The sequence below is a fragment of the Gilliamella sp. B3817 genome (assembly GCF_026536705.1).
GTDB lineage: Bacteria > Pseudomonadota > Gammaproteobacteria > Enterobacterales > Orbaceae > Gilliamella > Gilliamella apicola_I.
In genome coordinates this window covers 57672-114775 of the sequence record NZ_JAFNNV010000006.1, presented here as the reverse complement: position 1 = coordinate 114775, position 57104 = coordinate 57672, and the positions used below count along the sequence as shown (strand labels likewise).

At 36.4% G+C, this 57104-nt stretch carries 52 protein-coding genes (1 of these 52 only partly in view); 19 read left to right on the top strand and 33 right to left on the bottom strand.

Annotation, left to right across the window (positions count from 1 at the left end):
* Positions 1–226: 226 nt before the first annotated feature.
* The gene (gene murI, locus J3U36_RS08590) at positions 227–1042 is read right to left on the bottom strand and encodes a glutamate racemase (RefSeq protein ID WP_267380152.1); all 816 of its coding nucleotides are present in this window, start codon (positions 1040–1042) and stop codon (positions 227–229) included.
* Between the two features lie 213 nt (positions 1043–1255).
* Between murI and metK the strand changes: the two genes are divergently transcribed.
* The 3 genes from metK (at position 1256) to J3U36_RS08575 (ending at position 4010) form a co-directional block, all read left to right on the top strand.
* Positions 1256–2407 carry a methionine adenosyltransferase gene (metK, locus tag J3U36_RS08585; RefSeq protein ID WP_267352161.1) on the top strand — a complete coding sequence of 384 codons (1152 nt, stop codon included), beginning with the start codon at positions 1256–1258 and terminating at the stop codon, positions 2405–2407.
* Positions 2391–2894, top strand: a complete 504-nt coding sequence (locus J3U36_RS08580; RefSeq protein WP_267380153.1) for a SprT family zinc-dependent metalloprotease — start codon at positions 2391–2393, stop codon at positions 2892–2894. Before metK ends, J3U36_RS08580 begins: the two co-directional genes overlap by 17 nt.
* Positions 2895–3167: 273 nt before the next feature.
* Positions 3168–4010 carry a 23S rRNA (adenine(2030)-N(6))-methyltransferase RlmJ gene (locus J3U36_RS08575; RefSeq protein ID WP_267380154.1) on the top strand — a complete coding sequence of 281 codons (843 nt, stop codon included), beginning with the start codon at positions 3168–3170 and terminating at the stop codon, positions 4008–4010.
* Between the two features lie 68 nt (positions 4011–4078).
* Here J3U36_RS08575 and J3U36_RS08570 read toward each other — a convergent pair whose 3' ends face one another.
* From J3U36_RS08570 to pgk, 22 genes are all read right to left on the bottom strand, one after another.
* Positions 4079–4447, bottom strand: a complete 369-nt coding sequence (locus J3U36_RS08570; RefSeq protein ID WP_065559732.1) for a diacylglycerol kinase — start codon at positions 4445–4447, stop codon at positions 4079–4081.
* A 21-nt stretch (positions 4448–4468) separates the two neighbouring features.
* On the bottom strand, positions 4469–5428 hold the full coding sequence (gene accA / locus J3U36_RS08565) for an acetyl-CoA carboxylase carboxyl transferase subunit alpha (protein ID WP_267352158.1): 960 nt from the start codon (positions 5426–5428) through the stop codon (positions 4469–4471).
* Positions 5429–5670: 242 nt separating this feature from the next.
* Complete coding sequence (gene dnaE / locus J3U36_RS08560; protein WP_267360807.1) at positions 5671–9147, bottom strand: DNA polymerase III subunit alpha; 3477 nt, start codon at positions 9145–9147, stop codon at positions 5671–5673.
* 165 nt (positions 9148–9312) lie between these two features.
* Positions 9313–10557: a beta-ketoacyl-ACP synthase II gene (gene fabF, locus J3U36_RS08555; RefSeq protein ID WP_065559735.1), complete on the bottom strand. Its 1245-nt coding sequence runs from the start codon at positions 10555–10557 to the stop codon at positions 9313–9315.
* A 160-nt stretch (positions 10558–10717) separates the two neighbouring features.
* Entirely contained in the window at positions 10718–10951 is a 234-nt protein-coding gene (gene acpP / locus J3U36_RS08550; RefSeq protein ID WP_065559736.1) for an acyl carrier protein, read from the bottom strand.
* A 150-nt stretch (positions 10952–11101) separates the two neighbouring features.
* Positions 11102–11836 carry a 3-oxoacyl-ACP reductase FabG gene (gene fabG / locus J3U36_RS08545; RefSeq protein ID WP_267380155.1) on the bottom strand — a complete coding sequence of 245 codons (735 nt, stop codon included), beginning with the start codon at positions 11834–11836 and terminating at the stop codon, positions 11102–11104.
* Positions 11837–11855: 19 nt separating this feature from the next.
* A complete protein-coding gene (fabD, locus tag J3U36_RS08540; RefSeq protein WP_267380156.1) occupies positions 11856–12791 on the bottom strand; it encodes an ACP S-malonyltransferase in 936 nt (311 codons plus the stop codon).
* Between the two features lie 35 nt (positions 12792–12826).
* Positions 12827–13780: a beta-ketoacyl-ACP synthase III gene (locus J3U36_RS08535; RefSeq protein WP_267380157.1), complete on the bottom strand. Its 954-nt coding sequence runs from the start codon at positions 13778–13780 to the stop codon at positions 12827–12829.
* A gap of 4 nt (positions 13781–13784) precedes the next feature.
* Complete coding sequence (gene plsX, locus J3U36_RS08530; protein WP_267380158.1) at positions 13785–14831, bottom strand: phosphate acyltransferase PlsX; 1047 nt, start codon at positions 14829–14831, stop codon at positions 13785–13787.
* 33 nt (positions 14832–14864) lie between these two features.
* Positions 14865–15032, bottom strand: coding sequence for a 50S ribosomal protein L32 (rpmF, locus tag J3U36_RS08525; protein ID WP_025316508.1), 168 nt, complete (start codon positions 15030–15032; stop codon positions 14865–14867).
* 4 nt (positions 15033–15036) lie between these two features.
* Positions 15037–15546 (bottom strand): 23S rRNA accumulation protein YceD, encoded by a 510-nt coding sequence (yceD, locus tag J3U36_RS08520; RefSeq protein WP_267352151.1) that lies wholly within the window; start codon positions 15544–15546, stop codon positions 15037–15039.
* Positions 15547–15802: 256 nt separating this feature from the next.
* Positions 15803–16720, bottom strand: coding sequence for a TPM domain-containing protein (locus J3U36_RS08515; RefSeq protein WP_220215978.1), 918 nt, complete (start codon positions 16718–16720; stop codon positions 15803–15805).
* Between the two features lie 8 nt (positions 16721–16728).
* Complete coding sequence (locus J3U36_RS08510; protein WP_267352149.1) at positions 16729–17325, bottom strand: LemA family protein; 597 nt, start codon at positions 17323–17325, stop codon at positions 16729–16731.
* Positions 17326–17773: 448 nt separating this feature from the next.
* A complete protein-coding gene (locus J3U36_RS08505) occupies positions 17774–18088 on the bottom strand; it encodes an antibiotic biosynthesis monooxygenase family protein (protein ID WP_065559744.1) in 315 nt (104 codons plus the stop codon).
* Between the two features lie 79 nt (positions 18089–18167).
* Entirely contained in the window at positions 18168–22385 is a 4218-nt protein-coding gene (gene rpoC / locus J3U36_RS08500; RefSeq protein WP_065559745.1) for a DNA-directed RNA polymerase subunit beta', read from the bottom strand.
* Between the two features lie 91 nt (positions 22386–22476).
* Complete coding sequence (gene rpoB, locus J3U36_RS08495; RefSeq protein ID WP_267380160.1) at positions 22477–26505, bottom strand: DNA-directed RNA polymerase subunit beta; 4029 nt, start codon at positions 26503–26505, stop codon at positions 22477–22479.
* A gap of 245 nt (positions 26506–26750) precedes the next feature.
* Positions 26751–27119 (bottom strand): 50S ribosomal protein L7/L12, encoded by a 369-nt coding sequence (gene rplL / locus J3U36_RS08490; protein WP_065559747.1) that lies wholly within the window; start codon positions 27117–27119, stop codon positions 26751–26753.
* A 58-nt stretch (positions 27120–27177) separates the two neighbouring features.
* The gene (rplJ, locus tag J3U36_RS08485) at positions 27178–27675 is read right to left on the bottom strand and encodes a 50S ribosomal protein L10 (protein ID WP_025316516.1); all 498 of its coding nucleotides are present in this window, start codon (positions 27673–27675) and stop codon (positions 27178–27180) included.
* Positions 27676–27909: 234 nt separating this feature from the next.
* The gene (rplA, locus tag J3U36_RS08480; protein WP_065559748.1) at positions 27910–28611 is read right to left on the bottom strand and encodes a 50S ribosomal protein L1; all 702 of its coding nucleotides are present in this window, start codon (positions 28609–28611) and stop codon (positions 27910–27912) included.
* Positions 28612–28614: 3 nt separating this feature from the next.
* Positions 28615–29043: a 50S ribosomal protein L11 gene (rplK, locus tag J3U36_RS08475; RefSeq protein WP_065559749.1), complete on the bottom strand. Its 429-nt coding sequence runs from the start codon at positions 29041–29043 to the stop codon at positions 28615–28617.
* Positions 29044–29218: 175 nt separating this feature from the next.
* Positions 29219–30298, bottom strand: coding sequence for a class II fructose-bisphosphate aldolase (fbaA, locus tag J3U36_RS08470; protein WP_065559750.1), 1080 nt, complete (start codon positions 30296–30298; stop codon positions 29219–29221).
* Between the two features lie 74 nt (positions 30299–30372).
* Complete coding sequence (gene pgk / locus J3U36_RS08465) at positions 30373–31536, bottom strand: phosphoglycerate kinase (RefSeq protein WP_065559751.1); 1164 nt, start codon at positions 31534–31536, stop codon at positions 30373–30375.
* A gap of 229 nt (positions 31537–31765) precedes the next feature.
* Between pgk and rpsT the strand changes: the two genes are divergently transcribed.
* The 4 genes from rpsT (at position 31766) to dtd (ending at position 34023) form a co-directional block, all read left to right on the top strand.
* A complete protein-coding gene (gene rpsT / locus J3U36_RS08460; protein WP_025316521.1) occupies positions 31766–32029 on the top strand; it encodes a 30S ribosomal protein S20 in 264 nt (87 codons plus the stop codon).
* Positions 32030–32148: 119 nt separating this feature from the next.
* Complete coding sequence (locus tag J3U36_RS08455; protein WP_267381745.1) at positions 32149–32730, top strand: SPOR domain-containing protein; 582 nt, start codon at positions 32149–32151, stop codon at positions 32728–32730.
* An 8-nt stretch (positions 32731–32738) separates the two neighbouring features.
* Positions 32739–33581 (top strand): virulence factor BrkB family protein, encoded by an 843-nt coding sequence (locus J3U36_RS08450; protein ID WP_267352147.1) that lies wholly within the window; start codon positions 32739–32741, stop codon positions 33579–33581.
* A gap of 7 nt (positions 33582–33588) precedes the next feature.
* On the top strand, positions 33589–34023 hold the full coding sequence (gene dtd, locus J3U36_RS08445) for a D-aminoacyl-tRNA deacylase (protein WP_267360798.1): 435 nt from the start codon (positions 33589–33591) through the stop codon (positions 34021–34023).
* Positions 34024–34112: 89 nt separating this feature from the next.
* Here dtd and J3U36_RS08440 read toward each other — a convergent pair whose 3' ends face one another.
* Entirely contained in the window at positions 34113–35492 is a 1380-nt protein-coding gene (locus J3U36_RS08440; protein ID WP_267380166.1) for a histidine-type phosphatase, read from the bottom strand.
* 269 nt (positions 35493–35761) lie between these two features.
* Between J3U36_RS08440 and dauA the strand changes: the two genes are divergently transcribed.
* Both dauA and J3U36_RS08430 read left to right on the top strand, forming a co-directional pair.
* Positions 35762–37435 (top strand): C4-dicarboxylic acid transporter DauA, encoded by a 1674-nt coding sequence (gene dauA / locus J3U36_RS08435; protein WP_267380167.1) that lies wholly within the window; start codon positions 35762–35764, stop codon positions 37433–37435.
* Positions 37436–37622: 187 nt separating this feature from the next.
* Positions 37623–38171, top strand: a complete 549-nt coding sequence (locus tag J3U36_RS08430; protein ID WP_220215987.1) for an HdeD family acid-resistance protein — start codon at positions 37623–37625, stop codon at positions 38169–38171.
* Positions 38172–38279: 108 nt separating this feature from the next.
* On the opposite strand, the gene rsgA is transcribed toward J3U36_RS08430, so the two are convergent.
* Positions 38280–39308: a small ribosomal subunit biogenesis GTPase RsgA gene (rsgA, locus tag J3U36_RS08425; RefSeq protein ID WP_267380169.1), complete on the bottom strand. Its 1029-nt coding sequence runs from the start codon at positions 39306–39308 to the stop codon at positions 38280–38282.
* Between the two features lie 79 nt (positions 39309–39387).
* On the opposite strand from rsgA, the gene orn reads away from it, so the two are divergent.
* The 5 genes from orn to J3U36_RS08400 all read left to right on the top strand — a co-directional run bounded on the left by orn (position 39388) and on the right by J3U36_RS08400 (position 45347).
* Positions 39388–39951: an oligoribonuclease gene (orn, locus tag J3U36_RS08420; protein ID WP_267380171.1), complete on the top strand. Its 564-nt coding sequence runs from the start codon at positions 39388–39390 to the stop codon at positions 39949–39951.
* A 5-nt stretch (positions 39952–39956) separates the two neighbouring features.
* A complete protein-coding gene (gene waaA / locus J3U36_RS08415) occupies positions 39957–41228 on the top strand; it encodes a lipid IV(A) 3-deoxy-D-manno-octulosonic acid transferase (protein WP_267380173.1) in 1272 nt (423 codons plus the stop codon).
* A gap of 9 nt (positions 41229–41237) precedes the next feature.
* On the top strand, positions 41238–42203 hold the full coding sequence (gene hemH, locus J3U36_RS08410) for a ferrochelatase (protein ID WP_267380175.1): 966 nt from the start codon (positions 41238–41240) through the stop codon (positions 42201–42203).
* A gap of 207 nt (positions 42204–42410) precedes the next feature.
* Entirely contained in the window at positions 42411–43742 is a 1332-nt protein-coding gene (locus tag J3U36_RS08405; RefSeq protein ID WP_267380177.1) for a CoA-disulfide reductase, read from the top strand.
* 183 nt (positions 43743–43925) lie between these two features.
* Positions 43926–45347 carry a cation:dicarboxylate symporter family transporter gene (locus tag J3U36_RS08400; RefSeq protein WP_267380179.1) on the top strand — a complete coding sequence of 474 codons (1422 nt, stop codon included), beginning with the start codon at positions 43926–43928 and terminating at the stop codon, positions 45345–45347.
* 79 nt (positions 45348–45426) lie between these two features.
* On the opposite strand, the gene galU is transcribed toward J3U36_RS08400, so the two are convergent.
* The 4 genes from galU to J3U36_RS08380 all read right to left on the bottom strand — a co-directional run bounded on the left by galU (position 45427) and on the right by J3U36_RS08380 (position 49227).
* Complete coding sequence (gene galU / locus J3U36_RS08395; RefSeq protein WP_267352139.1) at positions 45427–46341, bottom strand: UTP--glucose-1-phosphate uridylyltransferase GalU; 915 nt, start codon at positions 46339–46341, stop codon at positions 45427–45429.
* Positions 46342–47098: 757 nt separating this feature from the next.
* Complete coding sequence (locus J3U36_RS08390; protein WP_081299206.1) at positions 47099–47248, bottom strand: entericidin A/B family lipoprotein; 150 nt, start codon at positions 47246–47248, stop codon at positions 47099–47101.
* Between the two features lie 29 nt (positions 47249–47277).
* The gene (locus tag J3U36_RS08385) at positions 47278–48471 is read right to left on the bottom strand and encodes an aromatic amino acid transaminase (RefSeq protein ID WP_267380181.1); all 1194 of its coding nucleotides are present in this window, start codon (positions 48469–48471) and stop codon (positions 47278–47280) included.
* Between the two features lie 372 nt (positions 48472–48843).
* Complete coding sequence (locus tag J3U36_RS08380; RefSeq protein WP_267380183.1) at positions 48844–49227, bottom strand: RidA family protein; 384 nt, start codon at positions 49225–49227, stop codon at positions 48844–48846.
* 184 nt (positions 49228–49411) lie between these two features.
* Here J3U36_RS08380 and ffh point away from each other — a divergent pair, with 184 nt between their 5' ends.
* A complete protein-coding gene (gene ffh, locus J3U36_RS08375) occupies positions 49412–50779 on the top strand; it encodes a signal recognition particle protein (RefSeq protein ID WP_267352135.1) in 1368 nt (455 codons plus the stop codon).
* Between the two features lie 99 nt (positions 50780–50878).
* Here ffh and J3U36_RS08370 read toward each other — a convergent pair whose 3' ends face one another.
* The gene (locus tag J3U36_RS08370) at positions 50879–51745 is read right to left on the bottom strand and encodes an EamA family transporter (RefSeq protein WP_267380185.1); all 867 of its coding nucleotides are present in this window, start codon (positions 51743–51745) and stop codon (positions 50879–50881) included.
* A 168-nt stretch (positions 51746–51913) separates the two neighbouring features.
* The gene (ispB, locus tag J3U36_RS08365) at positions 51914–52900 is read right to left on the bottom strand and encodes an octaprenyl diphosphate synthase (RefSeq protein WP_267352134.1); all 987 of its coding nucleotides are present in this window, start codon (positions 52898–52900) and stop codon (positions 51914–51916) included.
* A gap of 154 nt (positions 52901–53054) precedes the next feature.
* On the opposite strand from ispB, the gene J3U36_RS08360 reads away from it, so the two are divergent.
* Positions 53055–53894, top strand: a complete 840-nt coding sequence (locus J3U36_RS08360; RefSeq protein WP_267352132.1) for a TonB family protein — start codon at positions 53055–53057, stop codon at positions 53892–53894.
* 102 nt (positions 53895–53996) lie between these two features.
* Here the strand turns inward: J3U36_RS08360 and pepP are convergent, their stop codons facing one another.
* Positions 53997–55310, bottom strand: coding sequence for a Xaa-Pro aminopeptidase (gene pepP, locus J3U36_RS08355; protein WP_267380188.1), 1314 nt, complete (start codon positions 55308–55310; stop codon positions 53997–53999).
* A 29-nt stretch (positions 55311–55339) separates the two neighbouring features.
* On the bottom strand, positions 55340–55882 hold the full coding sequence (locus tag J3U36_RS08350; RefSeq protein WP_267352129.1) for a UPF0149 family protein: 543 nt from the start codon (positions 55880–55882) through the stop codon (positions 55340–55342).
* Positions 55883–56005: 123 nt separating this feature from the next.
* Here J3U36_RS08350 and J3U36_RS08345 point away from each other — a divergent pair, with 123 nt between their 5' ends.
* The 3 genes from J3U36_RS08345 to ptsI all read left to right on the top strand — a co-directional run.
* Positions 56006–56350, top strand: coding sequence for a hypothetical protein (locus J3U36_RS08345; RefSeq protein WP_267352127.1), 345 nt, complete (start codon positions 56006–56008; stop codon positions 56348–56350).
* Between the two features lie 142 nt (positions 56351–56492).
* A complete protein-coding gene (gene ptsH, locus J3U36_RS08340) occupies positions 56493–56750 on the top strand; it encodes a phosphocarrier protein Hpr (RefSeq protein WP_065559773.1) in 258 nt (85 codons plus the stop codon).
* Positions 56751–56804: 54 nt separating this feature from the next.
* On the top strand, positions 56805–57104 hold the 5' portion of the coding sequence (gene ptsI, locus J3U36_RS08335; protein ID WP_065559774.1) for a phosphoenolpyruvate-protein phosphotransferase PtsI. 1428 nt of this gene lie beyond the right edge of the window; only the first 300 of its 1728 coding nucleotides appear in the window; it begins with the start codon at positions 56805–56807; the stop codon falls past the right edge of the window.

Sequence of the window (57104 nt, the reverse complement as noted above, 5' to 3'; positions counted from 1 at the left end):
CAGTATTTTTTGCTTTCGCTTTTACTGTCTCAAGGGCTGCGTATACTACGCTACACCTTTTTATTCGTCAAGATCTTTTTTCAAATTTTTTGATCCTGCTCACTAACCTCTTGTTCCGCCTGCTTTCGCTGACGTCGTGTCAGTGGATGCGCATTATAGGCACTTCATTTTTTTTTACAAGCAAAAAAAGCAGATCTTTGCTCCGTTCGAGTAAGGTTTAAACACGCTAAATATTAATGTATTGATATTTATTAAGTTTATATTTAGTTAATTTGTCAGTTAATTTTTCAACATATTGGTTATAGTTGGTACTCATTACAATATTTTCCTTAGCACTCTTGTTTTCTGCATTTAAATCAAATTGTTCGTTAAGTAAATTATAGACACGAGTAGCAATAGCATTTCCTGAATCAATAAATGTCGCATTAGGAAAAATTATTTGTAACTCTTCTTTGATAAATGGATAGTGAGTACAACCTAATACAATAGTATCTGGTATAACAGGTTCAGAAAGCCACGGCGCAAGTAAAGTTTGTAATTGATTTATATCGACAGTAACACCTTGCAATTTATTTTCTGCAATAAATGCAAGCTCAGATAAGCCAAGTAGTTTAACTGTACAGTCCTTTGCAAATTCTTGAATGAGATTTGTTGTATAAGCGCGTTCAATGGTTGCCTTTGTTGCCAGCAGTCCGATACATTTGTTTTGGGTAATTTGGCAAGCTGGTTTAATAGCGGGAACAACACCTACAATAGGAAAAGAAAATTTGGATCTTAAACTCGGTAAACAGATAGTACTTGCTGTATTACATGCAATAACAGCTATGTCAATTAAATAATGTTTCGAAATATGTCCAATAATTGACGTGACCCTATCAATAAGAAATTCGGATGACTTATCGCCGTAAGGAAACATTTCATTATCAAATGCATAAATGTAATGTAGATTAGGCATCTTCTTGTAAATGGCGTCATATACCGATAATCCACCAATACCGGAATCAAATACTAGCACTGTAGGAGTTGTATTTTTTATTTTCATATTTCTGTAGATGTTTAGCTAATTGATAGGTAAAAACGCAAACTATCGTAAATTGATTAAAAATTAATGCAAGTTATTTTATTACCTGTCATTGAAGAAAATGACACTATTAGAAAAATTTTTTAACTAGACGTCTAGATGGTAAAACTGCTAAAATGAGCGCTATTTTGAATTTATATGTTATTCGTACGAATAAATTTAAGAAGGTATTGAATGTCAGAATTTCTATTCACTTCTGAATCAGTTTCAGAAGGTCATCCAGATAAAATTGCCGATCAAATCTCAGATGCGGTACTTGATGCTATTTTAAAGCAAGATCCTAAAGCTCGTGTTGCATGTGAAACCTATGTAAAAACAGGTATGGCACTTGTTGGTGGCGAGATTACAACCTCAGCATGGGTAGATATAGAAGAGTTAACCCGAAAAACAATTAGTGATATTGGATATACCAGTTCAGAAATGGGATTTGATGCTAATTCTTGTGCTGTTTTAAATGCAATTGGAAAACAATCACCCGATATTAACCAAGGTGTAGATCGTGAAGATCCTTTACAGCAAGGAGCAGGTGATCAGGGGATAATGTTTGGCTACGCAACCAATGAAATGCCAAACTTTATGCCAGCAGCAATCAGTTATGCTCATGAGCTTATGCATCGCCAAGCTGAAGTTAGAAAGAAAGGAATACTTCCATGGTTAAGACCTGATGCCAAAAGCCAAGTAACATTAATTTATGAAAATGGCATAATTAAAGGTGTTGATACGATTGTTTTATCCACTCAACATGCAGAAGATATTGAACAAAATGCATTACATGAAGCGGTAATGGAGGAGATCATCAAACCAACCTTACCAGCTGAGTGGTTAACTTCCCGAACTAAATATTTCATCAATCCAACTGGGCGTTTTGTTATTGGCGGACCTATGGGGGATTGTGGGTTAACCGGACGTAAAATAATTGTGGATACTTATGGTGGAGCAGCTCGTCATGGTGGTGGGGCTTTTTCTGGTAAAGATCCATCAAAAGTTGACCGTTCGGCTGCTTATGCTGCTCGTTATGTTGCAAAAAATATTGTTGCTGCTGGATTAGCTGATAGATGTGAATTACAACTATCTTATGCAATTGGTATTGCTAATCCGACTTCAATTTATGTTAATACATTTGGCACGGAAAAAATTGCGCATGATAAAATTGTTGCATTAATTAAGGAATTTTTTGATTTAAGACCTTATGGACTGATTAAAATGCTAAATTTAATTCAACCAATTTATCAAAAAACAGCAAGTTATGGTCACTTTGGACGAGATATTTTTCCTTGGGAACAAACAGATAAAGCGGCTCAATTACGAGATGCAGCAGGACTTTAAACGTATCCCCATAAATTTGCACAACCAAGTTATAGCTTGCCTAAGAAAATACTTAGCGCAAGCTAATCAATTGCTAAATATGCAATTTACCGAACCTAAAATAATTTATAAACCTAAAGGAAGTGTGGCAGGAAGTGCTTTTCTAATGCGTTGGGAAATCCAATTGAATTCAACAATGCTTGCCGACAATGGACAAGTATTTATTGAAGAAGTTGTGCCCCATGAGTTAGCGCACCTAATTGTTTTTAAAAAATTTGGCAACGTAAAGCCTCATGGCAAAGAATGGCAATATGTTATGTCAAATATCCTAGGTAAAATGCCTAAAACAACTCATAATTTCGATGTTAAACGAGACTTTTTTTTATACTATTGTGAGTATCAGGAGCATCAATTAACAAAGATTAGACACAATAAAGTTCAGCACAATAATATAAATTATTTATGTCGCAAATGTGGTACACAACTTAAACAAAAAATGTTGTCCTAAATGTGAGATGACGAGCACACGTTACCTATAATCTCTTGCCATATACACTTTAAGGCTACAAAGTTGAAAAAATCCCTTTCTGACTTATAATACTCATTCTCCTTATATTTAGGTTACACCGATATCGCAAAATATAGTTTATATGGCTATCAATTTCTGATGATAACATCAGTATTCAACTTTAATTGAAAATTAATGAAAATGACTTGCCTACTTTATTAAGCTTTATCTATTTCACATGCAAAATAATAAACAAATGAGGCTAAATTTTTAATGTTAAGTTATCGTCATAGCTACCATGCAGGTAATCATGCAGATGTTTTAAAACATATTGTATTAACACTATGTATTGAATCGTTAAAGGAAAAAGAAAAACCTTTTTTATATCTGGATACTCACAGTGGTGCGGGGCGATATTTATTAAAAAGTGAACATGCTGAGAAAACGGGAGAATATTTATCTGGGATTAATTTATTATGGCAACAACCGGATCTTCCAAAACAACTTGATACTTATCTATCAATTCTTCAGCGCTACAATCCATTTGATACTTTAAAGTATTATCCTGGTTCACCGCTCATTGCTAAACAGCTACTTCGGGAACAAGATAAACTTAATCTTACCGAATTACATCCAACCGACTATCCTTTTTTAAGGCAGGAATTTAATAAGGATAAACGCGCAAGAGTATTACGTGAAGATGGCTTTGCACAATTAAAATCAAAATTACCTCCCGAATCACGCCGAGGACTGATATTAATTGATCCTTCATATGAGATCAAAGATGATTATCAAAAAATTCCAACGGCGATAAATGAAGCGTATAAACGTTTTGCGACTGGTGTTTATCTTATCTGGTATCCTGTCGTATCACGAACACAGACCCAAAGGATGATTGATGGAATTGTAAATTTAGGAATTAAGCGAATTTCACAGTTTGAGCTTGCTCTAAAACCTGACAATAATCAGAAAGGAATGACAGCATCCGGTATGATTGTAATTAATCCGCCTTGGAAGCTACATGAGCAAATGCAATCGATCATGCCATGGTTAAAAGAGAAGCTGGATACAGAAAAAACAGGCAACTTCACCATTAAAGAGCTAGTATCGGAATAAAAAAGAATGAAATGCGAGTATTTCACTCGCACTATTATCATTCAAATTGTCAATGAGTTAGAAAGAATTTAGGGAAAAAAGTGGCAGGAAAATAAGTAAATCCATAAAATTACCGTTAATAATAACGATAAAAACACGGCTGCAGATCCATAATCCTTAGCACGACCCGATAACTCGTGTCTTTCACTACCGATTCTATCTACCACACATTCAATGGCACTGTTGATAAGCTCAACAATCATCACAACACCAATAGAACCTAATAATAAAATACGTTCATATATCGTGAAATCAATTAGCATGACCACAATATAAGCCACAATCAACAACAATAATTCTTGACGAAATGCGGTTTCATATTTGATCGCTGATTTAAACCCTTTAAAAGAGTACTTTGTTGCATTAATTATACGTTTTAAACCCGTCTTTTTTTCCATAATAATAGTATTCCAATAAGGCTATCTTGCATAACCATAGTTCATAAGGCGTTGAAATCTTCTTTCAAGCAGTACGGATAAATCCATTTCTTCAAGTTCATTAAGATCATTAATTAACTGTTTTTTCAAAGAATCGGATACCGCAAAATAATCACGATGAGCACCACCTAGTGGTTCAGGAATTATTGAATCAATTAGATCTAATTTAAGTAATTTATCAGCTGTCATATTCATTGCTTCAGCAGCAACAGGAGCTTTATCAGCACTTTTCCACAAAATAGATGCACACCCTTCAGGAGAAATAACCGAATAAGTACTGTACTGCAACATGTTCACTTTATCAGCAACACCAATCGCGAGTGCTCCACCAGAACCGCCTTCACCAATAACAGTACAAATAGTTGGAACGTTAAGACGAGACATTTCGCGTAAATTTCTAGCTATTGCTTCAGCTTGTCCTCGCTCTTCGGCACCAATACCAGGATATGCTCCCGGCGTATCAATAAAAGTAATAATAGGTAATTTAAAACGTTCAGCTAATTGCATTAAACGTAATGCTTTTCGATAACCTTCAGGTGCAGGCATACCAAAGTTACGATATATTTTCTGTTTTGTTTCACGACCTTTTTGATGACCAATTACCATAACTGGTCGATCATCAATACGAGCAATACCACCGACGATTGCTTTATCATCAGCATAAGCACGATCACCTGCTAACTCATCAAAATCAGTAAAAATTTCTTTGATATAATCTAGTGTATAGGGTCTATTTGGATGTCTGGCTAATTGTGCGATTTCCCATGGAGATAAATTTGCAAATATTTTTTTTGTTAACTCTCGACTTTTTTTATTTAGTTGTTTAATCTCTTTGTCTAAATTGATATCTAATTCAACTTGTTGTGAATCAATATTCTTTAAGGAATTAATTTTTGCTTCTAATTCCGCTATCGGCTTTTCAAATTCCAAAAAATTGTTCATAACGCTTATGATTGCCTCTTAATTTATTTTGTATTTGTAATAAATACATTATTTAATATAGTATAAAGACTAATTCTTAAAATAAAATTAAGTCAATTTTACTATGTAATACTAATTAAAGTCATCTACATTTATCATGTTATCGACTGGGATATAAAAAAGAACAACTTATTTTTATCCTTAAATGTAGATTTGCTATATTCCTATATTTTACTTAATAGGAATAATTTTATACTAATTTACTAAAATTCAAATTCAATACGATCATTACCTAGCAAGGTTTTAAGCTCTACAATCAAAGCATCCTCAGGAATAACTCGCCAAGTTGTACCGAATTGTATTCTAACGATCGAGTCATCCCTATGATAGTAAAGATTTACAGGTACACTACCATGTCGATAGGGTTCAAATAGTTGTTGTAGACGCTGCAACATTGCTCTATCAGCTTCACTGTCAGTTAATGTCACCGCCAAACCTTTAACATACTTCGCTCGGGCATCCTTCAAGTCGACCATATCACGTACCGTCATTTTGAATCCACCATTAAAATCATCATGACTGACTTGACCGGTGACTATCAAAATTTTATCTTTAACCAATAAATGCTCAAATTTTTCCAGTGCATCAGTAAAAAGCATACCGTCAATACGACCTGAGCGATCATCCAACGTAAATAAACCGATTTTGTTTCCTTTTTTAGTAATGCGAACTCTAGCATCAACAACAATACCAGCAAAAGTGGCCATTTTTCCCCAACCCGTTGGAGAAGCTTCACTTATCCGTAAACCTCCAGCATAACGATTTAACTCCTTCAGGTATTGTGTAACCGGATGCCCCGTTAAATAAAGCCCTAAAGTATCACGTTCACCATCAAGCAAAACTTGTTCTGGCAGTTCTGGAACAGCTGCATAAGCATGTTCAACTTGTTCTGGTTCTTCAGCTAATACACCAAACATATCTTCTTGACCAATATCTTGTGCTTTAGCATATTGATCCGCCGCTTGCATAGCGTCGTTAATACTATTTAAAATCGCTGCTCGATGTGGACCTAATTTATCAAAAGCGCCAGCCATGGTGAGTTTTTCTAAAACACGACGGTTAATTTTTTTCATATCTGTTCGTGCACATAATTCAAAAATATTTTTGAAATATCCACCACTATTGCGCGCTTCAACTATCGCCTCAATCGGACCTTCGCCCACACCTTTTATTGCACCAATACCGTAAACAATTTCACCTTTTTCATTCACATGAAAATGATACAACCCACTGTTAATATCCGGTGGATTAATTTTGAGTCCCATACGTAGGCATTCATCGACCAGACCAACGATTTTATCGGTATTGTCCATATCAGCCGTCATAACTGCAGCCATAAACTCTGCAGGATAGTGTGTTTTTAGCCAGAGAGTTTGATAAGAAACAAGTGCATAAGCAGCCGAATGCGATTTGTTAAAACCATAACCTGCGAATTTTTCAACTAAATCAAAAATCCGCATAGCCAGTTCTCCATCTACGCCCTGCTTTTCAGCGCCTTCTTTAAATACAGAACGTTGCTTAGCCATTTCTTCTGGCTTTTTCTTACCCATAGCTCGACGTAATAAATCCGCACCACCTAAGGTATAACCAGATAACGTTTGTGCTATTTGCATGACCTGTTCTTGATAGAGAATAATGCCATAAGTTGGTTCTAATATAGGCTTCAAGGATTCGTGCTGATGATTAATATCGGGATAAGACACCTCTTCACGACCATGTTTACGATCGATAAAATTATCCACCATTCCTGATTGTAGAGGCCCTGGTCGGAATAATGCGACTAATGCAATCATATCTTCAAAGCAGTCGGGCTTTAAACGTCTTATGAGATCTTTCATACCACGCGATTCAAGCTGGAAAACAGCAGTCGTTTCTGCATTTAACAGTAAATCAAACGATTTCTGATCATCAAGCGGAATGCGTGTAATATCAACCGCTTCCAGACCTTCTCTTGCCTGACGCTCATTAATCATTTTGATTGCCCAATCAATAATGGTTAACGTACGTAATCCTAAAAAGTCGAATTTGACCAGTCCTGCATATTCAACATCATTTTTATCAAATTGTGTAACGGGATGATGACCTTCAGAATCACAATAGATAGGCGAAAAATCTGTAATTTTAGTTGGTGAAATCACGACCCCACCGGCGTGTTTACCGGCGTTTCGAGTCACCCCTTCTAATTGTCTGGCAATATCAATTAATGATTTTACATCTTCATTATTGTCATAAATTTCTTGCAATTGAGGCTCGAGTTCAAACGCTTTTGCAAGGGTCATTCCGGGGTCAAGAGGTATGAGCTTTGCGATACGATCAACAAATCCATAAGGGTGTCCCAGCACTCGTCCCACATCGCGTATAACGGCTTTAGCAGCCATTGTACCAAATGTAATAATTTGTGAAACTGCATCTCGACCGTACATGTCAGCAACATGATCAATCACTAAATCACGTTTTTCCATACAGAAATCAACATCAAAATCTGGCATTGATACCCGTTCAGGATTTAAAAAACGTTCAAAAAGTAAGTCAAAGGCTAACGGATCCAAATCCGTTATTTTCAGTGCATAAGCAACAAGAGAACCAGCCCCTGAACCACGACCCGGACCGACAGGAATATCATTATCTTTAGACCATTGAATAAATTCCATAACGATCAGGAAATAGCCAGGAAACCCCATTTGGTTGATTACGTTTAATTCGGTTTCTAAACGTTCATCATATTCTGGTCGTTTTTGTTGTCTAACGTTAGGATCAGGAAATAAAAGTTCTAATCTTTCTTCCAAACCTTCACGTGATTTATGAACTAAAAAATCTTCTGTAGACATATTCCCTGTTGGGAACTTAGGTAAAAAATACTCTCCTAATCGAATCGACACATTACAACGTTTGGCTATTTCAACACTATTTTCTAATGCTTCTGGAATGTCAGAAAACAGTTCGCACATTTCTTGTTCTGAACGTAAATATTGTTCAGCTGAGTAGTGTTTGGGTCTATTAGGATCTTCAAGGGTATTACCATCGTGAATAGCAACCCGAATTTCGTGAGCTTCAAAATCAGAAGGAACCAAAAATCTTACATCATTAGTTGCCACAACAGGTAACGCATATTGTTCTGCAAGTTTAACCGCACTATGAATAAATAGTTCTTCATTAACACGTTTGGTACGTACTAATTCAAAGTAAAAATGATCTGGAAAGTTTTCACAATAAAATTGAATAGCATTATCAATAATTGATTGATTATTGCGAATGATTCCGATACCAATATCACTTTCACGACCTGCTAAAACAATTAATCCAGATCGATACTCTGTTAACCATTCTTGATCAACAACCGGAATATCACCGATGTAACCTCTTTCATAAGCTTTGGAAATCAGTAAGGTAAGATTTTTATATCCATCATTATTGGCTGCAAGTAAAGTTAACCGAAAAATATCATCTGGCATTTGTGGATTTTTTATAGCAAGATCAGCACCAATGATAGGTTTGATGCCTTTTGACATTGCTGTGCCATAAAATTTTACAAGACCACATAAATTAGTAAAATCGGTAATCGCAAAGGCTGGCATCTGTAACTTGCTCACCTCATTTACTAATGTGCCTACTTTCGCAATTCCGTCAACCATAGAAAAATCGCTATGCAAATGGAGATGAATAAATTGTGGTTCTGCCATAATTTCCAGTAATGATAATGCTTTAAAATTTATATAAGATTATAACACAAGCTATATAAATATTCTTATTCTCTTTGTCGATAAGATTTAACACATCTAAAATAATTTTCAGGAAGGCTTTCGTCGATAATAAAAATTACCGACGAATAATTTCAGAATAAGAAATTAGATTTTTTTGAATAACACTGAACCATTCGTTCCACCGAAACCAAACGAGTTACACAGTGCATACTCTAAATTCTTAACTTGACGAGCTGTATGAGGAACATAATCGAGATCACATCCTTCATCAGGATTATCTAAATTAATTGTTGGCGGTACAGCTTGATCACGTAATGCAAGTACAGTAAAGATTGATTCAACAGCACCAGCTGCACCCAGTAAATGACCAATCATTGATTTTGTTGAACTGACCATTACTTTGCTTGAATTTTCTTTGAAAATACTTTTTACTGCTTGAGTTTCAGCTTTATCACCGGCAGGAGTCGATGTCCCATGCGCATTGATATAACCAACTTGTTCAGGTGTAATACCTGCGTCACGAATTGCACATTTCATCGCTAAAGCTGCACCACTACCATCTTCTGGAGGTGAAGTCATATGGTAAGCATCGCCGCTCATTCCAAAACCGACAACTTCAGCATAAATTTTAGCACCACGTTTTTTAGCATGCTCATACTCTTCTAAAAACATGATTCCTGCACCGTCGCCAAGTACAAAACCATCACGGTCTTTATCCCAAGGTCGACTCGCCGCTTTAGGATTGTCATTATTGGTTGATAATGCACGTGCTGCACCAAAACCACCAATACCAAGCGGTGTACTCGCTTTTTCGCCACCACCGGCAAGCATGCCGTCTGCATCACCATAAGCAATCATTCTTGCTGCATGTCCGATATTATGAACGCCAGAAGAACAAGCGGTAGCTATAGTAATACTCGGTCCTTTTAATCCATAAATAATGGATAAATGACCAGCAATCATATTAACGATGGTTGATGGAACAAAAAATGGGCTAATTTTACGTGGTCCGCCATTAATTAGCGCACTGTGATTTTCCTCAATTAATCCAAGTCCACCAATACCTGAACCAATAGCGCAGCCAATACGTTCTGAATTTTCTTCCGTAATTTCGATGCCAGCATCTTGCATTGCTTGAATACCAGCGGCTATGCCATATTGGATAAAATAATCCATTTTACGTGCATCTTTACGTGAAATATTATAATCTTCGCCATTAAAGTTTTTAACCATCGCTGCGAAGCGCGTTGCAAAAGGGGCTGTATCAAAATGTTCGATGAGTTCAACACCACTTTGACCTGCTAATAAAGCTTGCCATGTGGATTCAACTGTATTACCAACTGGAGATATCATGCCCATTCCAGTAACAACAACTCTGCGTTTAGACACATTGTCCTCCAGAAAAGGATTGAGATGAAATTTGAATCAATGAAATTTTTACTTTGAGTTTTCTAATAATAAACATCAAGTTGATATACTTCAACAAGTTAAAGACATAAATATAAACTAGGCGATCAGTTGACCGCCTATTATGAAAACTCAGCTAAAATTATTGATTTGCAGTAATATAATCAATTGCTGATTGAACAGTTGTGATTTTTTCAGCTTCTTCGTCAGGAATTTCTGTATCGAATTCTTCTTCTAAAGCCATAACTAGTTCAACAGTATCAAGAGAGTCAGCGCCAAGATCTTCTACAAAAGAAGATTCATTTTTTACTTCGTCTTCTTTCACACCAAGTTGCTCAACAATAATACTTTTAACTCGCTCTTCAATAGTGCTCATACTCTTTTTTTTCCTATAAAAATCGCCGAAAGTGGCGGTGAATGTAAGTTTATAAAATGTTGAAAAAGATGCAAATCATTTTTCAACCCAATTGCTTAATTTTTGTTCGAATCGTCAAAATATTAACTTATTTTACACTATTCCAATCAATTACACCATATACATGCCACCATTGACATGCAAAGTTTCACCCGTGATGTAAGAAGCTTCATCAGATGCCAAAAATGCCACAGCACTTGCAATTTCAGCGGGTTCACCTAAACGCCCTGTAGGGACTTGTGCTAATGTTAACGCTTTCTGATCATCAGTAAGTGCTTCTGTCATATCTGTTGCGATAAAGCCTGGCGCAACAACATTGACTGTAATTCCTCGTGATGCTACTTCACGAGCTAATGATTTACTAAAACCAATTAAACCTGCTTTTGCTGCCGCATAATTCGCTTGACCGGCGTTACCCATCGTTCCCACAACTGAACCGATAGTAATAATTCTGCCATAACGCTTTTTCATCATAGTTCGCATTAAGGCTTTTGAGAGACGAAACACAGAAGTTAAATTGGTATTCAAAATATCTTGCCATTCATCTTCTTTCATTCTCATTAATAAATTATCACGGGTAATACCTGCATTATTAACCAAAATATCAATATCACCAAATTTCGTTTTAATTGCACCAATAACCGATTCAATTGATGCTTCATCTGTCACATTCAAAGCATAACCTTTACCGTGTGAGCCTAAATATTGGCTTATTGCTTCAGCACCTTTTTCCGTTGTTGCTGTACCAATAACTGTTGCACCACATGCAACTAATTTTTCTGCAATCGCTTTACCTATTCCGCGGCTGGCACCTGTAACTAAAGCAATTTTTCCTGATAGGTTCATAACTACCTCTTTTAAATTTTTATTTAGTATTTTCTAACGCAACATCTAATGAAGCTTTATCATTGACTGCACAAGCAGACAATGAATCAACAATACGTTTAGTCAATCCTGTTAATACTTTACCTGGTCCCATTTCAACTAAAAGGGTTATACCTTGTTTTGCCATTTCTTCAACTGTTTCAGTCCATCGAACAGAACTATAAAGCTGAGCAATAAGCGCTGCTTTAATTTGATCTGCAGATGATTCAACTTTAACATCGACATTATTAATTACTGCAAATTTTGGCGTATTAAAAGTAATGTTTTCTAATGCTATTGCTAATTTATCTGCTGCCGGTTTCATCAATGCACAATGTGAAGGAACACTCACGGCAAGAGGTAATGCACGTTTAGCACCTGCTTCTTTACATAAAGCACCAGCACGTTCAACCGCTTCTTTATTACCAGCAATAACAACTTGACCCGGTGAGTTGAAATTAACAGGTGCAACAATTTGACCTTGAGCGGCTTGTTCACATGCTTTACGAATTGATTCATTATCAAGTCCAATGATTGCATACATTGCGCCTGTACCTGTTGGTACGGCTTCTTGCATAAGTTGTCCGCGTAGTTCGACTAATTTGATAGCATCTTTAAAATCAATAACACCTGCACAAACTAATGCTGAATATTCACCTAAACTATGGCCTGCCATAAAATCTGGTTGTGCACCATTTATACTCTGCCATACCCGATAAATTGCTACAGATGCAGCAAGTAACGCAGGTTGTGTTTGCCAAGTTTTATTTAATTCTTCTACTGGACCGTCTTGTACAAGTGTCCATAAGTCATAGCCTAATACCTGTGAAGCTTCATCAAAAGTTGATTTCACAATTGGATAATTATCAGCAAGATCTCTTAGCATACCTACCGCTTGTGAACCTTGTCCTGGAAATACCATTGCAAATTTGGTCATTTTAAAATCCTTGATCACTTAAAATAATTGATTAGTTAAAATCTAATGAGCGCAGAGCCCCATACAAAACCGCCACCAAATGCCTCTAATAGAATTAATTGGCCACGTTGAATGCGTCCATCTCGGACACCTGCATCTAATGCACAAGGTACCGATGCAGCTGAAGTATTTCCTTGTTTATCCAACGTTACAATGACTTTACTCATATCCATATCTAATCGTTTAGCTGTCGCTGAAATAATTCTTAAATTTGCTTGGTGAGGCACCAACCAATCTAAATCGGCTTTATTAAAAGCATTTTCAGTTAAAAGCTCATCAACTAAATTTGAGAGTTCTTTAACTGCTATTTTAAACACTTCATTACCATGCATCGTCATATAAACAGGATCATTCATATCACGGCGATCAACATAAGGATATTTTAATAGATCCCCGTAACGTCCATCGGCATGTAAATGTGAAGCAATAATACCAGGCTCTTCAGATGCGCCTATAACAACAGCACCTGCTCCATCACCAAAAATAATAATAGTGCCACGATCATCCGGATCAACACCACGTGTTAACATGTCAGACCCCACTACTAAAGCATATTTGATCGCACCACTTTTTACATATTTATCCGCAATATCTAACGCATAAACAAATCCTGAACATGCAGCCGAAACATCAAAGGCAATCACATCACCTATTTCAAGTTTAGCTTGTAGTTCAGTTGCAGAACTTGGAAAAGCATTCACTGAAGTTGCTGTTGCAACAATGATCAAACCGATATCATTTTTATCGATACCTGCCATTTCAATAGCATTAATTGCCGCTTCATAGGCCATTGTTGTTACAGTTTCATCTGGAGCGGCAATACGCCTTTCTTTGATGCCAGTGCGTGTCGTAATCCATTCATCACTAGTATCAACCATTTTTTCAAGATCTGCGTTGGTTCGTATCTGTTTTGGAAGATAACTTCCTGTTCCTAATATCTTTGTATACATCTAATTATTCGCTCTTAGGTAGTGCGGAAGAAAGACTGGTTGCAATCTTCTCTGGTATATTTGTTTGTATAGCCAAAATAGCTTGTTCTATTGCTGCAAAAAAAGATTTTTGATTGGCACTACCGTGACTTTTAATCACAATACTTTGAAGTCCAAGTAAACAGGCTCCATTATATCGCCCAGGATCCAAATAACAAAAATTTTTTGCAATCTTTCTTTGTATCCATTTGCTCAGTAATTTCATTAAAAATGAATTATGATTTAAGGATAATTTGAGCGAAGACATAAAAATTTTGATTAAGCCTTCTACCGTTTTTAATGTTACATTACCCACAAATCCATCACAGACTAATACATCGGTTTTACCAGTTAAAAGATCATTGCCTTCTAAATAACCGATATAATTAATTTGTTCATTCGATTTTAAAACTGCCGCTGCTGCACGAATTTTATCTAATCCTTTAATATCCTCTTCACCAATGTTAAGTAATGCAACTCGTGGAGTTTCGATCTTAAGTACGGTTTTGGCAAGAATCTCACCCATTATCGCAAATTGTACTAACATATCACTATCACATTCAGCATTAGCGCCAAGATCCAAAACGACTGTATCATGATTATTTAATGCTGGTATAGTCGCAACCAGAGCGGGACGGTCAATACCGGTTAGAGAATGTAATAATAGTTTAGATAACCCCATCAAAGCGCCCGTATTACCCGCACTAACACATGCCTGAGCAGAGTTATCTTTGACAAGTTCCAATGCGATTCTCATTGAAGAGCCTTGACTATGACGAATTGCGTAAGAGGGTTTCATGTCATTCGTAATCACAGTGGTTGATTCTATCAATACCAATCGACCATCATTTTGATACTGTGCAATAAGTTTGGTGTTTTCTTTAGACAAAAAGGAGCATATTTCTGTTAGATTACCTACCAGAAAAATGGAAAGATTTGGATAACGATTTAATGCTTGTATTGCAGCAGGAACAACAATACGAGGACCGAAGTCCCCGCTCATAGCATCTAACGCGATGGTTAGATTATCCAAAATGTCACCTGAGGATTTCTAAATTCGCAGTAATTATTTAGAAATCACTTTACGACCACGATAATAACCATCAGCGGTTACGTGATGACGTAAATGTGTTTTACCTGATTCATCAACTGAGATATTAGCAACAGTTAATGCATCATGTGAACGACGCATACCACGTTTTGCACGAGTTTTACGATTCTGTTGAACAGCCATGGATTTACCCCTTATTCTTTAAACTAACTAAAATTGCAAATGGATTTGGCTTTTCATTCTCTTTTGGAATATCACCAAATACCATATCTGCCTCTGACACTTCGCAGTGTTTACTATCATGTACCGGCGCAATTGGTAACGAGAGAATAATTTCGTCCTCAAGTAACGCTAATATATCCACTTCACCGAACTCGTTCATCAGAACAGGTTCATAATGTTCCGGTAGTGTCTCTGCTTGAGCATCGCTCTTTACAGGACTAAATTTATTCATCACATGAATTTCAGTGATAAAAGGTTTAAAACAACGTTGGCAAATCAGTTCCAACGTTATCTTCGCATCAATGTTGATAACACAGAGTTTTTGCTCATCATAATCAAAAGATAAGCGGCACTCGATATCACTTTTTGGACTTTCAATCCTTGTTGCACTTTTTGCTGGATAATATCCAACATAATCAAGTCGTTTCTGTGCAGCTTTAATAGGATCGATCGTTAATGGCAATTTATTTTGCATAAAATATGCACATCTACCTTAAAAAATTATTCAGTGTAGCTAAAAACTACACGATGCCGTAAGGCGCGCATATTACCTTTAAATCAAGGTTTCGTCAATGGGATCGTAGAAGATAATTTGTTTTAGTCGTTGATTATTGGCTTGATATTTTTATTACTCCATTATTTCAATAATATAAAAAACATCAAATTTGAAATTTTTATTTGATAATTATAAGCCAATTTTAACAAACTAATTAAAACGATTTCTAATCAATCTACCAGCTACCAGAAGCGCCACCACCACCACTACGACCACCTCCGCCACCGCTAAATCCTCCTGAGCCGCCTCCAAACCCACCACCGCCAAAACCTCCTCCACGGAATCCGCCGCCACCTGAACCACTGCTACCATTTATTCGTAAAAATCCACTCGCAATCGTACTCATGACAAACGCCAAGAATAGTAAGATAAAAGCAATGGATATAGAATGACCATTCCATAAGGTAAACCCACCTACTGATAATCCATTAAGTAGCCCAGTACCCAAATTTCGACTGGCAGAGCGTTTAGACGATCCTAGCGGAATAATACTATTGATAACAAAGCAAATGAAAAAAGAGACCAAACCATAATTAAATAATTTAGCACCAAATTCACCAGCAAGAAGCGTACCAATATCGGATTCATTGCTATTTTCATTACCTAGAGGTTCTGAGTTATCTATTTTTTGTTTCAAAACGGATATAGCATTTTTGATACCTTGATAATAGTTATTTTGTTTGAATTCCGGTGTTAATTGTTCACGTATAATATGGCTAGCAATTAAATCGGTTATGGTTCCCTCTAACCCATAACCAACTTCAATATGCATACGTCTATCGTCTTTAGCGATTAATAATAAAATACCATTATCTTGTCCTTTTTTTCCTATTCCCCATTGAGCAAAAACTCGAGTTGCACATTGTTCAATGGTTTCATCTTCAAGTTTTGCAATCATTAATATGATAATTTGAGCACCGTCAGTTCTTGGTTTTTCAAATTCAATTAGACTCGATTCTAAATCATCAATTTGTGATGGTGTCAGTGTATTTGTCGTATCAATCACCCGCCGGGTAAATTGTGGAATTTCAGTCAGCCCAAAACAAAACCAACTGAATATTAACAATAAGCTAACTGGAAAGTATCTCTTCATTATATTCACTACCCAAAATTAACTGCAGGTGCATTAGAAATCTGTTTTTCATTTTCAACACTAAACTGTTGTTTTGGTTTTACACCTAAAACATCTGCTACCCATTTTGTGGGTAATTGACGGATATAAATATTGAAATTTTGCACTGCTTCAATATAGCGTCCTCGAGCAACAGCAATACGGTTCTCAGTACCTTCAAGTTGGCTCATTAAATCTTGATATAGTGTATTAGCTTTAAGCTCTGGATAATTTTCACTGACTGCTATCAAACGACTTAATGCAGAACTCAATTCAGATTGAGCTTGTTGAAATTTAGAAAATAAAGTAGGATCGGTAAGTTGATCTGCGTTTAATTGTATTGAACCAACTTTGGCTCGGGCGTCAGTGACTTGTGTAAACACTTCTTTCTCGTGTGTCGCATACCCTTTAACAGTATTAACCAAATTAGGGACTAAATCTGCTCGACGTTTATACTGGTTAATAACTTCTGACCATGAAGCTGCCACTTTTTCATCTTGGGTTTGGATACTATTGTAGTTTTTAAAAAAAATGAATCCGGCAACAATAAGTAACGCAATAATGAGTAACACAAGTTTTGATTTCATCGTAAACCCCTTATAAAATTGTCTAATTAATAGGTAATGTAGAAAAACACAACTAATTGAAACCATTAACAATTAAACTAAGGACATCAAAATATAGATCAATATATGAAATGAGCACTGAATATCATTAATATATAAACATGAATTAAATCAGAACCAAAAAAGAACACTATAAGTAATAAAGAAAAGATAGTCAGGAAAAAAGTAATTCAATGTGGATTAGCTTAATTTTTCATTGGTTTTGTATTTTTTAGAATAAATATACGCTAATCACACCAATATTTTTATAATAGTTAGATTGTATTATAGCCATTTTTATAAACTTTGCGAAGTATAATCATAACTTATTATTTAATTCCTTATGTCACTATTAGATTATTGCTCACATAACCTTAATGAATTAATGATGAATCGGAATATTAGATTTTTGTTTGTTTCATCAAATTTATTATTTTAGTAAAACATCAAAACATTCTAATTGTGCCGGTTCAAAATAGATATCACTATTATTCGGTCGATTATTCGTATTACGATGAGTGTGTTTGAAGTGATCTGAGTTTACCCAAGCTTCAAAATCAGCCTTAGATTCCCACTCGGCAAATGAAGAAAATAAAGTATAATCCTGCTCAGTTTTTCCTTGTAGAAAGTAAAAGCGATTAAATCCTTTCATCTCTTTCAAATGACTATCACGATTACGCCATATGTCAATAAAAGTCTCTTCACTACCTCGTTTTATTTTAAAACGGTTCATAACAATATACATATAAAACTCCTTTCATTTCATTTGAGATAAAAAAATAGCACGTGCAATCACGTGCTATTTTAATAACTCGTCCTACTGACTATTGGTTTTCTTCTGCAGAATTAAGTAACTCAGCTAAGTTAGCTGTTGCTTCTTCAGCAGAAATTGTTGTTTGAATATCATCACTTGATGGCATTGCACGTTTACGTAAACGCTCTTTATGGTAAGCATAACCAGTACCAGCCGGAATCAATCGACCAACAATGACGTTTTCTTTTAAGCCACGTAATTCGTCGTTTTTACCAGCAACAGCTGCTTCGGTTAATACGCGAGTCGTTTCTTGGAACGATGCCGCAGAAATAAACGATTCAGTTGTTAATGATGCTTTAGTAATACCAAGTAGATCGTGTAAATAAACAATTGGTTCTTTACCTTGTGCTTCAAGCTCACGATTAATAATCTTCAAGCGTGAAACTTCAAGTTGTTCACCGTCAAGTAGACGAGAACCACCCGGATGAATAACCGTTGCTTTACGCAGCATCTGACGAACGATAACTTCAATGTGTTTATCATTGATTTTTACACCTTGCAGGCGATAAACTTCTTGAACTTCGTTAACAATGTAACGTGTTACCGCATTTACACCACGTAGACGTAAGATATCATGTGCTGATTCAGGACCATCCGAAATCACATCACCACGTCCAACTTGTTCGCCTTCAAATACGTTAAGTTGACGCCATTTAGGAATCATCTCTTCATATGGTTCACTGCCATCTAATGGCGTGATGATCAAGCGACGTTTACCTTTGGTCTCTTTACCAAACGAAATAATACCATCAATTTCAGCAAGAATAGCTGATTCTTTCGGTTTACGAGCTTCAAATAAGTCAGCTACGCGTGGTAAACCACCGGTAATATCTTTAGTCCCTACAGAGGCTTGTGGAATACGTGCAAGCGTATCACCCACATTGATTTCTGCACCATCTTCTAATTGAACTAATGCTTTACCTGGTAAGAAGTATTGTGCAAGCATTTCAGTACCTGCAACATAGATATCTTTACCTTTAGCATCAACAATTTTGATTGCAGGACGTAAATCTTTACCTACACCTGTTCGCTCCGCGACATCTAAAATAACAATCGATGATAAACCTGTTAATTCGTCGGTTTGACGGGTAATAGTTTGACCATCAACCATATCAACAAATTTAACAAAGCCTTTCGCTTCAGAGATAACTGGCATTGTATGCGGATCCCAGTTAGCAACTGTTTCACCAGCATCGACTGCTGCACCATTACCTTTTGTTAAAATCGAACCATAAGGAACTTTGTAAGTCTCTTTCATTCGACCTAAATCATCGATAATCGTTAACTCAGCATTACGTGATGTAATAACTAATTTCTTGTCTGGGTTAGTCACAAATTTAGCATTAGTTAATTTAATACTACCTTTGTTTTTAACTTGAACACTTGATTCTGCTGCCGCTCTTGATGCCGCACCACCGATATGGAACGTACGCATGGTTAACTGTGTACCTGGCTCACCGATTGATTGAGCTGCGATAACACCGATTGCTTCACCTTTATTCACCAAGTGACCACGTGCTAAGTCACGACCATAACATTTCGCACAAACACCAAAATCAGTATCACACGAAACAACAGAACGAACTTTAACACTATCAACCGATTCAGCTTCTAGTAAATCACAATAGCTTTCATCAAGTAATGTGTTACGTGGAATCAAGATATCGGCACTGCCTGGTTTTAACACATCTTCAGCCGTTACACGACCTAATACACGTTCACGAAGTGGCTCTTTAACATCTCCACCTTCGATAACCGGTGTCATCACTACGCCTTCTAATGTGCCACAATCGTCTTCAATAACAACTAAATCTTGTGCAACATCAACTAAACGACGAGTCAAATAACCAGAGTTCGCCGTTTTTAACGCTGTATCAGCAAGACCTTTACGAGCACCATGGGTAGAAATAAAGTACTGAAGTACGTTTAATCCTTCACGGAAGTTTGCTGTAATTGGTGTTTCGATAATAGAGCCGTCCGGTTTTGCCATCAAACCACGCATACCTGCTAACTGACGAATCTGTGCTGCAGAACCCCGCGCACCTGAGTCGGCCATCATATAAATACTGTTGAAAGAAGATTGTACTTCTTCTTTACCTTCACGATTAATCACTTTTTCAGTTGATAAGTTATCCATCATGGCTTTTGCAACACGTTCATTGGCTGCTGCCCAGATATCGATAACTTTATTATAACGTTCACCTGCTGTGACTAAACCTGATTGGAATTGCTCTTGAATTTCAGCAACTTCAATTTCAGCTTCGTTGATGATTTGTAATTTCTTAGCCGGAATTTCCATATCATCAATACCAACTGAAACACCAGAACGTGCAGCATAAGCAAAACCGGTATACATCACTTGGTCAGCCAAAATTACGGTTTCTTTCATACCGAGTTGACGATAGCAAATATTCAAAATACGTGAAATTGCTTTTTTGCCAAGTGGTTGGTTAATCACTGAGTAACTCATCCCTTTTGGCATAATCAACCATAAAATAGCACGCCCAACAGTAGTATCAATAACTGAAGTTGTTTCTTCCCACTCACCAACACTATTACGTTGGCTTTCAGTGATACGCACTTTAACTTTAGCATGTAGCTCAACAAGACCTAAACGATACAGTTTTTCTGCTTCTTTAGGACCGGTTAAAATCATGCCTTCACCTTTCGCATTGACTTTATCACGAGTCATATAGTAAAGACCTAATACCACGTCCTGTGAAGGAACAATAATAGGCTCACCACTCGCAGGCGAAAGAATATTGTTGGTTGACATCATTAACGCACGCGCTTCTAATTGCGCTTCTAACGTTAATGGTACGTGAACCGCCATTTGGTCACCATCGAAGTCAGCATTGAATGCCGCACAAACTAATGGATGTAACTGAATCGCTTTACCTTCAATTAAGATAGGTTCAAATGCTTGAATACCCAATCTGTGAAGTGTTGGTGCACGGTTTAGTAATACTGGATGTTCACGGATAACTTCATCTAAGATATCCCAAACAATCGCATCTTCACGTTCAACCATTTTCTTCGCAGCTTTGATGGTTGTTGCATAGCCACGACGCTCTAATTTACCGTAGATAAATGGTTTGAAAAGCTCAAGTGCCATTTTTTTCGGTAAACCACATTGGTGTAAACGCAAGTATGGACCCACAGTAATTACAGAACGACCTGAGTAGTCAACACGTTTACCTAATAGGTTTTGACGGAAACGACCTTGCTTACCTTTAATCATATCGGCAAGTGATTTTAATGGACGTTTGTTTGAACCAGTAATAGCACGACCACGGCGACCATTATCTAATAATGCGTCGACAGATTCTTGTAACATACGTTTTTCATTACGTACAATAATATCTGGCGCAGCTAAGTCTAATAAACGTTTTAAACGGTTATTACGGTTGATCACTCGACGATAAAGATCATTCAAATCTGATGTTGCAAAACGTCCGCCATCAAGTGGTACTAATGGACGTAAATCTGGTGGCAACACAGGCAATACGTTTAAGATCATCCATTCAGGTTTATTTTCTGATTGAATGAATGCTTCAATAATCTTAATGCGTTTAGTGATTTTCTTCCGTTTTGTTTCAGAGTTTGTTGTTGAAAGTTCGTCACGTAGTGCTTCACATTCCGCTTGTACATCAATATTACGCAACAACTCTTGGATAGCTTCGGCACCCATGCGAGCATCGAATTCATCACCAAACTCTTCTAACGCATCTAAATATTGCTCTTCTGTTAAGATTTGACCACGCTCTAAGTTGGTCATACCACCATCAAGAACCATAAATGATTCAAAATAAAGAACACGTTCGATATCACGAAGTGGCATATCTAACAATAAACCAATACGAGATGGTAATGATTTTAAAAACCAGATGTGTGCAGTTGGCGATGCAAGTTCAATATGCCCCATACGTTCACGACGTACTTTCGCTTGTGTTACTTCAACGCCACATTTTTCACAGATCACACCACGGTGTTTTAAACGTTTATATTTTCCACATAAACATTCATAGTCTTTAACTGGTCCAAAAATACGCGCACAAAACAATCCATCACGCTCTGGTTTGAACGTTCGATAGTTGATTGTTTCAGGTTTTTTAACTTCACCAAAAGACCATGAGCGAATCATATCAGGAGAGGCAAGACCTATCTTGATAGCATCAAAATCTTCTGTTTTTGTCTGTGCTTTTAGAAACTTTAGTAAGTCTTTCACAATTGGCTCCTATGGAGTTAAACCAATTAGATAACTTATTATCGCTAATAAGTTATCCCTATAAATAGAAATCATTTTTAGTTAGTGAAGATTACTCTTCATCTAACTCGATATTAATACCTAGCGAACGAATCTCTTTTAACAATACATTAAATGATTCTGGAATCGCAGGTTCCATACGATGATCACCATCTACAATATTTTTATACATCTTAGTACGGCCGTTTACGTCATCTGATTTAACCGTTAGCATTTCTTGTAGTGTGTAAGCAGCACCATAAGCTTCAAGTGCCCATACTTCCATCTCACCGAAACGCTGACCACCAAATTGAGCTTTACCACCCAATGGCTGTTGAGTAACCAGACTATATGAACCTGTAGAACGTGCATGCATCTTATCATCAACTAAGTGATTTAATTTCAGCATGTACATATAACCTACTGTTACCGGACGTTCAAACTGCTCACCTGTACGACCATCATACAATGTAATTTGACCTGAAGTCGGCAAATCACCCAATTCTAGTAATGACTTGATTTCTTGCTCTTTTGCACCATCAAACACTGGTGTAGCAAGTGGCATACCATTACGTAAATTTTGTGCCAATGTCATGACTTCTTGATCGGTAAATTCTGCAACATTTACTTTTTGTGCAGCACCTAAACCAAGATCGTATGCTTTTTGGATAAACTCACGTAATTTAGCAAGTTCTTGCTGTTCTTTAAGCATTGTATCAATTTTTTGACCAATACCTTTAGCCGCCATACCTAAGTGGGTTTCTAGGATCTGTCCAATGTTCATACGAGACGGAACCCCTAGTGGGTTTAACACGATATCGACTGGACGACCTTTGTCATCATATGGCATATCTTCAATTGGATTAATCTTAGAGATAACCCCTTTGTTACCATGACGACCCGCCATTTTATCACCAGGCTGAATTTGACGTTTAACCGCTAAGTAAACTTTAACAATTTTGAGCACACCAGGTTGTAAATCATCACCTTGTGTAATCTTCATGCGTTTAGCTTCAAGCTTTTTGTTAAACTCAAGTTTAATTTCTTCGTGCTGTTCAGCAAGTTGCTCTAACTGTGCTTGTTTGCTTTCGTTTGAAATACCGATTGTTAACCATTTTTCTCGTGGTAAGGCATCTAATTTATCAGTTTTAATACCACCTGAAATTAACACATCACGAATACGCGCAAATAAAGCTGCTTCTAAGATTTTAAGCTCTTCAGTTAAATCTTTTCTTGCTTGTTTAAGTTGCATTTCTTCAATTTCAAGTGCACGTTTATCTTTTTGTACACCATCACGAGTGAAGACTTGGACATCAATAACCGTACCAGAAACACCATTTGGTACACGTAAAGACGTATCTTTAACGTCAGATGCTTTTTCACCAAAAATTGCACGTAGTAATTTTTCTTCTGGTGTTAATTGTGTTTCACCTTTAGGCGTCACTTTACCAACAAGAATATCACCACCTTTAACTTCAGCACCGATATAAACAATACCTGATTCATCTAATTTAGAAAGCGCAGCTTCACCCACATTTGGAATATCAGCGGTGATTTCTTCAGCACCTAATTTAGTATCACGAGATACACAAGATAACTCTTGAATATGGATCGAGGTAAAACGATCATCTTGTACCACTTTTTCAGAAACTAAAATAGAATCCTCAAAGTTATAACCATTCCATGGCATAAATGCCACGCGCATGTTTTGACCTAGTGCAAGTTCACCTAAATCAGTTGATGGACCATCTGCAAGTACATCACCACGTTCAACTTTTTCGCCTAATTCCACACATGGAATTTGATTGATACAAGTATTTTGGTTAGAACGTGTATATTTAGTTAAGTTATAAATATCAATCCCTGTTTCACCCGCATACATTTCATCGGCATTGACATTGACTACGATACGTGACGCATCAACATATTGAACAGTACCACCACGACGAGCAACGGCTGTTACACCTGAGTCAACAGCTACCGCACGTTCCATACCAGTACCAACAAATGGTTTTTCCGCTTTTAATGTCGGAACTGCTTGACGTTGCATGTTTGCACCCATCAAAGCACGGTTCGCATCGTCATGTTCCAAGAATGGAATTAATGACGCACCAACCGACACGATTTGTTGTGTTGAAACGTCCATATAATGAACTTGTTCAGGACTATATAAGCCTGATTCACCATTTAAACGACAAGTCACTAAATCTTCTTTAAAGCGACCTTCTTCATCAAGGTTTGAGTTCGCCTGTGCAATAACAAATTCACTTTCGTCAATTGCTGATAAATAATTAATTTCATCAGTCACAACACCGTCAATCACTCGACGATATGGTGTTTCTAAGAAACCATACTCATTAGTACGAGAATAGACCGCTAACGAGTTAATCAAACCGATGTTTGGACCTTCAGGCGTTTCAATCGGACATACGCGACCATAATGAGTTGGATGTACGTCACGGACTTCAAAGCCTGCTCGCTCACGAGTTAAACCACCCGGACCTAATGCAGAAATACGACGTTTATGCGTAATTTCAGATAATGGATTGTTTTGATCCATAAACTGAGATAACTGGCTAGAACCAAAGAACTCACGGATTGCCGCTGAAATTGGTTTAGCATTAATCATATCTTGTGGCATTAATGAATCAAGATCACCTAAAGATAAACGCTCTTTTACGGCTCTTTCAACACGCACTAAACCAATACGGAATTGGTTTTCTGCCATTTCACCAACGCTACGAATACGACGATTACCTAAGTGGTCGATATCATCAACATCGCCATGACCATTACGAATACTGATTAATTTCTTCATAACGTCAACGATATCATCTTTAGTTAAGACGCTTTGACCTTCAATATCATCACGACCTAAAGAACGATTAAATTTCATTCGACCAACCGCTGATAAATCATAACGTTCATCAGAGAAGAATAAGTTGTCAAATAACGCTTCTGCAGCTTCTTTTGTTGGTGGCTCACCTGGTCGCATCATGCGATAAATTTCAACTAATGCACCTAAACGATCGCGTGTTGAATCAACATTTAATGTTTCAGAGATAAACGCCCCATGATCAAGATCATTGGTGAATAATGTTTCAATTTTTTTGTAGCCTGCATTCGTTAATTCTAATAACAATTCTAATGAAATTGGTGTATTAGCAAATGCAATGACTTCACCTGTTGCGTCATTGACATAGTTTTTAGCAAGCACTTTATTAACGATGTATTCAACAGGTACATCAATTTTGCTTACTTTATCTTTTTCTAATTCACGAATATGACGTGCAGTAATACGGCGACCTTTTTCAGCGTACACTTTACCTTTTGATTCGATATCAAATAAGGCTGTTTCACCACGTAAACGCTCTGGGACTAAATCCATTTTTAATTTGGATTTGCCAACTTCAAAAATGGTTTTCTCAAAGAAGATATTTAAAATTTCTTCTGTTTCATAACCTAATGCGCGCAAAATAATTGTTGCTGGAAGTTTACGACGACGGTCAATACGAGCAAAAAGATTGTCTTTTGGATCAAATTCGAAATCAAGCCAAGAGCCACGATAAGGAATAATCCGAGCATTATATAAAACTTTACCAGAAGAGTGTGTTTTACCTTTATCACTATCAAAGAACACACCTGGACTACGATGTAATTGTGAAACGATTACCCGTTCGGTACCATTGATTACAAATGTTCCATTGTCCGTCATTAAAGGAATTTCGCCCATGTAGACGTCTTGCTCTTTAATATCTTTTACAGTTCCTTCTGGTGCATCTTTATCATAAATAACTAAACGTAATTTTACGCGCAACGGTGCTGAGTAAGTGATCCCTCTAATTTGACATTCTTTTACATCAAACACAGGTTCGCCCATCTTAAAGCTCACGTATTGTAACTCAGCATTACCACTATAACTTTTTATCGGAAATATTGAACGAAAAGCGGCTTCTAAACCATACTGACCTTCTGGATCTTGCTCAATAAATTTCTGGAACGAATCAAGTTGAATAGAAAGAAGATACGGTATATCCAAGACTTGTGGACGCTTACCAAAATTCTTACGAATTCGTTTTTTCTCGGTATAAGAGTAAACCATTAGTTCCTCAACTTGCTTATCTGCTATTTTAGCATGATTAAATATTCATCAGGAGCACTTCAATCGAATAATAACGCCTGACACCTCATCGAAAATATCTATAAATATCAATTGATTAGGCTTAATAAATATACTATTTCTTTATTGCTTTTTATTGATAGTCTTCAAATAAAATTCTTCGACTTTTTACAGCGCAAAAAGGCTGGAGGTAAAACCCCCAGCCATTTAGCTTGCTATCGATTAACTTATTTAAGTTCGACAGCTGCACCAGATTCTTCAAGTGCCTTTTTAAGTTCTTCAGCATCAGCTTTGCTAACACCTTCTTTAACTGTTGCAGGAGCTGATTCAACAAGATCTTTAGCTTCTTTTAAGCCTAAACCAGTTGCACCACGAACTGCTTTGATAACAGCTACTTTATTTGCACCAACATCTTTTAAGATTACATCAAATTCAGTTTTCTCTTCAGCTGCTTCAGCTGGACCTGCTGCTGCAACTGCAACTGCTGCTGCTGCAGAAACACCGAATTTTTCTTCCATCATAGATACTAGTTCAACAACGTCCATTACAGACATTTCAGCAACTGCATCTAAAATTTGTTCTTTAGTGATAGACATAATATAGTTTCCCAAATTTACAATTTTTAATTAATAAAATTCGTCATCATACTGCTAATTAAGCAGCTTCTTTTTGATCACGAACAGCTGCAAGAGTACGAACCAATTTGCCTGCTGCGGCTTCTTTCATGGTTGACATCAAGCGAGCTAATGCTTCTTCATAAGTAGGTAATGTTGCTAAGCGATCAATGTTCGCTGCAGTAATTAACTCACCTTCAAAGGCTGCGGCTTTAATCTCAAATTTATCGTTTTCTTTTGCAAACGCTTTAAAAATACGCGCAGCAGCACCTGGGTGCTCGTTTGAAAACGCAATTAGAGTAGGACCAACAAACGTATCTTTTAAACACTCATATTGAGTACCCTCTACAACACGGCGTAATAGCGTATTACGAACAACACGCATATAAACACCCGCTTCACGAGCAGATTTACGTAATGCAGTCATTTTTTCTACAGTTACGCCACGAGAATCGGCAACAACTGCAGATAGCGCACCTTTGGCGATTTCATTAACTTCAGCAACAATTTCTTGTTTATTTTGAAGATTTAGTGCCATTGGTTTTGCTCCTGGATTAAAACTAGGCAAAGCCTAGACTTATTTAAACTAACTATAACAATATAGTTAGCACAACCACGATGAGCAGAATTCCTGTATTATATCTTATCAGGTTCTGTCACCGTCTACGTAGGAAAATTAAGTAATTAAACGTCAATTACACCTACGGTCTTGGACGGGGTCTGGTTAAGGTCAGACACCAACCGATTTTTTTGTTTAATTAATAATGATTAATTAAACAGATGCATTCAATGTTGTTTGATCGATAGCAACACCAGCGCCCATAGTAGTAGAAAGACTTACTTTCTTCACAAAGACACCTTTAGAAGATGCTGGTTTTGCACGTTTTAACGCAACAAGTAATGCTTCTAAATTTTCTTTAAGTTTAGCTGCATCAAAATCAGCTTTACCGATAGTAGTATGGATAATACCATTTTTATCGTTACGGTAACGGATTTGACCTGCTTTCGCATTTTTTACTGCTTCAGCAACGTTAGGCGTTACAGTACCAACTTTAGGGTTTGGCATTAAACCACGTGGTCCTAAAATTTGACCTAATTGACCAACTACACGCATAGCGTCTGGCGATGCGATAACGACATCAAAATTCATTTCGCCTTTTTTGATTTGATCCGCAAGATCGTCCATACCAACTAATTCAGCACCCGCTTCTTTAGCTGCTTCTGCATTTGCACCTTGTGTAAACACAGCTACACGAACACTACGACCAGTACCATGTGGCAATACAATTGCACCACGAACATTTTGGTCTGATTTACGTGAATCAATACCTAAATTTACAGCAACATCAACGCTTTCAGTAAATTTAGCAGTCGCAAGCTCTTTTAATAAAGCAATTGCTTCGTTGATTTCATATTGTTTAGTTGCATTCACTTTTTCGCGGATAAGTTTAGCTTTCTTAGATAATTTAGCCATCGATTAACCCTCCACTTCCAAGCCCATTGAACGAGCGGTTCCTTCAATAGAACGCATCATTGATTCAATGGTAGCACCATTCATATCTGCAGCTTTTAATTCAGCGATTTCGCGAATTTGAGCACTCGTTACTTTACCTACTTTTTTCTTGTTAGGCTCACCTGAACCAGACTTGATTTTAGCAGCTTTCTTCAATAGTACTGCCGCAGGAGGAGTCTTAGTAACAAAGGTGAATGAACGGTCTGAATAGACTGAAATAACAACTGGAATAGGTAGACCTTTTTCCATGCTTTCTGTTTTCGCATTAAATGCTTTACAGAATTCCATGATATTAACACCATGTTGACCAAGTGCTGGACCAACTGGTGGACTAGGATTTGCTGCACCAGCTGCAACTTGCAACTTGATGTAAGCCTGTACTTTTTTTGCCATTTTTTGGTTTCCTTCTCTCGGGTGCTAACGCTTCTATTATATAAATAGACAGCTCCCCTAAGTTAAATGAGGGCAGAATTATCCTACAATTGATATACAAATGCAAGATTTATTTTATGAACAATTAATACAAAGTAGGCGATTCCCCACTTTGTATTAAAAATGAAAACGTTAATTAAAGTACGTTAACAGCGTTAAGTTCTTTAAATGCAAGTTCTAAACGAGCAACTAAAGAATCTTGACCTTTACGTAACCAAACACGTGGATCATAGTATTTTTTGTTTGGCGCATCAGGTCCTTCAGGATTACCTAATTGACCTTGTAAATAAGCTTCATTAGCTTTGTAGTAATCTAAAATACCCGCCCAGTTAGCCCATTGAGTATCGGTATCGATATTCATTTTGATAACACCATAACTAACTGCTTCTGCAATTTCTTCAGGTGTTGAGCCTGAACCACCATGGAATACAAAATTCAGTGATTTTTCAGGTAAGTTGAATTTTTCTGATACGTATTTTTGTGAGTTATCTAAAATTTTTGGTGTTAATTTAACATTACCTGGTTTGTAAACACCATGCACGTTACCAAATGATGCAGCGATAGTGAAACGAGGGCTAATTTCACTTAATCGCTCATAAGCATAAGCTACATCTTCAGGTTGAGTATAAAGTGCTGAACTATCCATATGGCTGTTATCCACACCATCTTCTTCACCACCAGTACAACCTAATTCCAACTCTAATGTCATTTTCATTGCAGACATACGAGCAAGATACTGACAACAAATATCAATGTTATCTTTTAATGTTTCTTCTGACAGGTCGATCATATGTGAAGAAAATAGTGGTTTACCGGTTTTAGCAAAGTGAGTTTCACCAGCATCAAGTAAACCATCAACCCATGGAAGTAATTTTCTTGCACAGTGGTCAGTGTGAACAATCACTGGCACACCATATTTTTCAGCCATTAAATGAACATGTTTTGCACCAGAAATAGCACCTAGTACTGCACATTCTTGTCCTTCTAATTTAAGACCTTTACCAGCGATGAACTGTGCACCACCATTTGAGAATTGAACAATAACAGGAGAACCTACTTTTGCCGCTGTTTCAATTACCGCATTAATTGTGTTGGTATCAACACAGTTAACTGCTGGTAAAGCAAAGTTATTTTCACGAGCGATTTGAAATACTTTTTGAACATCATCACCAGTTACAACACCGGGTTTAACGACATCAGAAATCTTTGTAGCCATTTTATTACCTATGATTTAATTATTATAAAAAATAAAGGATGAGTAATCATCTCATCCTTTTTACTGAATCTATATTATGCTTTTGCTCTCGCTTCTAACATTGCAACAGCAGGAAGTTTTTTACCTTCAACAAACTCAAGGAAGGCACCTCCACCAGTTGAGATGTAAGAAATTTTATCTTCAATTCCAAATAAGTCAATTGCAGCTAACGTATCACCACCACCAGCAATTGAAAAACCTTCACTATCAGCAATTGCTTTAGCAACAATTTCAGTCCCACGACGGAAATTAGGGAATTCAAATACACCAACTGGACCATTCCATAATATGGTTTTCGCTTTTTTAATAATATCAGCTAATGCTTCAGCTGATTTATCACCTAAATCAAGAATTTGTTCATTTTCTTTAACATCAGAAACTGATTTTTCTGTAGCCGTTGCTGTTTCACTGAATTCAGTCGCAACACGCACATCAGTTGGAACAGGAATATGGCAGTTAGCCATCAATTTTTTCGCTTCTGGGATTAAATCTGCTTCATATAGCGATTTACCTACATTATAACCTTCAGCCGCGATGAAGGTATTAGCAATACCACCACCGACAATAATTTGATCAGCGATTTTTGAAAGCGAATCAAGTACAGTAAGTTTAGTTGATACTTTAGAACCCGCAACAATCGCAACCATTGGACGAGCCGGATTATCAAGTGCTTTACCTAATGCATCAAGTTCCGCAGCTAATAAAGGACCTGCACAAGCAATTGGTGCAAATTTACCCACGCCATGCGTTGAAGCTTGAGCGCGGTGAGCTGTTCCAAATGCATCCATTACATAGATATCACAAAGTGCGGCATACTTTTTAGATAACGTTTCATCATCTTTACCTTCACCCACATTGAATCGTACATTTTCAAGAACCACTAATTCGCCTTCTTTAACATCTACGCCATCAAGGTAATCTTTAACAAGACGGACAGGAAATGAAACATGTTCTTTTAAGTAATCAACGACTGGTTGCAATGAGAATTCAGGGTTATATTCTCCTTCTGTTGGACGACCAATGTGAGAAGTCACCATCACTTTAGCGCCTTTTTTGATTGCTTCTTCAATTGTCGGTAATGATGCCTTGATACGTGCATCAGAAGTGACTTTACCATTTTTGACTGGTACATTAAGATCTGAACGAATAAATAAACGTTTCCCTTTTAGATCAAGATCTTGCATTCTAATAACAGACATGAGACTTCCTCTTAATAAAAAAATATAAATAAAAATAAACTTCACGTATTCTAACATAAAAATTCTTTTTAGGTTATAGCGATTATTGTTCAAATAGTAAACGTTTGTCATCAATGTGTAATTTATAAATTGCAAATTTTTTATGTAACAGCATTGACAACTGGCAGAAAATCAGGCATATTTTGCCGCCTTATTAATATGTAATTTTATTTAAACTTGGGAGTTGACTTTGGCTAATATCAAATCAGCTAAAAAACGTGCGGTTCAATCCGAAAAACGCCGTAAACATAATGCTAGTAACCGTTCAATGATGCGTACTTATATCAAAAAAGTTTACGCAGCTGTTGCAGCTGGTGATAAACAAACAGCTGAAGTAGCATTCAAAGACATGCAAGCAGTTGTTGACCGTCAAGCGGCTCGTGGCTTAATCCACAAAAATAAAGCTGCACGTCATAAAGCAAATTTAATTAAACAGATTAAAGCATTGGCTTAATGCCCGAATCTGTTAACTATTATAGTTAAAGAAAATGCTAAAAAGTGGTGTAAGCCACTTTTTTTATTTGTATAATAATCAGTTATTCCATATCAATAAAAAAAATAAGAGAGTATATTGTGGTTCAGCGTGATTATGTGAGAAGAAAAAGTCGACCGAAAAAAAACAAATCAAGCTTTATGCCAAAATTTATGATATTTATGGCAATTGTTCTTATTGTCTTATTTTCCGCCATTCTCTATTTAATTACCAATAATAAACCTAACAAACCCGTTGAACAACCAAAAGTCAAAACGCCTCCACCTGCCGTTACCTTACCAGAGCAACCTCAGGAACGTTGGACATACCTTAAAGCGTTAGAAACGCCCAATGCCAGTTCAAACGCAACATCGAATTCAGTTGCAAGCGAACGGCAACAGATTTTAGATAGTTTTGCGAATAACACCAATACACGATCGAATACTAATCAAACCTTATCGACAACAACGAAATGGACATTACAATGTGGTGCTTTTAAGGAAAAAGCCAATGCGGACACCCTAAAAGCTCAACTTGCTATGACAGGTATAAATGGTAATATTTCTTCTGGTCAGTTATATCGCGTTACAGCTGGGCCCTATACTAGCAAAAGCGAAGCTGATAAGGCGTTGAACTCATTAAAAAATAGTGGGATCAATAATTGTATTCTTTCTAACAAATAGAAAAAACCATGAAAACATTTCAGCAGATAACGTTGTTCTTAAAAATGTTGTGGGCTAAAATCAATCAGGATCAGTTGACCACATCCTCTGCCAGCCTTGCCTATACCACAATACTGGCACTCGTTCCGCTTATTACTGTTATTTTTTCATTATTATCCGCTTTTCCAATGTTTGATGAAATTAGCCTATCGCTAAAACAGCTCATTTACAGTAATCTCGTGCCTACCGCAAGTGATACCATTCAAAATTACTTAGAACAATTTATCACCAATACTAAAAAGATGACGGTAGTGGGTATAGTTGGATTAATCGTTACCTCATTATTGCTTATTAACTCAATTAATAGTGCGCTTAATCATATTTGGAGAACGAAACGTAAACGCTCATTTATGTATAATCTAACTATGTACTGGACAATATTGACTTTGGGGCCTATTTTAGCGGGCTCAAGTGTAGCGGTCAGTTCGTATATATTTTCGTTAAACTGGTTATCAACTGGAGCAACGGGGAATATTATGCTGAGTAGTTTACCGTTTATTATTTCTGTCGTTGGATTTTGGTTACTTTACAGTATTATCCCTACTGAATCCGTTCCTTTTAAAGAGTCATTCATTGGTGCGATTGTTGCAGCAATATTGTTTGAAATAGGTAAACGTGCCTTTGCGTTTTATGTAAGTTCATTTCCAACTTATCAGTTAATCTATGGCGTAGTATCTTCTATTCCAATCATGCTTGTTTGGATTTACTGTTCTTGGTGTATTGTCTTATTTGGCGCTGAATTTGCAGCAACCTTAACCGAATTTAACCGCCCTAAAAAACGAATATCGGATAACCAAGCTCAAGCGGAGTAATATTTTTATGATTGCCTTAATCCAACGTGTTAAACAAGCTTCTGTCACTGTTGAAGATCAGATTATTGGAAAAATTAATCATGGTTTGTTGATATTACTTGGTGTCGAGCAAGATGATGATGAACAAAAAGCAATTCGATTATGTGAAAAAGTCCTTGGCTACCGTATTTTCAGTGACAGCGACGGTAAAATGAACCTTAATGTTAATCAAGCTCAAGGTGAAGTTCTTGTTGTATCCCAATTTACTTTAGTTGCAGATACCCAAAAAGGAATGCGTCCAAGCTTTACCAAAGGGGCTAAACCAGAAGATGCCAATAGACTGTATCAATTCTTTGTTGAGCAATGCCAAAAGAATATTAAGACGCAAACTGGTCAGTTTGCAGCAGATATGCAAGTATCATTAATTAATGATGGTCCGGTAACCTTCTGGCTTCAGGTTTAGTCATTTGACGGATCATAGGCTTATGCAGAAATAGTTTCTACTTTACCTAATTCAGTAATACAGTCATTTACCATATGCTCAATCTAGAATCATTTTAATTTTTTAAGCATATCGATATCGGATTGATTTTCATTTAAGCCTAATTGATTTAATTTATTGGTATAATACTGTTTAACATCCTGCCAACGATAATAAGGATATTGTTGGGTGCTAATTGGCAGATGGACTTCTTGTTCATTTAATAAGATTTTAACCAGTATCGGATGATGTGGTTGTTCACTTTTATAAAAAATCCATTGTATATTGGCGCCCATAGGAATAATTTTTTCTGCATGCCAGACAGTCGGATAATCAAATAGCGTCTTGGCAACTTTTGTTGTACCCTCAATTTCCATTAGCGTTGCAAACGGAGAAAGCGTCTCTGCATGGGCAAAACGCAAATTAGCATCAACATTATTATTGGTAATTGCGTTATCGGCCGTCATTAGCATATTCCTTAATAAAGGTGCAGCAATTTTAATTTGAATACCATTGGCATCAAATGTCGGACCAATTTGTAAATAATTTTTGGCAGTGACAACCGTATTAAACCACGCATTTGCTTCCTCTGAAAAATAATCATCAAAATTAAGTTGATGATTAACTAATACCTCTGTGGGTAATGCCTGTAACTCTTGATAGAGTTGATAAACGGCCAGACTAAAATCTTCGGTTTTAATCGAATAATATTCACCAATATCCATTCCTATATTTAATTTTTCAATAAAATTATGGGTAAAAAATTTTATGGCGACGGTTTGACTCAGTGCGACAGTTTTAGGTGAACATTTAATTGTTTTTAAGGCATTTTTAACCGCTTTACTCTGTTTATATTTATCATAAGCAGGCGAATAGTTAAAAAAGCGTAACAACGTTTGTCCATTTTCGGGCTGGGTGGTGACTTGAATATGAGGATATTTTGCTTTAAAGGGTTGGACAAAAATTTCAGCCGTCTCTTTAGCTCTAGGCGACGTAGATGAAATTACCGCAATGTTATGGCCTTTAAAGACCGTTGGATTATTTGCTAACATTCGCTGACTGATGAGACCTATATCTTGACGTCCTAAATCGGTTAACTCTCCATAGTGATTATTATTCAACTGTTTAATATACAAAACTTGCTTGAGTAACGATTTTCCGTCATCAGTGAGTTGATTATCTTTGTCGGCTAATAATAATGTCTGATAAACAATCTCTTCATATTTTGATTTACTAATATAGCGAGAACCATGACGACCAATATGATTAATATAAAATGCTTGATAGCCTTTTGGAGCAGGGGTAATGGTTTGCTTAGTGTCATAATGATAGGCCGTCTTTGAGCCTGCTAGTTGTGGTAATGCAAAACAAAATGAAGAGAAAGCAAGTAACATAATTGCACCTATTCCCCTAAAAGAATGAATAAACACGTTTTGATTAATTACTACCATACATTGCTCCTGCTAATCATACCATATCAAGAAAAGCGAATGGGTCTACGACATTATTTTTAAACGATACTGGTATCAAATCAATAGAAAAAAGCACCTTAGAAACAATTTACAAAATCATTCCTAATAAACTTATTTATGCCTCAATTGAAAAAGCCTAACGCAATTAAATGACAATATAAATTATTTTAATAACACTCTTTTAATTTTTGTAAAAAAGATTATCTTAGTAAGCATTTCAAAAAACTTCTATTAGTCGAATAAAAATAATGAAATTATATGGCATAACTGGCACCAAAATTTGTTGCGCTTTTATCGCAGCGTGCATAAAAGATCGTTACACATCTACCCGTTTTTTTAAGGATTTAATTGCTGGTATTACGGTTGGTATTATTGCTATACCATTAGCCATGGCTTTAGCAATAGCGAGTGGTGTTCCACCACAACATGGGCTTTACACCGCAATAATTGCAGGTGTTGTCATTGCATTAACCGGAGGTTCACGCTTCAGCGTATCGGGTCCAACAGCGGCATTTGTCGTGATTTTATATCCCGTTTCATTACAATTTGGTTTGTCTGGATTACTTGTTGCGACCTTATTATCCGGTGTCTTTCTAATTATCATGGGAGTAATTCGACTTGGTCGATTAATTGAATATATTCCTTTACCTGTTGTTTTAGGCTTTACCTCTGGCATTGCAATAACTATCGCCACCATGCAAATCAAAGATTTTTTTGGTTTAACACTTGAACACATGCCGGAAAGCTATATTAGCAAGGTAACCGCTTTAGTTAAAACCTTTCCAACTATTAATTTTGCCGATACTTTAGTAGGGATTGTAACGCTGATAGTACTGATTGTGTGGCCGAAACTTCGAATAAAAATATCCGGGCATTTACCGGCATTAATAACGGGTATTTTGGTCATGTTTATTTTGAATCAATTTGGCTATGAAATTGAAACTATCGGTTCTCGATTTACCTATATTTTACCTGATAATAGCATCGGTCATGGTATCCCGTCCGTTTTACCCGAATTTATCTTACCTTGGCAGCACGCTGATTTTAAATGGGATTGGTCAATGTTATCCGCTCTGCTTCCAATTTCGCTTACAATGGCAATGCTATGCGCAATTGAATCATTATTATGTGCCGTCGTATTAGATGAAATGACCCATACAAAACATCACTCAAATAGTGAACTTATCGGACAAGGATTAGGCAATATCATTGCGCCGTTTTTTGGAGGGATTTCAGCAACAGCCGCTATAGCCCGTTCCGCTGCTAATGTCAAAGCAGGCGCAACATCACCTATTGCTGCCGTGCTGCATTCGATTGTAGTATTGCTTGCACTCATTTGTTTTGCACCATTATTATCCTATATCCCTTTATCAGCAATGGCAGCCTTGTTATTAATTGTGGCATGGAATATGAGCGCTGTGCAACGAGTGATATATATAATTAAATGCGCACCTAAAGATGATATTTTAATCATGCTTATTTGCATGTCTTTAACCGTATTATTTGATATGGTTATTGCTATAACACTTGGCATAGTGTTAGCTTCAATCCTATTTATGCGTCGTATTGCACACATGACAAGATTGGTTGAACTCAATCGAAGCAGTGAAAAAACATTAGTACTTCGCATTAATGGACCACTATTTTTTGCCGCCGCTGAACGTACCTTTTCCGAAATCTATCAGAAAATAAATGGCTATGAGCACATCGTATTACAGTGGGATGCGGTGCCTATTCTTGATGCGGGTGGGCTTAATGCATTACGCCATTTTATTGATGAATTGCCAGAACAAGTAGATTTATCTATTTGTGAATTACAATTCCAACCATTGAAAACATTAGCCAGAGCCAAGTTTATACCGATTTCGAATAAATTAATGTTTTATTCAACATTAGATGAAGCACTGAAAGATAAAAATTAAAAGGACAATTAGTTTTATTATATTGATTAATTATTATACGTAAAGGAAATAGTACGCATTTTCTTTGCACATTTAGCATTACCTCCGTCATGCTTTCTTTTCACTCGCTAAAAACGTCTGGCTAGTTTGAATTGAAAGGCTATGTTGATTACAACCGAAAGTTAACCATATAAAATAGGAATTTAATATGATATCTACTGAAAATAATACTCAAGATCTTAAACAAAAAACAGGCTGGTTTATTTTTATCGGTGTGATTTTAATTATTTTGGGATGCTTAGCATTAGGCTACCAGTTTATTGCAACTGTCTTTTCTGTTTACTTTATCGGTTCATTACTTTTAATTGCAGGTATTGCACAAATAATACATGCCTTTAATATTAAAGGATTTGGTCAAACAGCCTTATGGGCGGTAATGGGCATTTTGTATATCTTTATCGGATTAATGGCGTATTTCCAACCTATTGCCGTTTCTTCTGCATTTACATTACTGATTTCACTCTTACTGGTTATCAGTGGGTTTACACAAATATTTGCTTCATTAAATAACCGAGAAATACCACGTTGGGGATGGATTTTAGCATCGGGGATTATTACGCTAATTTTAGGTTTAATGATTATTGCCGGCTGGCCATACGATAGTCTTTGGGTGTTGGGCATGTTTTTAGGAATTGACCTTATTTTCCAAGGTTGGGCGTATGTTGCTATCGGTTTTGCACTTAAAAAGCGCCAATAGTTAAAATAACTATACTAATTGCTCATAATCAAGTATTTTGGGATTATGAGCAATGTTTTCTAACTCATTCAATCTCACTGTCATTTTCTGAACGTATTGAAAAGCAGGCTATTTATAGCTTTTATTTGTTTTAGCCTTCACATCCTTCATGGATTGTAAAATACGATGATAATTATCAAGTCTCGATGGTGCTATTTTTCCTTCTTGTACCGCTTTTTGTAACAAACATCCTGGTGTATTTAAGTGATTACAATCACGGAATTGACACCCGCCTAAATAATCATCAAACTCTATAAAGCCATGAATAACTTGTTCAGGTTCAAGATGCCACAATCCAAATTCACGAATCCCCGGCGAATCAATAATATCGCCACCATTGGGTAGATGATAAAGCCGTGTAGAGGTTGTGGTATGTTGACCAAGACCCGATAATTCAGAGATATCGCCTGTTAAAGCTGATTGTGCCTGTTCAGGCAATAACAGATTAATAATGCTTGATTTACCTACGCCAGACTGACCAACCAAAATAGACACTTTTCCTTGCAACGCATCTTGCAAAGGGGCTAACCCTTGCTGATTTTGACAAGAAACAAACAATAACGGATAACCAATATCCCGATAAATTGATAACTGCTTTTCAATCTCCGTACGCTGTTCAGGGGTAAGTAAATCAATTTTATTTAACACAATTATGGGCTGAATATTGGTTGCTTCACAAGCCACTAAATAACGATCAATAATGTTCAAGGATAATTCCGGTAAAACTGCCGATATAATGACAATCTGATCGACATTGGCTGCGACAGGTTTTACACCGTCATAAAAATCCGGACGCACCAATTCTGAGTGTCGAGGATGTACTGCCTCAATAATACCATTAGTATTGGGTTCCAAACTCTCTCGCCATATTACTTTATCACCGGTAACCAACGACGGTAAGGTACGGCGAATACTGCAACGATAAATTAGTCCAGTATCATCTTCGACGTCAGCGGATTTACCATAACGACTCACAACGACACCTTCACGCGGCAACGAAAAACTCGACAAGTTGTCATCTTGTCTTGTCTCTAATCGTTGCTGATGTTTAGCAGCTACACGCCTTTTTTGATTTTTTGATAATTGATTTTTTGCCACAGTTACGAATTTTTTACTAAACAGTTTGACAGATATGCTACACTACTCGGCATTAAAAAGAAAATTTCCACAGCAAATTATGATCAAACACTCTCAAATTAATAGTAGTAATCTAATTTGGATTGATCTTGAAATGACGGGACTTGATCCAAAAACTGATCGTATTATTGAAATTGCCACTATTGTAACTGATTCTGACCTTAATATTCTTGCAGAAGGTCCGGTTATTGCTGTTCATCAATCAGATGAACAATTAGCGCTCATGGATGAATGGAATCAAAACACTCATGGCAATTCGGGATTAATCGACCGTGTACGCAATAGTACTATTTCAGAACAGCAAGCCGAACAACAAACCATCGCATTTTTACAACAATGGGTACCAGAAAACTGCTCACCAATATGTGGTAATACGATTGGTCAAGATCGACGTTTTTTATTTAACTATATGCCGAAGTTAGAAAAATATTTTCATTATCGTTATTTAGATGTCAGTACTATTAAAGAATTAGCAAAACGTTGGAAACCCGAAATTTTGAAAGGCATTACAAAACAAGGTACCCATCAAGCACTTGACGATATTCGTGATTCCATTTCAGAACTTGTCTATTATCGTCAGCATTTTTTTAATCTAGATCATTAACGTGCATGCAAATTATCTATACCCTTTTATTATATCTAATTCAGCCATTTGTTTGGCTAAAACTATTATGGCGCAGTCGTAAAGCGCCAGCCTACCGTCAGCGCTGGTTAGAACGATATGGTTTTTGCAAAAATAAAGTCAAACCAAATGGTATTTTAGTGCATGCCGTATCCGTAGGTGAAACAATAGCGGCGATTCCGCTAATTAAAGCATTGCAACAAAAATATCCACAGTTACCAATCACTGTTACCACCATGACGCCGACAGGTTCTGAGCGAGTAAAATCGTTATTAAAAGACAGTGTCAGTCATGTTTATCTACCCTATGATCTGCCCGGAGCCATAAAACGATTCTTAAAAACCACAAAGCCTAAAATTGTTATAATTATGGAAACTGAACTTTGGCCTAATTTAATTAGCCAATGTTATAAACAAAAAATTCCTTTAATTATTGCAAATGCCAGATTATCAGAACGATCTGCTGCTCGCTATGGCAAATTAGGCAAAGCAGTCAAACAATTATTTTCGAAAATCAGTATGGTGGCAGCTCAAAATCAGCAAGATGGTGAACGATTTGTTTCACTTGGTTTACCTGCTGATCATTTAGCAATAACAGGCAGCATAAAGTTTGATATTAACTTATCCAATGAGCAGCGCCAAAACATAAACCAGTTAAAACAACAATGGCAATTAAAAAGGCCAGTGTTAATTGCAGCAAGTACCCATAGTGGCGAAGATGAAATTATTTTAACTGCATTTAAAAAATTACTGCTTAAACATGCCAATTTATTGTTAATTCTGGTTCCACGTCATCCTGAACGTTTTAAAACGGTTGAAAAACTCATTAGTGATAATGGTTTTAATTATTTAAAGCGTAGTACAAATCAAATACCTACAGAACAAACTCAAATAGTTTTGGGCGATACAATGGGCGAACTAGTAGAGCTTTACGCAATGGCAGATATCGCTTTTGTGGGTGGTAGCCTAGTAAAACAGGGTGGACATAATCCTTTAGAGCCTGCACTGCACCATATTGCTATTATTACCGGTGAATATTTTTTTAATTTCCAAGTGATTTGTGAACAGTTGATTGAAGCGCAAGGAATGATTGTTTGCACAAACTCAGCGGATGATTTATATTCAACAATAGATCGCCTATTAAATGATAATAGTCGCCGAGTACAACTGGGCGAAAATGCCTATCTCGTTTTGAAGCAAAATCAAGGAGCACTCAGTAGACTTTTAGCAGTTATTAACCATTATCTTAATATCAAATGAGGCTAAGCTGTGGATAAAAAAAACGGTTTATTATTGGTTAATTTAGGTACACCTAGCGCGACAACGCCAGATGCTATAAAACAGTATTTAACAGAATTTTTGCTTGATCGACATGTTGTTGATCTGCCCAGCTTTATTTGGTATCCAATTTTAAAATATATTATATTACCTAAACGTATCCCCTACATTCTCAAGCATTACCAAAAAATCTGGATAAAGGGTAGTTCACCTTTGTTACATTACAGTAAATTGTTACACGAAAAATTGCAGCAACACTTACCCAATATAAAATGTGAACTTGCCATGACGTATGGTGAGCCGAGTCTTCAAGCTGCCTTAAATAACTTAAAATCCTGTAAAAAAATTACGTTGTTACCCCTATTCCCGCAATATTCTACAACCACAACACTTGCCGTTCTGGATAAAATCAAACAATTAAATGATACCAATATTATAAGAAGTAATATTCACTATATTCGAGACTATGCTGATCACCCAAGTTACATTAATGCACTCTATTTACAGATAAAACAGGCTTTTTTAGAACAAGGGCAACCCGATGTTTTACTCCTTTCTTATCATGGTATGCCTGAGCGCTATATTATTAAACGCCATGATGATTATATCGAGCGATGTGAACTCACCACCTTATTATTAATTGAAAAGTGTTTAGCGAACGGCATCACGCTGCCAATACAAATGGCCTATCAATCAAAATTTGGAAAAGGAAAATGGGTTGAACCAAACACGAGTGACATACTTAGAAATTTAGCTTTAAATGGCGTGACTCGTGTTCATGTGATGTGCCCAGGATTTTCTGCGGATTGTATTGAAACTTGTTATGAAATAGATCATGAAAATCGAGAAATATTCCTTAATTCAGGAGGAAAACACTTTCATTACATCCCTGCATTAAATGATTCACAACAACATATTAATACTATCATCGATCTCATACATCAGACGGAATCTTAAAAACCGATCCGACTTTTTTTTCGATTAATTTGATTTAAAATAAGATTAAAACTATATTTGCAAGTGAAATGTTAAATTTAACACATCATTGTACATTTATTACAATTAAAATGGACAATTATGAATACTTATCGATATGCTTTGTTACTTTACCTTGATCAATGAGCAGATAAGTGTTCAAAATAGGCGCACAAAGGAGAATAATAGATGAAAATAATCATTATTGGAGCTCAAGCAGCTGGGGCGAGTGCTGCAGCTAAAGCCAAAAGAATAAACCCTAATGCAACAATTCGTATCTATGAAAAATCGGATATTGTTTCATTCGGTGCGTGTGGCTTACCTTATTATATTGGCAATCATTTTACTGATGCTAATGAAATGATATCCCGAACACCTGAACAATTTCAAAAAGATGGTATTGAAATAAAAACACGACATGAAGTGATATCTGTTGATGTTAAACAAAAAAAATTACTTATTAAAGATTTAAATAACGGTGAAAACATTGAAGATAGCTTTGACAAATTGCTATTTGCTGTAGGTGCAAGTCCAATTATTCCAACACTGGCGAATGATCAGCTGGACAATATTTTTACGTTACGCAATCTTTATGATGGATTAGCAATCAAAGAAGCGCTGTCAAAACCGGAATGCAAAAATATTATTATTGTTGGAGCTGGTTATATTGGATTGGAGATAGCCGAATCACTGGTTGCATTAAAAAAGAAAGTAAAATTAATTCAATTAGATAATCGAGTATTAGTCGAAGCATTCGATGAGCAACTTACTGACATTATTCAGGAAAATATTGAGCAACATTGTGACTTACATTTACAAGAAAGTGTCCAAGGTTTTGTTGGTCAAGATAAAGTGACGCAGGTTATAACAAATAAAGGACAATATCCTGCTGATCTGGTTATTATCGCTACCGGTGTTAGACCAAATAGTCAAATCTACAAAAACATTGGCATTAATACCCTAAATAATGGTGCCATTATTACCGATGATTTAGGTAGAACAAATATCACTGATATTTATGCCGCTGGAGATTGTGCCACGCTGTTCCATAAAGTCAGCCAAACTAAAGTCTATATTCCATTAGCAACTGGCGCAAACAAATTAGGGAAAATTGTAGGTGAAAACATTGCAGGTGGCAATTGTCAATTTCCTGGTACGTTAGGCACATCAGCGCTCCGAGTATTTAATATTGAAGCAGGACGAACAGGAATAACTGAAAATGAAGCCATCAAATTAGGTATCCCCTATAAAACGGTTTTAGTAAACGATAAAAACCACAGTAATTATGTCGAAGGTCAATCACCCGTTACGGCTAAACTTATTTATCATGCTGAAACACGCAAGATTTTGGGGGGACAATTAGTCGGCGGCACTGGTTCTGCATTGAGAATAAATGTATTAGCAACAGCAATATGGTCACAAATGAAGATTGACGAACTTACAATGTTAGATTTTCTGTATGCACCACCTTTTTCACGGCCTTGGGATATTTTAAATATAGCAGGTTCCATTGCCAAATAGAGATGATGAAAAGAGTGTTTACTAATCACTCAAAAATAGTCAATAAAAAATTAAATTTGTTAATCAATTGCTTCAGTATTAAAACAAACCTTTAAAGCACTTAACAAATTGATTAATAAATAAAATTAAAGAATTATTGATAATTATTTAATTATATACCCCCTAAAAGGGCGAGGATCGATTATGTCAGATGCCATTTTTCACGGGATTTTTTTTGAAAAATTCCTATCCATTACTCATTACCAAACATTAATTGGTCTTGGGCTATTACTTATTTGTTTTTTTGTCATAATGAAACCATTACAAGACAAAAAAATTAATTTTTCAGTTCGCATGTTAGTTGGCTTGATACTTGGGGCAGTTCTTGGTCTGGGAATCCAATGGTCGGCAGGTTTTCCTAAAAGTTCAACAGTTTGGATGCAAGAGATTGCAACATGGTATGGTCTTTTTGGGCGTGCCTTTATTGCCTTTATACGTATGCTAGTGATTCCACTGGTATTTGTCTCAATTGTTAAAGTTATTATTGATTTTTCGGGAAAAAAGAATTTACCCCAAATAGCATTCCGTGGCATTTTTTGGTTACTTTTCACCACGGCAATCGCTTGTATAGTCGGCATTGTTTTAGCTAACGTTTTTGAACTCGGTGAAATAAGCTCAACATCAGTACATCATGCTCAAGCTAAACATTATACCAATATTATTGATACCTTCGTTAATCTGATCCCTAGCAATATTATCGGAGCCATGGCAAAAGAAAATATTGTAGGATTAGTTATCTTTTCAGCATTAATGGGGCTTGCCGCCAATAGAATGGAAAAGAAAAACCCTCAACCGATTGCCTTGTTTAAAACATTTATTGAAGCGCTATACAAAATTGTTATGTCAATTGCAATGACCATTATTAAATATATGCCGTATGCTGTCATTGCGTTACTCGCCCGTACAATCATATCTAATGGTATTCCTGCAATTGTTGAAGTATCAAGTTTTGTTGCAGCGGTTTATATTGCAACTCTCGTTATGCTTATCGTACATGTATTAATTGTCTTAATTCATGGTATTTCACCAGTAATGTTTATCAAAAAAGCATTAGGAACATGGCTATTAGCATTCACTAGCCGCTCGTCAGTAGGCACCTTACCAATGACTATTTCAACATTAACCGTCAGAATGGGGGTCAACACCGGTACAGCAAACTTAGTTGGCTCACTTGGCAGCACCATGGGTATGAATGGTTGTGCTGGATTTTTTCCTGCATTATTAGCGGTAATGGTCGCCCATATGGTTGGGATAGATACCAATATTCAATTTTACATTATGCTTGTAATAGTCGTTGTCATTGGATCAATAGGAATTGCAGGCATTCCAGGAACAGCAACCGTTGCAGCAACAGTGGTTTTATCTGGGATGGGAATGGTCGAATACTTCCCGTTAATTGGTATGGTACTCGCTGTCGATCCAATTATTGATATGGCTCGAACTTTAGCTAACGTATCGGGTGCAATGACCGCAGCGGTTGCCACAGATCGTGAAGTAGGATTAATGAATATGAATGTCTTTAACGATCCGAATGTCACTCTGGATAATGACAACGCCGAAGCTTAAGTAACAACAATATATATTCAATGATAAAAAGGACGCGATTAAGCGTCCTTTTTTAGGTTAATAAAACCATTCAAACCAATTAAAGTGATTTCAACCAATCAGAAACATCTTTACCTAATGTTTTGTGACGCATGGCATATTGAACAAACGTTTGTATATAACCAAGTTTATTACCACAATCATGACTTTGTCCTTTAATACAGTACGCATCGACAGGCTCTTCTTCAAGTAACATTGCAATGCCATCTGTTAATTGAATTTCACCGCCAGCACCTAATGGCGTTTTAGCAAGTAATGGCCAAATTTTCTCAGATAATACATAACGCCCAACCACAGACTGATTTGATGGCGCATCCTCAACCGACGGTTTTTCAACCACACTATACATCTGTGCCACATTCCCTGCGGCAAGTTCTTCACCACGACAATCGACAATACCATATGAAGACACTAATTCCTTAGGCACAGGTTCAACCATGATTTGACTATGTTTAGTTTCGTGATAATTATGAATCATGGCAGCTAAATTGTCACAAGTGAGATCGCTTTCATATTCATCAATAATCACATCCGGTAATACTACTGCAAAAGGTTCATCGCCCACTAAAGGATAGGCACATAAAACAGCGTGACCAAGCCCTTTAGCTAAACCTTGACGTACACTTGTTATCGTTACATGTTTAGGAAGTATACTTTGCACTTCTTGCAACAACTGACGCTTCACCCGTGCTTCTAACATGGCTTCTAATTCAAAACTGGTGTCGAAATGGTTTTCTATTGAATTTTTGGATGAATGCGTAACAAAAATGATTTCGGTAATACCAGCTGCAATACATTCATTAACCACATATTGAATAAGTGGTTTATCCACAACAGGTAACATTTCTTTAGGAATTGCTTTAGTTGCGGGTAACATGCGTGTTCCTAGACCAGCAACAGGGATAACCGCTTTTTTTACTTTACCCTTTAGGGAATTTTCAAAATTAAATGACATAATCATTCCTCAAAAAAATTAACGGCTAATACTATCATAATTTGCTTCCGTTGGACGACCATTTATAAATGGTATTTTTAACGCTCACAGACTTTAACATAAAAGGTATCAAAATAAGTGTATGAATAAATGCTCTCTACATCTTTTTTCGATCAAACTGGTCTAAAAAATTGAACCAATAGATTTTGGTATAGACCATGATCGCCTACGATAAAAATAGTATTGATAATCTGTAAAAAAACGAATACGTTAGCAAATTTATATTGTTTTAGAAAATAAGTAAGTTAAATAGATGTTTATAACAATTATCAGCGAATTCCCAATTAGTTCAAATAAAAACAACTTATCAATATATGGAATAAAATGATGTGAATTACTATAAACAAATTCTTCCTAAAAACAGTGAAAACATCATATGTAATCAATCATAAAGTTAATAACCAATAAAAAATAAGTTAAAAAATACCAATGTCGACTACAATGAATTAACCCTCTAATCCTTACAATTTTTTTGTATTAGTATTAGCTTGTCTCAATTTAATAAATTATCAAAAATCATTTTATGTAAATATTCATTTCAAAAAAAAAATAAGATCTGACGCAATATGAATTAATATATATTATTAAATATCTAACAGTTACTTGATTAAAAGCACAGTTCGTCAACTTGACGAACTGTGCTTTTATGAGAAAAATAGATTTATTATAGAAGTAAATGTGAATGATAAATTATGTATATTTCGACTCACTGCTCCATTTATAATCTATCGCTCACTTCATCAGCCGTATGGGTAATTGCTTTACCACCAGATTGAACATCTTTACCGACACCACTTACCGTATTACAACCCACGACAAACGTTGCCATAACTAACCCTAGCATTAACATTAACATTTTTCGGAACATATTAAATACTCCTCTAATTAATTACATGGTTATTTTAATGTAGCAAACGCTTCTGCTACTCGATGAATATTATGGTGATTTAAACCCGCCACACACATCCGTCCACTGCCCACCAAATAAACAGCAAAGTTATTTTTTAAATATGTGACTTGTTCTTCAGAAAATCCAGTATAACTAAACATACCTCGCTGTTTGATCAGATAATCAAAATTGTTTTCGGGTACTAACTTATTTAGTAATTCAACAAGCTTTATTCGCATTGAGATAATACGTTCACGCATTGCAGTAACTTCATTAATCCATTGGGTTTTCAGTTCGACATTATTCAAAATATAACTAACAAGATGAGCACCATAGGCCGCAGGACTTGAATAATTTCGACGTACGGTTGCTTGAAGTTGACCAAGTACACGATTAGCGACTTCGCTGTTATCACATAAAACGGATAAACCACCCACTCTTTCACCATATAACGAAAATGTTTTTGAAAAAGAGTTACACACAAAACCACATATCCCTAACTCTGCCACTCGTCTAATTGCATATGCATCATCTTCGATACTCTTACCAAATCCTTGATAGGCAATATCCATAAAGGGAATAAGATCGCGTGTTTTTAATATATCAATAACCTGATCCCACTGTGCATGTGTTAAATCGGCACCGGTTGGATTATGACAACAAGGGTGTAGCAAAACAACGCTTTTAGCCGGTAATTGATGTAAAGTTTCAAGCATTGCATCAAACTTAACGCCACAAGTTTGTGAATCAAAATACGGATATTTATTTACCTTAAATCCAGCACCATGAAAAATGTCTATATGATTTTCCCATGTTGGATCACTGACCCAAACTTCTGATTTCGGAAAATAGCGAAACAAAAAATCAGCACCTATTTTTAATGCCCCTGAACCACCTAAAGTTTGAATGGTTGCAATGCGTTTATCTTTAAGAGCGCTGTGTGCTTCACCAAATAGCAAACATTGAATAGCTCGACAATAATCAGGTAATCCACTCATCGGTAAATAAAGTGATGCAGTTTTATCGTTTTGATAGATAAAATCCCGTGCAGCTTTTACACATGCTAATTGAGGTACAACACTGTTTTCATCATAATAATAACCGATACTTAAATTTGTTTTATTCATTCGGTTATCCTGATTAAACTCAGCAACTAATGATAAAATAGGATCCCCTGCGTACGACTCAACTTTTTCAAACATATTTGCAACCTAATTACACGGCAACTAATGATAAATAATTGTAGATTATTGCATCAACTCAATCGGCAATCAATCATTAAATAGAAGTTTACACGTTCTGGGTATGATTAATCATTCACTTGAATGATTAATGTAAAAAAAGATAAATATGGCAAGGCTTAAACGATAAAATTTCTTTAGATATTGCTAATCATAAAAGATGTTTGTCACCCTAAACGAGTATACTGACTACCTTATAGGATTATCTAAAAAAAGCGGAAATGAAGGGCGAAAATTCATGCAATTAAAAAGTAGTCACCAAGTGACTACACCAATTCGATTTGGGCACTAGGTATAAGTCCAAAATTTTTCAGAGTAAAGGATGTATTGCGTTTATTTTACAGCAATGACTTCAATTTCAACCTTAGCATCTTTGGGTATTCTGGCGACTTGTACGCAAGAACGAGCAGGAAACGCAGCATGATGTTCTGTAAAAAAGGCTTCATAAATTGCATTAACGGCCGCAAAATCATTCATATCAGCTAAAAAAATGGTGGTTTTAACGATATCACTAACTTGATAACCCGCTGCCGTAATAATAGCTTTTACATTTGCTAAACTTTGTTTAGCTTGTTCTTTGACACAATCTGACATTTTACCGGTAACTGGATCTAACGGTATTTGTCCTGATGCAAATAACATATTGCCCAAATCAACGCCTTGTACATAAGGTCCTATTGCTGCGGGTGCGTTATCTGTATTAATGATTTTTTTCATATCAATATCTCCTGTAATCATCTGCCCTTGCTAAAAAAATAAAGGGGAATATTATGCTAAGTTAATTTTCAACATTTGAACAGGAACACTATTTGGTGTCAAGCAAGAACAAAATTATGATCATGGGACTTCTTAAGATTTTCTGTTATGATAATCACAATTTTTTTGTTTATTGAGAGTTAACATGTTTGAGAATTTAACCGACCGTTTATCGCAGACATTCCGTAATATCAGTGGTCGAGGACGACTGTCTGAAGATAATATAAAAGAAGCACTACGTGATGTACGTATGGCATTACTTGAAGCCGACGTAGCACTTCCTGTTGTACGTGAATTTATTAATCAAGTAAAAGAAAAAGCCGTTGGTCTGGACGTTTCTAAAAGCTTAACACCGGGTCAAGAATTTATCAAAATAGTGCAGGCTGAACTCACATCGGCTATGGGTGAAGTTAATAGCACCCTCAATTTGGCAACACAGCCCCCCGCTGTTATTTTGATGGCTGGTTTGCAAGGGGCAGGTAAAACCACCAGCGTCGCTAAATTAGCTAAATTTTTAAAAGAAAAGCAAAAAAAGAAAGTGCTGGTTGTGTCTGCTGACGTCTATCGTCCGGCTGCAATTAAACAATTAGAAACGCTTGCAAAAGCCATTGATGTGGAATTTTTCCCATCGGATATTCATGAAAAACCAGTGAATATTGTTAATAAAGCCATTTCTCACGCTAAACTTCAGTTCTTCGATGTGTTAATTGTCGATACAGCGGGACGCTTACATATTGATAGCAACATGATGGATGAAATCAAAGAACTGCATCAGGCTATCAACCCAATCGAAACGTTATTTGTTGTTGATGCAATGACAGGGCAAGATGCCGCCAATACCGCAAAAGCCTTCAATGATGCCTTGCCACTTACCGGTGTGATTTTAACCAAAGTTGATGGTGATGCCCGTGGTGGTGCGGCGTTATCGATTCGTCATATTACGGGCAAACCGATTAAATTCTTAGGAATGGGAGAAAAAACAGATGCTTTAGAGCCATTCTTCCCAGATCGTATTGCTTCACGAATTTTAGGTATGGGAGATGTCATCTCCTTAATCGAAGAGTTGCAACAAAATGTTGATCGTGAAAAAGCAGAAAAAATTGCCAAGAAGTTAAAAAAAGGCGACAAGTTCGATTTTAACGATTTCCAAGATCAACTTAAACAGATGCGAAATATGGGTGGAATGGGAGCTATGTTGGCAAAACTTCCCGGTGCGGGGCAACTACCTGAACACATTAAAGCGCAAATGGACGATAAAATTACCATTAAAATGGAGGCGATTATTAGTTCAATGACGTTAAAAGAAAGAGCCAATCCTGAAATCATCAAAGGATCTCGAAAACGTCGAATTGCTAATGGATCAGGTACTCAAGTACAAGACGTCAACAAACTACTTAAACAGTTTGAAGATATGCAAAAAATGATGAAAAAAATGAAAGGCGGCGGCATGATGAAAATGATGCGCCAAATGAAAGGACTTATGGGTGGCGGAATGGGTTTCCCCCACCGCTAATAAGCTGATATTAACTCGCTTGTTATGCTTTAAACAAAGTATAACAAGCGATATTTACACGAGCATTGCGTATTAATCTGCGTAATGCTGGTAAAAACATTATGAATTAACCGATTTAATTTTAGTTGGTCGGCTCATTGTCAATACCGTCCCGATTGATGAAACAATAATAAATGTAATGGCTAACCATTGATAACGCGTTAATTGCTCTTGCAAAACAATGAAGCCTGACAAAGCAGCAAAAACTGGCGACAAACTCATTAATGTACTAAATGTTTGAGCGGGTAATCGTGGCAACGCTATCATATCTAATCCATAAGGAATGGCTGACGCCAATAATGAAACCACAAACACTAAAGGAAGAAGTTCCAAAGAAAACATAGCACTTCCACTATCCCACACACCAATAGGAAATACAAATAAAGACGCTATTAAAGACCCTATCGCAACACTTGATGAACCATATAATGCCCCAGCTTTACGCCCAAAGACAATATAACATGCCCAACCTGAACCTGCTAATAATGCCATTAAAATGCCAACGGGATCTAAATCACCAGAAGCTTGATGAATCGGTAAAAGTATCGCAAGCCCGATAACTGCAACGCCTAACCAAATAAAATCAACTAACCGACGCGAATAACACATTGCGACAACTATCGGTCCAGTAAGTTCTATCGCAACGGTAATACCAAGCGGAATTCTGGCAATGGCACTATAAAAAGCCAAATTCATGCAACCGGTTGCTACACCATATAAAAACACATACTTAAAAGATTGTTTAGTAATGGGTTTACGCCATGGTTTAAAAATAATGATAAGCATCAAGGATGAAAAAGTTAATCGCCAAGCAGTCATCCCTTCAGGGCCTAATACTGGAAAAAGATATTTGGCCATAGATGCACTTGATTGTAACGAAATCATAGAAATAAAAATAATAAAGATCGGCCAAGATCGTTTAAACATGCCTAATTACCTTGTTAATATAATCAGAAAAAATTGCTCGTCATTTCACAACATACGATGAAATCTAAAGAAATCAATTTTTGATCATTGCTAATGATGATTTAATATAAAATGTCCATATAAGTACGAGTAGGAATGTTTTCAATCCATACTTCGATTTAACTCCTGTCAATTTTCTCTTTTTACTGAGAGCAATGCGAGATCTTGCAATGCTTTTTTATAGGGAGAGTCTGGCAGGATAGCAATCACATCAAAAGCCTTTTGGGCTTCTTGCTGTGCTATTTGTAATGTATATTCAAGTGAACCACACTCATTCATGATCTGCAAAATACGATCCAACAAATGTCGCCCATTTCCTTGCTCGATGGCTTGACGAATCAACTTGGCTTCCTCAGCATTTTGACAATGACGCATCGCATGTAACAATGGTAAAGTTGGTTTACCTTCATTAAGATCATCACCCAAATTCTTACCTAAGGTTTGATTACTATCAGCACTATAATCTAATAAATCATCAATAATTTGGAAGGCCGTACCTAAATATTTTCCATATTCTTGTAAGGCAAATTCTTGTTCTGCATTGGCGCCAGCTAATACCGCTGCCGAATGCGAAGTTGCTTCAAACAAACGAGCGGTTTTACGATAAATGACTTCTAAATATTGTTCTTTAGTAATATCGGGATCATTACAATTGATTAATTGTTGCACTTCACCTTCAGCAATCACATTTGTTGCTGCCGACATAATAGTTAACACTTTGAAAGACTCAGTCCGTACCATCATTTGGAAAGAACGCGTATAAATATAATCACCAACTAAAACACTGGCTGCATTACCAAATAATGCATTCGCGGTTGACTTTCCACGCCTGAGATCGGACTCATCAACGACATCGTCATGTAATAATGTAGCAGTATGAATAAATTCAATGAACGCAGCGGCAACGATGTGCTTATCACCTTGATAATTAAGTGCTTTGGCAACTAACAACGCAATAATAGGGCGAATACGCTTACCGCCACTACTAATAATATAATTACCTAATTGATTAATAAGCACAACATCCGAACTAAGCTCCGCCTGAATTGCCTCATTAACTTTAACTAAGTCATCTTTTACAAGATCGAGTATTTGACTCATTGAAGGATTATTCATCACCCAAACCACTAAAAAAATAGATATTTAATTGCTATTATCTGATAAATATTGCCGAGCAACAAGGTGTTGGATTAGCATATTTTAAAAAAGACTACAAATGATAAGCATTTTCATTTAGAATGATTACCTTAAGTTAAACATGATAATTGTTATGAAAATCAATTTTGATATAGACATTAGCAACGAAAAAGCGCCTCAATCGCCAACACATATCAAACCCAAGAGTGTTTATTTATTCACGTCACTTTCGATTGTGTCACATCTATTTTTACTGGCGTTGCTGTTCAGCCCTATGCTTTTTGCCAAAAATATCATCGTTGATGAAGGTGACAACTCAATTAAAGCGATCATGATTGATATATCGCAAATGGCAGCGCCTGAACAATCATTAGTTGAAAATACACCTGATATCAAAGGGGTAAAAGAAAGTGACATTATCGATAATAAACCAATACCAGAACCGATAGTTGAGCCAGTTATTGAAACCCAAATGACTAATGAAGAAAAACCGGAACCTATCGTTGAAAAAAAACCGGAAGTCATGCCCGAAAATAACATTGTCATCGAGCAAAAACCGAAACCGAAGCCAAAACCCAAACCAAGAACGGAATCCAAACCGATTCAAAAAGAGTCTCGTCAGCAAGTCAGACAAGAAGTGATCACGGATAACTTTGCCAAAACAGCCGTCGCATCTTCCATTTCTGATAGCCGTCAACATTCGGGTAATCCCTCGCCAATTAGTCGTAATCAGCCAGAATATCCTCGTCGGGCACTTGATATGCGCATAGAAGGCTATGTCGTTGTACTCTTTGATATCAATAGTAATGGGCGGGTCGAAAATATTCGAATTATCGAAACCAAACCGAACAATATTTTTAATCGTTCAGTTATCACAGCGATGAAAACGTGGAAATACGAAGGTAAAATAGCAAAAGATTTAAAAATAAAAATAATTTTTAATCGGGATAAATCAATCAGATTAGATAATTAATCGTCTGAACAGTTTCTTAAAATAATAAAATACGATTTTATTATCTATAATCAAAACAAAAGCAATAATCACAGTTAGAAGATTATTGCTTTAGCGATAAGATTATTGATCCGATAACATCAATTTTTCGATTTGCTCTGGTTCTTTTGGCACATCACTGGTCAATACTTCATTACCCGATGTTGTGATTAAAATATTATCTTCAATACGAATACCAATACCTTTATAACACTCCGGCACATCTGCATCTTGATTGATGTAAAGCCCCGGCTCAACAGTCAACACCATACCCGGCTCTAAAATACGATCCCTTCCACTACCGACATCATGTACATCAATGCCGAGCCAATGCCCTAAACCATGCATATAAAATGCGGTATAAGCTTTATCAGCAATGAGCGAATCGACATCCCCTTGCATAATGCCTAATTTAACTAAGCCCGTCACCATTGTTTTAACAACATGATCATTTACTTCCATAATCGATGTTCCAGGTTTTAACAGATCAATTGCTTGATATTGAGCAGCTAAAACAATGTTATAAATATCCCGTTGCGCTTGGCTAAATTGACCATTAACAGGAAAAGTCCGTGTTATATCCCCTGCATAATATTGATATTCACAGCCGGCATCGATTAACACTAAATCACCCTCGTTTAAAAGCGCACTGTTATTTTCATAATGCAATATACAACCATTGTTTCCGGCTCCTACAATCGTATTATAGGAAGGAGAACGCGCACCATGCCAGGCAAATTCATGTAAAATTTCTGCCTCTAACTGATATTCATACATCGAAGGTTTACAGCTACGCATGGCTCGACAGTGGGCTTGGGCACTAATTTTGCACGCTTGACGTAAAAGGTCTATTTCAAAATTAGATTTAAACATCCGCATTTCATGCACAATAGGACGCCAATCAATTACGCTACTGGGTGCTGAAAGCTTAAATCTTGCACCCTGTTTTAAAATCGTAAGGGCTTTTTTGACAATCGTGTCAGCATAATCATATTGCAGATCAGCATGATAAATTGCCTGTTTACCATTCAACAACTCAGGCAAAATAGTATCAATTTTATCAAAAGGATGCGCTTCATCAACGCCAATGGTTTCTAACGCAGCTTGCTGCCCTAAACGATAGCCTGTCCATGTTTCAGCCAGAGGGTCTTTTTTACGATTAAACAGCACATATCGAACATGATTATCTTGTTGTTTAATCATCACTAATACGGCTTCGGGTTCATCAAAACAGGTAAAATACCAAAAATCACTATTTTGCCGATAAGGATAATGCGTGTCATTGCTTCTGACGACTTCGGGTGAGGCAAAAAAAAGTGCGACGCTGTTAGGTTGCATCTGCGAAAGAAGCTTTTCTCGACGAGAAAAAAGCTCTTTTTTGGTATCGATATTTAGCATAGTGATAACCTTTTAAAAACAAGTTAATATTAATGAATGGTTGGTGCGATATCAGCCTCATTAAATTCATCAAAACAGAGAATCGAAGTCATGCGAACATACTCTTTGATCTCTTCAAATGCAAAGCCTAACTCTTGCTGATCTTCGTTTTCATCGTAACCTAGCTTCACAATTTGTCTTAAATCATAAATTGCTTCACCTACATCACCTTGAATACGATTTAATTTTGGTTGAACTAATCCAATCCCTAATAAAAAATGGTTAACCCAACCGACTAAATCATCTATTTGTGAAAAAAGATCATGTTCGTTAAGTAGCAATTGAAATTCAAAATCATCATCCAAAAATTGTTGCTTGGTAATACAATAAAGTTCTACCATTTTCTTATTTAAAGATTCTGGTATTTTTTGCCCATTATTGAGCATATCTTCAACTAAAGGGCGCCAACTTTCATCATGATTGCCTCCGGCTAAAATACCCGAAATAAAACCATGTAATTCAGCAGCAGTAATACCCATTTTATTTAAGTTTAATTCATGATTAAGTTCATCATAATTTACAGTTTTGGTCATTAATGTCACCCTGATTTTGTCATATCAATAAAAAGCACTCTGCACTTTCATTAATTATTAGTATATAATCCACAACTAGCTATAAATAATAAACAGGTTACTAAGCTTTATAAAGGAATTATTTTGAATATTGTAAGATTTGTGATGAAATTTTCCCTTCTCCTTCTGGCGTTTGCTATATCATTAACTGCTTGTAGTTCATGGTTATCTAACAAAGGCACTATCATCCTTGACGTGCAGAACAAAACCCAAACATTCATAACAAGTCACGATTTACCTCATAATTACCAATTAGGTAATGGTGAAGAAGAACTTCAACGATTTGAAACATTTTGCAGTAAAGAAATAAAAGAGTCACAACTTGATGGAAGTGAAGAAATTGTTTTTGAAAATATAAAGCGTGGTATACATGGAGAAGTAGAATTTAAAAAATGTAGTGATAGAATCACTCGAATTTACCGTTATTGAGAAATATGGATATAACAACTATATTTTGATTTGAATAAGATTAACTAAATTTCCAAAGATCGATTAAATGTTACTAGCCATTAAGGCGGTTTTTATTTATATTGGTCGCGTAAATGAAAATATTTTTAGGAGTAGAATTATTATGTATAAACAAGATGTAACCATTACCGCACCAAATGGTCTCCATACCCGCCCTGCTGCACAATTTGTAAAAGAAGCAAAAAACTTTAATGCTGAAATTACCGTCACATCAAATGGTAAAAGTGCTAGTGCTAAAAGTCTATTCAAACTACAAACACTTGGTCTAACACAAGGTACCACCATCACCATTTCAGCAGAAGGCGAAGATGAAAAAGAAGCGGTAAATCATCTAGTTAAATTAATTCCTGAATTGGAATAATTAGCTCCAAAATGCGATAAAAACAGATTTAAAATTGAATAAGGATTAAATGTTATGGTATCAGGTATACTTGTTTCCCCCGGTATCGCTTTTGCAAAAGCGCTATTATTAAAAGAAGAACCTATTGTTGTTAATAATAGGGCAATTCCAGATAACAAAATTGATGCTGAAATTGCGCGTTTTAAAGATGCTCGTCAAAAATCCAGCGAGCAATTAAATGCGATAATGGAACGAGCAAAATCCACATTAGGCGAAGATAAAGCTGCTATCTTTGAAGGGCATATTATGCTTTTAGAAGATGAGGATTTGGAGCAAGAAGTTATTTCTCGTATACAAAGCAAGCATTCAACCGCT

What these genes read in the sequence shown, in the direction of transcription:
- murI (WP_267380152.1), bottom strand. Translation starts at nt 1,042, where the DNA reads ATGAAAATAAAAAATACAACTCCTACAGTGCTAGTATTTGATTCCGGT.
- metK (WP_267352161.1), top strand. Translation starts at nt 1,256, where the DNA reads ATGTCAGAATTTCTATTCACTTCTGAATCAGTTTCAGAAGGTCATCCA.
- J3U36_RS08580 (WP_267380153.1), top strand. Translation starts at nt 2,391, where the DNA reads ATGCAGCAGGACTTTAAACGTATCCCCATAAATTTGCACAACCAAGTT.
- J3U36_RS08575 (WP_267380154.1), top strand. Translation starts at nt 3,168, where the DNA reads ATGTTAAGTTATCGTCATAGCTACCATGCAGGTAATCATGCAGATGTT.
- J3U36_RS08570 (WP_065559732.1), bottom strand. Translation starts at nt 4,447, where the DNA reads ATGGAAAAAAAGACGGGTTTAAAACGTATAATTAATGCAACAAAGTAC.
- accA (WP_267352158.1), bottom strand. Translation starts at nt 5,428, where the DNA reads ATGAACAATTTTTTGGAATTTGAAAAGCCGATAGCGGAATTAGAAGCA.
- dnaE (WP_267360807.1), bottom strand. Translation starts at nt 9,147, where the DNA reads ATGGCAGAACCACAATTTATTCATCTCCATTTGCATAGCGATTTTTCT.
- acpP (WP_065559736.1), bottom strand. Translation starts at nt 10,951, where the DNA reads ATGAGCACTATTGAAGAGCGAGTTAAAAGTATTATTGTTGAGCAACTT.
- fabG (WP_267380155.1), bottom strand. Translation starts at nt 11,836, where the DNA reads ATGAACCTATCAGGAAAAATTGCTTTAGTTACAGGTGCCAGCCGCGGA.
- fabD (WP_267380156.1), bottom strand. Translation starts at nt 12,791, where the DNA reads ATGACCAAATTTGCAATGGTATTTCCAGGACAAGGTTCACAAGCGGTA.
- J3U36_RS08535 (WP_267380157.1), bottom strand. Translation starts at nt 13,780, where the DNA reads ATGTATACAAAGATATTAGGAACAGGAAGTTATCTTCCAAAACAGATA.
- rpmF (WP_025316508.1), bottom strand. Translation starts at nt 15,032, where the DNA reads ATGGCTGTTCAACAGAATCGTAAAACTCGTGCAAAACGTGGTATGCGT.
- yceD (WP_267352151.1), bottom strand. Translation starts at nt 15,546, where the DNA reads ATGCAAAATAAATTGCCATTAACGATCGATCCTATTAAAGCTGCACAG.
- J3U36_RS08515 (WP_220215978.1), bottom strand. Translation starts at nt 16,720, where the DNA reads ATGAAGAGATACTTTCCAGTTAGCTTATTGTTAATATTCAGTTGGTTT.
- J3U36_RS08510 (WP_267352149.1), bottom strand. Translation starts at nt 17,325, where the DNA reads ATGAAATCAAAACTTGTGTTACTCATTATTGCGTTACTTATTGTTGCC.
- J3U36_RS08505 (WP_065559744.1), bottom strand. Translation starts at nt 18,088, where the DNA reads ATGTATATTGTTATGAACCGTTTTAAAATAAAACGAGGTAGTGAAGAG.
- rpoB (WP_267380160.1), bottom strand. Translation starts at nt 26,505, where the DNA reads ATGGTTTACTCTTATACCGAGAAAAAACGAATTCGTAAGAATTTTGGT.
- rplL (WP_065559747.1), bottom strand. Translation starts at nt 27,119, where the DNA reads ATGTCTATCACTAAAGAACAAATTTTAGATGCAGTTGCTGAAATGTCT.
- rplJ (WP_025316516.1), bottom strand. Translation starts at nt 27,675, where the DNA reads ATGGCACTAAATCTTCAAAATAAACAAGAAATTGTTGCTGAAGTTAAT.
- rplA (WP_065559748.1), bottom strand. Translation starts at nt 28,611, where the DNA reads ATGGCTAAATTATCTAAGAAAGCTAAACTTATCCGCGAAAAAGTGAAT.
- rplK (WP_065559749.1), bottom strand. Translation starts at nt 29,043, where the DNA reads ATGGCAAAAAAAGTACAGGCTTACATCAAGTTGCAAGTTGCAGCTGGT.
- fbaA (WP_065559750.1), bottom strand. Translation starts at nt 30,298, where the DNA reads ATGGCTACAAAGATTTCTGATGTCGTTAAACCCGGTGTTGTAACTGGT.
- pgk (WP_065559751.1), bottom strand. Translation starts at nt 31,536, where the DNA reads ATGTCTGTTATTAGAATGCAAGATCTTGATCTAAAAGGGAAACGTTTA.
- J3U36_RS08450 (WP_267352147.1), top strand. Translation starts at nt 32,739, where the DNA reads ATGAAAACATTTCAGCAGATAACGTTGTTCTTAAAAATGTTGTGGGCT.
- dtd (WP_267360798.1), top strand. Translation starts at nt 33,589, where the DNA reads ATGATTGCCTTAATCCAACGTGTTAAACAAGCTTCTGTCACTGTTGAA.
- J3U36_RS08440 (WP_267380166.1), bottom strand. Translation starts at nt 35,492, where the DNA reads ATGGTAGTAATTAATCAAAACGTGTTTATTCATTCTTTTAGGGGAATA.
- dauA (WP_267380167.1), top strand. Translation starts at nt 35,762, where the DNA reads ATGAAATTATATGGCATAACTGGCACCAAAATTTGTTGCGCTTTTATC.
- J3U36_RS08430 (WP_220215987.1), top strand. Translation starts at nt 37,623, where the DNA reads ATGATATCTACTGAAAATAATACTCAAGATCTTAAACAAAAAACAGGC.
- orn (WP_267380171.1), top strand. Translation starts at nt 39,388, where the DNA reads ATGATCAAACACTCTCAAATTAATAGTAGTAATCTAATTTGGATTGAT.
- waaA (WP_267380173.1), top strand. Translation starts at nt 39,957, where the DNA reads ATGCAAATTATCTATACCCTTTTATTATATCTAATTCAGCCATTTGTT.
- J3U36_RS08405 (WP_267380177.1), top strand. Translation starts at nt 42,411, where the DNA reads ATGAAAATAATCATTATTGGAGCTCAAGCAGCTGGGGCGAGTGCTGCA.
- J3U36_RS08400 (WP_267380179.1), top strand. Translation starts at nt 43,926, where the DNA reads ATGTCAGATGCCATTTTTCACGGGATTTTTTTTGAAAAATTCCTATCC.
- galU (WP_267352139.1), bottom strand. Translation starts at nt 46,341, where the DNA reads ATGTCATTTAATTTTGAAAATTCCCTAAAGGGTAAAGTAAAAAAAGCG.
- J3U36_RS08390 (WP_081299206.1), bottom strand. Translation starts at nt 47,248, where the DNA reads ATGTTCCGAAAAATGTTAATGTTAATGCTAGGGTTAGTTATGGCAACG.
- J3U36_RS08385 (WP_267380181.1), bottom strand. Translation starts at nt 48,471, where the DNA reads ATGTTTGAAAAAGTTGAGTCGTACGCAGGGGATCCTATTTTATCATTA.
- J3U36_RS08380 (WP_267380183.1), bottom strand. Translation starts at nt 49,227, where the DNA reads ATGAAAAAAATCATTAATACAGATAACGCACCCGCAGCAATAGGACCT.
- ffh (WP_267352135.1), top strand. Translation starts at nt 49,412, where the DNA reads ATGTTTGAGAATTTAACCGACCGTTTATCGCAGACATTCCGTAATATC.
- J3U36_RS08370 (WP_267380185.1), bottom strand. Translation starts at nt 51,745, where the DNA reads ATGTTTAAACGATCTTGGCCGATCTTTATTATTTTTATTTCTATGATT.
- ispB (WP_267352134.1), bottom strand. Translation starts at nt 52,900, where the DNA reads ATGAATAATCCTTCAATGAGTCAAATACTCGATCTTGTAAAAGATGAC.
- J3U36_RS08360 (WP_267352132.1), top strand. Translation starts at nt 53,055, where the DNA reads ATGAAAATCAATTTTGATATAGACATTAGCAACGAAAAAGCGCCTCAA.
- pepP (WP_267380188.1), bottom strand. Translation starts at nt 55,310, where the DNA reads ATGCTAAATATCGATACCAAAAAAGAGCTTTTTTCTCGTCGAGAAAAG.
- J3U36_RS08350 (WP_267352129.1), bottom strand. Translation starts at nt 55,882, where the DNA reads ATGACCAAAACTGTAAATTATGATGAACTTAATCATGAATTAAACTTA.
- ptsH (WP_065559773.1), top strand. Translation starts at nt 56,493, where the DNA reads ATGTATAAACAAGATGTAACCATTACCGCACCAAATGGTCTCCATACC.